We start from the raw sequence: 57097 nt of genomic DNA on the forward strand, positions 1-57097 counted from the left end.
GCCCCTTTGCCGAGAGCTCCGTCTGCGCCTCCTCGAGCGCCGCATGGCCCAGGTTCAGGCCGGACTGCAGCGCGGCCTCGATCTTGACGTCGAACCAGGAGTCGATCGAATGCGAGACGAACTGCACCGACACCATGAAGATGACCAGGCCCGGCAGGATGCCGATACCGGCAAACAGCAGGACCAGCCTCGCCATCAGGCGCGAGCCGAAGCGTCCGGCCTTGTAGCGCGAATACAGGCGCCCGAGGGCGACCACGACCAGGATCAGCAGCAGGAAGGCGACCGTCGCGTTCAGCCCCAGCAGCCAGACATAGTAGCGGTCGAAGAAGGCGGAATTGTCCGAGACCGAGGCAAGCAGGAACAGCAGGATCGAAACGACCGCCCCGCCGACTACCAGCGCATAGCGCATGGCCTGGTTCACGCCTTACTCCGCACGGTAATTGAAGGTCTTCCGGTTCGAGGCGAGGTGCCAGTCGGAGTTGCCGAACGCGTTGACCTGCAGCGGCTTTTGCAGCAGGTCGCGGTTCATGTACATGCGCAGGCTGACTTCATAGGTCTCGCCGGGTTTCAGCGCGTTTTTCGGGGCAATCAGCCAGCGCCCGGGACGGCGGATCTGGAACATCGCCTCGTCCAGGGTCTGGTAGGTTTGCTGGACGCTGCCGCCCATCGACACATAATACTGCCGCAGCAGCACGTCGTAGGAGATGCTGACCGTGCGTTTCGACGACACGGCGCGGTCGTCGCGCCACCACCAGCGCGGGCGCGTCAGCTCGATCTCGGTCGTGAAATACAGTTTGACGCCGTGCTGCAGGGCGTCTTCCAGATCGTGGTTCAGCTCGAATGAATAGTTGGCCCCCAGCCGGTAGCCTTCGTCGGTTGCCTCGATTTTCGCCAGCGTGATGTCGATCCCGTCGGCCGCCTGCGCCGTAGCGCACGCGAAAGCCAGCAGCAGCTGGCAGGCGAGGAGGCGGAAAAATCGTAAAGTCACAGAGGGCCGGAACCTAAATAAATTGAGCGTAGAGCGTGCGAAAAAATCGTCAGGGCAAGGCGCATCGCCGAAGACAGTACGCTAGTACGGCGAGGCGATGCAACGCCGCCATGGCGATTTTTTCACACGCTCGTGCGGGAAACTTACGCTGCTCTCTTTTGGAACAAGGCGTAGAACAATCCGTCATGATCGAGCCCGGCGCCGCTCGCGGGGAGCAGCTGCCCTGGCGCATCGAGGCGGACAGCATCCGTGTGGCGCGCCGCGAACGCGGCCGCCTGCGCCTCCGATTCCTGGGGCCAGAGCGAACATGTCACAAACAGCAATTTACCATCGGCCCGCAGCATCTGCCAAAGATTGTCGAGTATCTCCCCGGAAAGTGTTGTAAGTTGGCGCGTGTCGGTCTTGCGGCGCAGCCAGCGGATGTCCGGGTGGCGGCGCACGATGCCGGAGGCCGTGCACGGCACGTCGGCCAGGATGCGGTCGAACGCTTGCCCATCCCACCAGTCCTTGCTCTGCGCTTCGGCCGCCACCAGCGTGGCAGACAGGCCGAGCCGGCCCAGGTTGTCGCCCACGCGTGCCAGGCGCTGCGGGTCGGCATCGACCGCGGTCAGCTCGACGTTCGCCAACTCCAGGATGTGCCCGCTCTTGCCGCCCGGCGCCGCGCAGGCGTCGAGCACGCGCATGCCGTCCTCCAGCCCCAGCAGCGGCGCGGCCAGCTGGGCGCCGGCGTCCTGTACCGACACCAGGCCATCGTGGAAACCCGGGATCTGCGACACGTTGGTCGCCTGCTTCAGGCGCAGGGCGGCCGGGCCGACCTGGTCGGCTTCGAGCCCCGCCTGTTCCAGCTGGCGCAGGTAGTCCTCGAGCGAGATCTTGCGGGTATTGACGCGCAGGGTCAGCGGCGGATGACGGTTGCCGGCCGCAAGGATCGCTTCCCAGTCGCGCGGATAGGCCGCCTTCGTGGCGTCGATCCACCACTGCGGGTAGTTCCACTGCGCCAGCGCTTGTTTCAATGCGGTTGCAACCAGCTCCTCGCGCTCGCGCAGGAAACGGCGCAATACCGCGTTCACCATCGCCTTGGCGTGGGCCATATCGGGGTGGTTGCCCGCGGCCGTCACCGCCTGGTCCACGATCGTGAACGGCTCATAGGCGGGCGCTTCGCCCGCGGGCGGGTCGAGCAGGACCAGCGCGCACTGGATCAGGCCGACCAGCATCGGGACGTCCGGCGCCTTGGTCGTCATCAAGCCAAGCAGGGTTTCCGCCCGTCCCAGACCGCGCATCGTGCGGTAGGCCAGGTCCTGAATCGCGCCGCGGCCTTGCGGCGTGGCGCCGAAGGCGGCAAACACGTTCGACAAGGCCTGCGGCAGCGCGGTGCCGCCCCGCACCTGGGCCACGGCGCTCGCGGCACCCAGCAGCGCCAGGGCCAGCGAGTCGCCCGGCAGGTCCGGCCGGTACGCCTGCTGGAACTGGGGTTTTACCTCGTAGCTCGGGCGCGGGGCGGGCGTCGGGGCCGCTGCGGGCTTGTTCGGGGCCGCCGCCGGCTTGGCGTCAAGCTTGCGCTCAGGCTTGGCCGCAGGCTTCGGCCGGGCATACTGCGCGGCCGGATTGCCGGCCGGCTTGGTTGGCCTGGCGCTGGCGGCCTTGGGCTTGATGGTGAGCGTCGGGCGCTTGTCGGTCATGATGGCGGGGTCAATACGGGAAAGACCCGCATTGTACCGGCTCCGCCTTTGGCCGCGCTTAAACAGTGGACTGCGCGGTCGACTGCGCGGTGGACTGCGCAGTGGGCTGGGCAGCAAGCAGGGCGGCGGCGGCCGTATTCGGCGCTGCAGCAAACCAGTATAATGAATGAACCCTTGTTTGCCGTGGCCGCGCCACCGCATTATCGAACCAACACATACCATCCATGCTCGCCCAACAAAAACAACAGATCGTTGCCCTCTTCCAGGCCGCCCTTGCGCCGATCATCGAAGGCACCGACCTGACTCCCAACGTCGTCCTGGAACGCCCGCGCGATCCAAGCCATGGCGACGTCGCCTGCAATATCGCCATGCAGCTGGCCAAGCCCCTGAAGACCAATCCGCGCGAACTGGCCACGCGCCTGGTCGCCGCCCTGCTGGCCGATCCGGACGCCGCCGGCCTGGTCGAAGCAGCTGACGTCGCAGGACCGGGCTTCATCAACCTGCGCGTCGCCGCCGGCGCCAAGCAGTCGGTGGTGCGCACCATCCTCGAGCAGGGCGCAGCCTTCGGGCGCGGTACCTCCGGCGAGGGCCACCACGCGATCATCGAATTCGTCTCGGCCAACCCGACCGGCCCGCTGCACGTCGGCCACGGCCGCCAGGCGGCGCTGGGCGACGCCCTCTCTTCGCTGTTCGAAGCCCAGGGCCACCAGGTCACCCGCGAGTTCTACTACAACGACGCCGGCGTGCAGATCGCCACGCTGGCGAACTCGGTACAGGCGCGCGCACGCGGCTTCAAGCCGGGCGACGCCGAGTGGCCGGAGTCGGCCTACAACGGCGACTATATCCAGGACATCGCGAACGACTTCCTGGCGGGTAAAACCGTCTCCGCCAGCGATGGCGAACCGGCCACCGCCAGCGGCAACGCCGACGATATCGAATCGATCCGCCGCTTCGCGGTGGCCTACCTGCGCAACGAGCAGGACCAGGATCTGCAAGCTTTCGGTGTCAAGTTCGACAATTACTATCTCGAGTCCTCGCTGTACGCCGACGGCAAGGTGGAACAGGCCGTCCAAAGCCTGGTCGACGCCGGCGTCACCTACGAGCAGGACGGCGCCCTGTGGCTCAAGACCACGGAGTATGGCGACGACAAGGACCGCGTGATGCGCAAGTCCGACGGCACCTACACGTATTTCGTACCGGACGTGGCCTACCACATCCAGAAGTTCCGCCGCGGTTTCGACCAGGCGATCAACATCCAGGGCAGCGACCACCACGGCACCATCGCCCGCGTGCGCGCCGGCCTGCAGGCGGTGAACATCGGCATCCCGCAGGGCTATCCCGACTACGTGCTGCACAAGATGGTCACCGTCATGAAGGACGGCGAAGAGGTGAAAATCTCGAAGCGGGCCGGTTCGTATGTGACCGTGCGCGACCTGATCGAATGGTCGGGCAACGGCGACATCACGCGCGGCCGCGACGCGGTGCGCTTCTTCCTCATCTCGCGCAAGGCCGACACCGAATTCGTGTTCGACGTCGACGTCGCCCTGAAAACCTCGGACGAGAACCCGGTGTATTACGTGCAGTACGCCCACGCGCGCATCTGCTCGGCGCTGGCCAACTGGGGCGGCGACGAAGCGGCGCTGGCGCAGGCCGACCTGTCGCAGCTGACCACCCCGCACGAAGCCGGCCTGCTGTCGAAACTGGCGGCCTATCCGGAAGTGCTGCAGCGCGCCCAGGCCGAGCTCGGCCCGCACCAGGTCGCGTTCTACCTGCGCGAACTGGCCGGCGAACTGCACAGCTATTATTTTGCCCACAAATGGCTGCTCGACGACGACGAGACCCTGAAACTGGCACGCCTGGCGCTGGCGACGGCGACGCGCCAGGTGCTGCGCAACGGCCTGGCCCTGATCGGCGTCTCGGCGCCGAACAAGATGGAACGCGCTCCGGCCGAACCACAAGACGCATCACAAGCCGATCCACAAGCATAAGCAGGCAAACATGACCGCCACCCTTCGTTTCCCTTCCCGCCAGCGCGGCAGCACCCTGACCGGCATCATCATCGGCCTCATCATCGGGCTGGGTATCGCGGTGGCGGTCGCGCTGATGATCACCAAGGGCGCTTCGCCCTTCACCGACCGCTCGAACAAGATGGGCCGCCCGGCCGACCTCGAACCGAGCCAGGCGAACGACCCGAACAAGCCGCTCTACGGCAACCGCGACGCCGCGCGCGAAGCGGCGAAGCAGCTCGCCGAGCGTGAAGCGAAAAAGGCAGAAGCCGCAGCCGCCGCGCCGACACCGGCGCCGGCACCGGCGTCCAAGCCCGCGCATGCCGCCGCGACCGAGTCCGATCCGCTGGGCCAGGCGATCGCCGGCATGACCGCTGCCGCGGAATCGAAACCGGCGCCGCGCGCCGCTGCGCCCGCCCCTGCCGCGGCCCCTGCCGGCGCATCTGCCGCACCTTCTGCGGCACCCGCCGCGGCCGCCGGCGCCGACGACAAATACGTCTACTACCTGCAAGCCGGCGCCTTCCGCGAGATGTCGGACGCCGAGGCCACCCGCGCCAGGCTGGCCCTGCTCGGCTTCGAGGCCGCGATCAGCGACCGCGCCAGCGACAGCGGCACGCTGCACCGCGTCCGCCTGGGCCCGTTCAGCCAGGTCGAATCCGTGAACAAGGCACGTGCCAAGCTGCTCGACAGCGGCATCGATGTCGCGATCGTCCGTAATCAAAAGTAAAAGGAAAAACCCGATGCAAATGCTGCGCCGCCTGCTGTGTACCGCTGCCCTGTTGACCCTGAGCGGCGTCGTTGCCGCCGCCCCAGCTGCTCCGACTGCGCCGAAAGAAGGCGTCCAGTACCGGGTGCTGCCGCAGAAAATGGACACGCCGGCCGGCAAGCAGGTCGAGGTCATCGAGTTCTTCGCGTATTACTGCCCGCACTGCAACGTGTTCGAGCCGCTGCTCGCCGACTGGGTCAAAAAACAGGGCGACAACATCGTCTTCAAGCGCGTCCACGTGGCCGGCGGCGCGCGCGTGCTGCCGCAGCAGCGCCTGTTCTACGCGCTTGACGCGCTGGGCCTGGTCGGGCAGTACCACACCAAAGCCTTCGCCGCCATGCACCAGCAAGGCGCGCGCTTCGCGAACGACGAAGAGGTGATCGACTGGGCCGTGAAGTCCGGTATCGACCGCGCCCGCTTCGTGGACGCTTATAACGCCTTCGGCACCCAGGCCAAGGCACGCCGCGCCGCCGCCATGATGAACGAGTACCGGGTCGACCACTGGCCGATGGTCGCGATCGACGGCCGCTTCATCACCTCGCCGTCGATGGCGAATCCGGAAGGCTCTCCGGCGCAGACCGAAATCGAACAGCAGCAGGTGGCCCTGCAGGTGATGGACGCACTGGTGGAAAAAGCCAAAGCGGCCAAAGCGGACAAAAAATGACCGCGGCGGCTGGAGCCGACCGGGTCTTCATCACCGGCGCCTCGAGCGGCATCGGCGCGGCGCTGGCGCGCGACTATGCGGCCCGCGGCGCCACCCTCGGCCTGGTCGCACGGCGCGGCGACGCACTGGCCGCCCTGAGCGCTTCGCTCCCCCATCCCGAACGCCACCGCTGCTATGGGGTCGACGTGCTCGACCACGCCGCGCTGGCGGCAGCAGCCAGGGACTTCCTCGCGGCTGAGGGCGGCGCCGACATCGTCATCGCCTGTGCCGGCATTTCGCACGGCACCCTCACCGAACGGCCCGAGGACCTGCCGGTATTCGAGGCGGTGTTCGCCACCAACGTGACGGCGACGGTCGCCACCTTCTCCCCGTTTGTCGCAGCGATGAGGGCACAGGGCAGTCCCTGCCGCCTGGTCGCGATCGGCAGCGTGGCCGGCATACGCGGCATGCGCGGCGCCGGCGCCTACTGCGCCTCGAAAGCGGCGGTGCACACCTACTGCGAATCGCTGCGCCTCGAACTACACTCCTCGAACATCCGCGTGGTGACGATCGCGCCCGGCTATATCGATACTCCCATGACCCGCAACAACCGTTTTCCCATGCCCTTCCTGATGCCGGCCGAGCGCTTCGCCGCCGCTGCCGTCCGCGCGATCGCGCGCGGCGACAGCTACCGCGTGCTGCCCTGGCAGATGGGCGTGGCCGCCAAACTGCTGCGCGCGCTGCCGAACGGCGTCTTCGACCGTTTGTTTGCGCGCGCGCCCACCAAGCCGCGCAGGGAGGCCGCATGAACGCCGCCGCCATCATGGTCCTGTCGACAGCCGCGCAGTCGGATCCAGACCTGGCCGTGGAAGTGGTCGAAGAGACCGGCTCGACCAACGCCGACCTGCTGGCGCGCGCCGCGACCCTCGCCGCGCCCGTGCTGCTCGTCGCGCGCAACCAGACGGCCGGCCGCGGGCGTGCCGGCCGCAGCTGGCTGTCCTCGAGCGAAGGCTCGCTGACCTTCTCGCTGGCCTGGCGTTTCGAGGGCGGGCTGGCGCGCCTGACCGGTCTGCCGCTGGCGATCGGCGTGGCGCTGGCCGAGGCCCTGGAGCGCCTCGGCGTGCAGGTGGGCCTGAAATGGCCGAACGACGTGCTGCGCGACGGCGACAAGCTGGCCGGCATCCTGATCGAAACCCAGGCCGCACCCAGCGGCGGCGTCTGGGCCGTGATCGGCATCGGCCTGAACCTGGTCATGCCGGACGAACTCGAGGCCCAGATCGGACGCAGTGTCGCCTCCCTCCCCTGGCTGGCGCGGATGGACCGCGACGCGCTGCTGGCAGCCTTGCTCGACGGCCTGGCCGGCGCGCTGCGCGAATTCGAACGCGCGGGCTTCGGCGCGTTTGCCGCGCGCTGGAACCTGCGCCACGCCTGGCAGGGCGAGACCGTCACGGTGCTCGACCGCGGCACGGTACTGCATGAGGGCAGCGCCGCCGGTGTGGACGACGCCGGCCGCCTGCTGCTCGACACGCAGGAGGGCCGCATCGCGGTGCTGGCCGGCGACGTGTCGCTGCGCGTGAAAGGTGGTCAATAAATGCTGCTCCTGATCGATGCCGGGAATACCCGGGTGAAGTGGGCGCTGGCCGCGCCGGGTGCTGCGCCCGGCGAATGGATCGAGCTGGGCGCAGTGCTGCATGCCGACCTCGACGCCGCTGCCGCCGCCTGGCAAGGCCAGGGCGTGACGCGGGCGCTCGTATCGAACGTGGCCGGTGCCGCCTTGCGCGAGCGCCTCGCCGCCCTGCTGCTGCCGATCGAGACCGAATGGTTCGCCTCCAGCGCCGCACGCGCGGGCCTGGTCAACGGCTACCGCGAACCGGAACGCCTGGGCTGCGACCGCTTCGCCGCGGCGATAGGCGCACGGGCCCTGGCGCCGGACCAGCCGCTGGTGGTGGCCACCTGCGGTACGGCGACCACGGTCGACGCGGTGACGAGCGAGGGCCGTTTCGTCGGCGGCATGATCCTGCCCGGCCTGGCGTTGATGGCGGGCTCCCTGGCGAAAAACACGGCGCAGCTGCCGCAGGCTGCGCCGGGCGCCGCGCCGCCGCCGCAGTTTGCCGACAATACGAATGACGCCATCGTGTCCGGCTGCCTGTCGGCCCAGGCCGGCGCGATCGAACGCGCGGTTGCGGCGCATGCGAACGCGCTCTGCATCCTGTCGGGCGGCGCCGCACCCTATATCGCACCGGCACTCAAGTGCAGGTACCGGATGGCCGATAATATCGTGCTGGTCGGCCTGCACGCGGTGGCGCGGGCCGGGACATCCATGGAGGACGGGACTTGTTGAGATTCGTATTCTGGGCTTTGCTGTGCGCGAACGCGCTGCTGTTCGCCTGGGGCCACGGTTTCCTGGGCGGTGCCGAGCCTGAACAGCGCGAGCCGGCGCGCCTGCGCAACCAGCTCGCGGCCGACAAGCTGGTGCTGCTGACCAGCGCCCAGGCACAGGCGATCGCGCAGGCCGCCGCGCCCGCCGAGACGGCTGCTGAATCGAGTGCGGCGGCCGAGGTGCCGGCGAAGGCCGCGGCCCCTGCCGCCGCGCCGGCTGCGCCCGCCGTCGCCTGTGTCGAGACCGATGCCTTCCCGGCCTTCGAGGCGCGCCGCTTCGAGACGCGCCTGGCGCGGCTCGACCTGGGCGAGCGCCAGACGCGGCTGACGGTGCCGTTCCAGGAAGTGACGAGCCACCTGGTCTACCTGCCGCCGCAGGGCGGCAAGGAAGGCGCCGACCGCCGCACGACGGAGCTGCGCGAACGCGGCGTGACCAACTCCTTCGTGATGCAGGGCGACTCGCCTTTGAGGTGGGCGATCTCGCTCGGCGTCTTCAAGAGCGAGGCGGCGGCGCGCAGCGAAGCGGCGCGCCTGACGAAACTGGGGATTGCCAACGTGCGCATCCTGCCGCGCGGGCCGCAATCGCAGCGGTTTGCGTACCGGTTCCGGGATATCGATGCGGAGATCCGCAACCGGATCGTCGAGGCCGGGCGCGGATTGCCGACAGCGGTTTTACACGTTTGCCGGTAATCGACGCTGACGCAGGGTGGGCGGGTCCCCCGCCCACGCGTTCAAGCGGCTCTCGCAGACCCTACCGCTTCACCACGATCGGCTTCAAGCCCAGCTCCGGCGGCAGCGCCCTGGCTGCCTGCTGCGCCTCGTCGCGCGTGCCGAACGGCCCGCCATATAAGCGGTGCACGGAACCGGCGGGGGTGACTTCGAGGCTGCCGAGGCCCGTGTCCGCCAGGCGCCGGCTCATCTCCTGCGCCTTGTCCGCACGGCTGTAGGCGCCGAGCTGCAGCCAGAACCCCGCCGGCGCGACTTTTACTGCTGCGGCGCTGTCCGACGTCATGCGGTCTTCGAGCATCAGCGCCGCGACGTCCGGCGGCGCCGGCGTCACGTCGAGCGCTTGCGCCTGCGAGGTGGCCTCGCGGCGCACGGTCGCCACGCGCGCCGGGTCGTTCGGGAACAGGCGCTCGATCTCGACTTCGTGGCTGCCCTTGCCCAGCAAGCCGAGCTTCAGCGCCGCCGTGTAGGAGACGTCGATGATGCGGCTGGCGTGGAAGGGGCCGCGGTCGTTGATGCGCACCACGACCGACTTGCCGGTGGCGATGCTGGTGACGCGCGCATAGGACGGGATCGGCAGCGTCGGATGCGCGGCCGTCATCTTGTACATGTCGTAGGGCTCGCCCGAGGAGGTGCGCTGGCCGTGGAATTTCACCCCGTACCAGCTGGCCACGCCGCGCTGGGTGAACGGCTCTTCGTGCAGGATCGGATTATAGGTCTGGCCGAACACGGAATACGGACGGTTCGCCCACTTGGCGTAGGGCTCGGCGCGCACGATGGCGTCCGGGACCAGCTCCAGGCCGGGCGGGATGTCGCGTCCCGGGCCGTCGTCCTTGTAGTAGCCGCCGCGGCCGGAGCCGGCCGCGGGCAAGGCGACGTCGCCATGGTGGCTTGTCACTTTATGCTGCCAAGGCAGCGGAATCAGGCTTTTGTGTTCGCCGGTGGATCCGCATCCGGTCATCAAGGCCGCGAGGGCGATGACCGCTGGGAGTAATCTCGGAGCGGTCATGCGCGCCTCCTCCTTTATGTCTGCACCAGTTTCCGGTGCCTTTGTATGCTCATCAATATGCCGGCGCCGAGGCCCAGTGTGATGAACGCGGTGCCGCCATAGCTCATGAACGGCAAGGGCACGCCCACCACGGGCAGGATGCCGCTCACCATGCCCATGTTGACAAAGGCATACGTGAAGAAAATCATCGTGATCGCGCCGGCCAGCAGCCGCGAGAACAGATTCGGTGCGTTCGCCGCGATCATCATGCCGCGGCCGATCAGCAGCAGATAGATTACCAAAAGAAATAGGTTGCCGACCAGTCCAAATTCTTCCGAATACACCGAGAACAGGAAGTCGGTCGTCTGTTCGGGCACGAATTCGAGCTGGCCTTGCGTGCCTTTTCCATAACCTTTGCCCATCACGCCGCCCGAGCCGATCGCGATGGTCGACTGGATGATGTGGAAGCCCTTGCCGAGCGGGTCGGAGGTCGGATCGATCAGCGTCATGATGCGTTCGCGCTGGTAGTCGTGCATCATCGACCAGGCCACCGGCAGGCAGGCCGCGCCGCCCACGGCCAGCCCGATCAGCACCTTCCACGACAGGCCGGCCAGGAAAATGACGTAGAAGCCGGAGGCGCCGACCAGCAGTGCCGTGCCGAGGTCGGGCTGCTTGGCGATCAGCGCGAAAGGCACGACCAGCAGCACGGCCGCCACCGCGAACGACTTCCAGCTGCCGATCTTGGCGCGGTTCTGGAAATACCAGGCCAGCATCAGCGGCGTCGCGATCTTCATGATCTCGGAAGGCTGGATGTCGACGCCCACGTGTAGCCAGCGCCGCGCGCCCTTCTTGATGATGCCGAATGCCGCCACCGCAATGAGCAACGTGACGCCGAAGGTGTACACCGGCACCGCCAGGCGCATCAGCGTTTGCGGCGGCACCAGGGCCGCCAGCCACATGACGACGAAGGCGAGCAGGAAGTTGCGCATCTGCGCTTCGACGCGGCCCGGGAATTCGGCCCCGGCGGAGGACATCGTGATCACGCTCGTGGTCAGCAGCATGAACAGGACCATGGCGAGCGGCCAGTCGAAGACGGTGAAATACGGCTTCAGCCGGCGGCTGAGGGAACGCCGCTCCGGATAATAGGCCATCTGTTACTCCTTGGTGGTGGCGGGCGCGGTCAGCGCGGCCGAGCCTGCGGCCGGTGCAGCCGGCGCCGCGGCCCTGGGCGCCTGTTTGACGGCGGCCGCGGTGACGACCGGCTTGGCGCCGGGCGCGCCTTCGTCCGGCTTCGGCGGCGGCGGACGCTTGCCGAGCAGGTAATAGTCGAGCGCTTTGCGCGCGATCGGCGCCGCCGTCGCCGCGCCGAAGCCCGCGTTCTCGACCACCAGCGCGATCGCGATGCGCGGCTTGTCGGCCGGTGCGAATGCCGTGAACAGGGCGTTGTCGCGATGGCGCTCGTCGATTGCATGGGCGTTGTACTTGCCGCCCTTCAGGCCGATCACCTGGGCCGTACCCGTCTTGCCGGCCGCGACATAGCCGGCGTTGGCAAATGCCCGCGCGCCGGTGCCGCCCGCCTCGGTGGTCACGCCCACCATCGCCTGCTTGATGAAGTCGATGTTCTCCTGCTTGAGCGGGATGCGGCGGCTCTCCTTCGGCACGGTGAGCGTGCGCTGGCGCGTGGCGCCGTCCTCGATCAGTTTCACCAGGTGCGGCTTCATCACGATACCGTTGTTGGCGAGGTTGGCCACCGCGTGCGCCAGCTGGATGATGGTGTAGTTGTTAAAGCCCTGGCCGATGCTGATCGAGATCGTGTCGCCGCCGACCCACTTCTGCGCCGCGCGGTTCTTCTTGAAGCGCTCGGCCTTCCACTCCTTCGAGGGCAGGACACCGACCTTTTCGTGCTCGAGGTCGATGCCGGTCTGGGAGCCGAAGCCGAACGGCGCCATGAAGTCATGGATGGCGTCGATCCCGAGGTCGTTGCCGAGCTGGTAGTAATAGGTGTCGCACGAGACCACGACCGAACGATGCAGGTCGACATAGCCGTGCCCGCCCTTGACGTCGTCGTTGAAGCGGTGCCCGCCGAGCGTGAAGAAACCGGGATCCATGATGCCGTGGCTCTTGCTGCGTTTGCCCAGCTCGAGCGCAGCCAGCGCCATGAAGGGCTTGAAGGTCGAGCCGGGCGGATAGGTGCCCGACAGCGGACGGTTCATCAGCGGTTTGTCGAGCGAGGTATTCAGCTCGTTCCAGCTCTGGCTGTCGATGCCGTCGACGAACAGGTTCGGGTCGAAGCCCGGACGCGAGACATAGGCCAGCACGTCGCCGGTTTCGGGATCGATGGCGACAAAGGCGCCGCGCTGGTCGCCGAAGGCTTCCTCGACCACCTTCTGCAGTTCGATGTCGACCGACAGGATCAGGTTGCTGCCCGGGACCGGAGGCCGGCGCGACAGCGTGCGGATCGCGCGCCCGCCGGCCGAGCGCTCGACCTCTTCGTAGCCGGTGGTGCCGTGCAGGTAGCGCTCGTATTTCTTCTCGAGGCCTTCCTTGCCGATGTAGTCGGTGCCGTTGTAGTTGGCGGCGTCGTCGCCTTCCTCGATCGCCTCGGCTTCGCGCGTGTTGATGCGGCCGATGTAGCCGACCACGTGCGAGGCGATCTCGCCCAGCGGGTACTGGCGGAACAGGCGGGCCTGCACCTCGACGCCAGGGAAGCGGAAGCGCTGCGCGGTGAAGCGCGCCACCTCGTCGTCGGTGAGCCTCGTGCGCAGCGGCACGCTGGCGAAGCTGCGCGACTCTTCCAGCAGGCGCTTGAAGCGCTTGCGGTCCTTCGGCTCGATCGACACCAGCCTGGCCAGTTCGTCGATCACCGAGTCCATGCTGGCCTGCAGTTTCGAGGGCGTGATCTCGAGCGTATAGGCGGAGTAATTACGCGCCAGGACCACGCCGTTGCGGTCGACGATCAGGCCGCGGTTCGGCACGATCGGCACCAGCGCGATGCGGTTGTCTTCGGCCTGGGCATGGTATTTGTCGTGCTGGACGACCTGCAGCCAGACGAAGCGCGCCACCAGGGCGCCGAAGCAGAGGAAGACCATCACCACCAGCACCGTCAGGCGCAGGCGGAAGCGGTGGATCTCGCGGTCGCTGTCTTTAATTTCGGTCATTACTGCTCAGTCATTACTGCGCTCGGTCATCGTGCGGCTGGGCCATCAGATCGGGCGGGTGTGGTCGCGGTCCACGGCGCGGCGCTGCGGCGCCAGCAGCAGCCAGGTGATGACCGGCCACAGGGCGACCGCGACCGCGCTTTCGATGAAATGCAGCCAGCCGGGGAAGCGGCCGGTGGCGAAGAAGTGCACGAAGGACTGGATCGCCTGCGCCAGCAGCAGCAGCGGGAACACGTGCATGGCCTGGGTCAGCACCGGGAACCACAGCACGCGGCGGTGGATCATCGTGGCGACGTACGACAGCAGCGTATAGGCCAGCGCGTTCTCGCCCAGCAGCGTGGCGTCGTGCACGTCCATCAGCAGGCCCATGGCAAAGGCGACGCCGATGCCGACCTTTCGCGGCTGGTGGATGCCCCAGAAGACCAGCACCAGCGCCACGAAATCGGGGGCGCCGGTCCACTGGCCCCAGGGCAGCAGGTTGAGCATGAAGGCGCAGGTCAGGCTGAACGCGATGAACAGCGGGCTGACCGGCAGCAGGATGTAGTTGGGACGTGCTCCGGGCATTACGCGCCCTCCTTGCGTGGCGCAGGCACAGGCTGCGTGGCCGTTGTTTTTGCAGCCGGTGCGGCCGTGGTTGTTGGCGGCGCGGCCGGATGCGCAGCGCCGGTTGCGGCGGGCGGCGTGCCGGTCGCGGCGGGCGGCGTGGCCGCTGGCGCAGCGGCCGGCCTGACACCCGGATGCTGCGCGCCGGCGGGCGCGGGAACGGTGGCGGCGGGCGCAGGCGCGGCAGGTGCGGCCGCGCCGGTCCCGGCCGGGCTGTTGGCGCCGGGCTGGGTCGGCAGGCCCTGCGCCGGCAGCGGAGCAGCCGCCAGCGGCGGCACCGGCACCGGATCCATCTTCGGCAGGTTGCGGCGGCTGGCGCCGTGCACCGGCGGCGCCGGCGGTTCGGCCGGACGCGGCGCGCGCGCCGCGCCCGACATCACGATCAGCAGCTGGCGGTTGCGGTCGATGCCGCCGAGCGGCTGGCAGACCACGCGCCCGAAAGCGCCGGCGGCCACCTTCTCGACCTGCATGACTTTCGCCACGGCGAGGCCGGCCGGATACATGCCGTCCAGGCCCGAGGTGACGATCACGTCGCCGACCTGGATGTCGGCGTCGGGCGCGACGAAACGCAGGTCGAGCAGTCCGGAGCGCCCGCGGCCATAGGCGATGCTGCGCAGGCCCGAGCGCAGCACCTGCACCGGAATCGCCTGCTCCTTGTCGGTCAGCAGGGTCACTTCCGAGGTGAACGGGAAGACGCGGGTCACCTGGCCGATGACGCCGGCGTTGTCGATCACCGGCAGCCCGAGCTGCACGCCGTTGCGGGTACCGCGATCGAGCACGATGCGGCGGGTCGACGGGTCGCGCGCGTCGTACAGGATCTCGCCCATGATCGACGCCACCGGCAGGTACTCGCGCGCCTCCAGCAGGCGCCGCAGGTGAGCGTTCTCGGCCATCTGGAGCTGGGCCTGCTGCATGGCCTGGGCCTGGGCCACCTGCTGGTTCTTCAGGTCGCGCACTTCGTTCTGCAGGCTCGACAGCGAGGAAAAATAGCCGCCCATGCTGGAGACGGCGTCGCGCGGCATGAGCGCGGCCATCTGCAGCGGATAGAGTACGGTGGCGGCGACCTGGCGCACGGTGTTCAATACGTGCATGTGGGCGTCGACCACCAGCAGCGTCAGCGACAAGATCGCGAACACCGTCACCTTCACCCGCGCTGGGGCGCCCTGTTTGAAAAGCGGCGGAGGACTGTAATCCATGGATTTCAATAATGGCGGATAAGCCGCCCGGAATCAGCGCAGGCAGGCGGCCGGTATTGCACCGGCGGCCTGCCCAGGGTCTTGCACCATCGAGCCGGCGGCTGTTTACTCGTACGAGAAAATGGAGCCCAGCTTGTCATTGTGTTCCAGCGCCATGCCCGAGCCGCGCACCACGCAGGTGAGCGGGTCTTCGGCGACCAGTACCGGCAGGCCGGTCTCTTCCATCAGGAGGCGATCGAGGTCGCGCAGCAGTGCGCCGCCGCCGGTCAGCATCATGCCCTTCTCGGCGATGTCGGCGCCCAGTTCCGGCGGGGTCTGCTCGAGTGCGTTCTTCACCGCCGAGACGATGTTGTTCAGCGGGTCGGTCAGCGCTTCCAGGATCTCGTTCGACGAGATCGTGAACGCGCGCGGGATGCCTTCGGACAGGTTGCGGCCCTTGACTTCCATTTCCTTCACTTCCGAACCAGGGAAGGCCGAACCGATGGCCTTCTTGATCGCTTCGGCGGTCTGTTCGCCGATCAGCATGCCGTAGTTGCGGCGGATGTAGTTGACGATGGCTTCGTCGAACTTGTCGCCGCCGACGCGCACCGAACCTTTATACACCATGCCGCCCAGCGAGATGATACCCACTTCCGTGGTGCCGCCGCCGATGTCGACCACCATCGAGCCGGTCGCGTCCGACACCGGCAGGCCGGCGCCAAGCGCGGCAGCCATCGGCTCTTCGATCAGGAACACCTGCGAGGCGCCGGCGCCGAGCGCCGATTCGCGGATCGCGCGGCGCTCGACCTGGGTCGAACCGCAAGGCACGCAGATGATGATGCGCGGCGACGGGCGGAAGAACTTCGAGTCATGCACCATGCGGATGAACTGCTTGAGCATCTCTTCGGTGACGGTGAAGTCGGCGATGACGCCGTCCTTCATCGGGCGGATCGCCTCGATATTGCCCGGTACCTTGCCCAGCATCTGCTTGGCCTTCTTGCCGACCGCCTGGATCGTCTTCTTGCCGTTCGGGCCGCCCTGCTGGCGGATCGCAACGACCGATGGCTCGTCCAGCACGATGCCCTGGCCGCGCACATAGATCAGCGTGTTGGCGGTACCCAGGTCGATGGCCAGGTCGTTCGAGAAGTAACTGCGTAAAGAACCAAACATGTGTGTCCTGATGCGCGAAACCGCGCCTTAAAATTTGATCGGGAGTCCTCGCCGCCCCGGCCCTGACTGCGCCCTGCGGTCTTTTCATGCCGGGGCCGCGCTCATTCGGCGCCGACCACGCATTAGCCCGCCATTCTACCTTATAATTTACCGATTAAACGTTGAAAACAGGGGGTTTTACCCCCCAGTTCCCAGAGCGAGATCGACGGTATTAGCAAGGTTTTATCGACCGTAGCACGCTGTTCAACAGCCTGCAGCCTCACTCCGTTGTCCGCCCAACCACATTTTGAACGCGGCCCGCGCCGCGCTTTTTGCCATGTCCCTGACTCTTTCAGACGTAAAACGCATCGCCAACCTGGCGCAGCTCGAGATGGACGATGCCCACGCCGAGACCGCACTGGGCGAGTTGAACGGCATCTTCGCCCTGGCCGAACAGATGCAGGCGGTCGACACCAGCGGTGTTGCGCCGTTGTCGCATCCGATCGCCGCGATCATGGCGCTGCCGCTGCGCCTGCGCGACGACGTGGTCACCGAAGAAAACCGCCGCGACGACTACCAGGCGCCCGCGCCGAAAGCCCAGGACGGCCTGTACCTGGTGCCGAAGGTCATCGAGTAAACCGCTTCCACGAACACGTATTTACGGAACTTAGGCACCATGCATAACAAGACCATCAAAGAACTGTCCGCGCTGCTGCAGGCGAAGCAGGTGTCCTCCACCGAGCTCACCCGCCACTTCCTCGACCGCATCGCAGCGAGCGGCCACAACGCCTTCCTGCACGTGGACCCGGCCCTGTCGCTGGCCCAGGCCGCCGCCGCCGATGCCCGCATCGCCGAAGGCAGCGCCGGCCCCCTGACCGGCGTGCCGATCGCCCATAAGGATATCTTCGTCACGCGCGACTGGCGCACGACTGCCGGCTCGAAGATGCTGGCCAACTACGTCAGCCCCTTCGACGCCACCGTGGTCGACCGCTTCAATGCGGCCGGCATGGTCACGCTCGGCAAAGTGAACTGCGACGAATTCGCGATGGGCTCGGCGAACGAGAACTCCGCCTTCGGTCCGGTGAAGAACCCATGGGATGCGCTGGCCGTGCCGGGCGGCTCCTCGGGCGGCTCGGCCGCCGCGATCGCCGCGCGCCTGGCGCCGGCCGCGACCGCCACCGACACCGGCGGCTCGATCCGCCAGCCGGCCGCCTTCTGCGGCGTCACCGGCATCAAGCCGACCTATGGCCGCGTCTCGCGCTTCGGCATGATCGCCTTCGCTTCCTCGCTCGACCAGGGCGGCCCGATGGCGCAGACGGCGGAAGACTGCGCCCTGCTGCTGAACGAAATGGTCGGCCACGACGTGCGCGACTCGACCAGCCTGACGCCCGAACAAGGCAACCTGCACGAAGATTTTACGCGCGACCTGGACAAGCCATTGAACGGCCTGCGCATCGGCGTGCCTTCGGAATACTTCGGCGAAGGCCTGGCCGCCGACGTGGAAAGCGCCGTGCGCGCCGCGCTCGATCAATTCGTGGCACTGGGCGCCGTGCTGGTCGATATTTCGCTGCCGAAGACGGCGCTGTCGATCCCGACCTACTACATCATCGCCCCGGCCGAGGCCTCCTCGAACCTGTCGCGCTTCGACGGCGTGCGCTACGGCCACCGCGCCAGCGAGTACAAGGACCTGGCGGAGATGTACAAGAAAACCCGCGCCGAAGGTTTCGGCCGCGAAGTCCAGCGCCGCATCATGGTCGGCACCTATGTGCTCTGCCATGGCTACTACGACGCCTACTACGTGCAGGCGCAAAAGATCCGCCGCCTGATCGCCGACGACTTCCAGGCCGCGTTCGCCGACAAGTGCGACGTGATCATGGGCCCGGTGGCGCCGACCGTCGCCTGGGACGCGGGTTCGAAGACCAACGACCCGGTCGCCAACTACCTGGCCGACATTTTTACTTTGTCGACCAGCCTGGCCGGCCTGCCCGGCATGTCGATCCCCTGCGGTTTCGGCAGCGGCGAGAAGAATGAAAAACGTCCGGTCGGCCTGCAAATCATCGGCAACTACTTCAGCGAAGCGAAGCTGCTGAACGTCGCCCACCAGTACCAGCTGGCGACCGACTGGCACCAGCGCGCGCCTGAAGGCGTCTAACCGTCACGCCCGCACAGAATACAAAGAGAGAACACCATGCAATGGGAAGTCGTCATCGGTCTTGAGAACCACGTCCAGCTCACGACCAATTCGAAAATCTTCAGCGGCAGCTCGATCCAGTTCGGCGCCGAGCCGAACACGCAGGCGAGCCCCGTGGACCTGGCCCTGCCGGGCGTGCTGCCCGTGATGAACAAGGGCGCCGTCGAGCGCGCGATCCGCTTCGGCCTGGCGGTCGGCGCGAAAATCGCGCCGCAATCGGTCTTCGCCCGTAAAAACTATTTTTATCCGGACCTGCCGAAGGGCTACCAGATCAGCCAGTTCGAAGACCCCGTGGTCCAGGGCGGCACGATCACCTTCGGCTACGAGAAGGACGGCAAGCTGGAGACGAAGACCGTCAACCTGACCCGTGCCCACCTCGAGGAAGACGCCGGCAAATCGCTGCACGAGGACTACGCCGGCATGACCGGCATCGACCTGAACCGCGCCGGCACGCCGCTGCTCGAGATCGTCTCAGAACCGGAAATGCGCAGCGCGAACGAGGCCGTGGCCTATGCCAAGGCCCTGCACGGCCTGGTCATGTGGCTGGGCGTCTGCGACGGCAACATGCAGGAAGGTTCCTTCCGCTGCGACGTCAACGTCTCCGTGCGTCCGCTGGGCCAGCAGGAATTCGGCACCCGCTGCGAGATCAAGAACCTGAACTCCTTCCGCTTCATGGAAGAGGCGATCCACTACGAAGTGCGGCGCCAGATCGAGCTGATCGAAGACGGCGGCAAGGTCCAGCAGGCTACGCGCCTGTGGGACCCGGACCGCAAGGAAACCCGCGCCATGCGCTCGAAAGAGGACGCGCAGGACTACCGCTATTTCCCGGACCCGGACCTGCCGCCGCTGATGATCGACGAGGACTGGATCGAGCGCGTGCGCGCCGACATGCCGGAACTGCCGGAAGCCATGCGCAAGCGCTTCGCCGGCGACTACGGCCTGCCGGAATACGACGCCCTGATCCTCACCTCCTCGCAAGGCATGGCGGCCTATTACGAAGCCGTCGTCGCGAAAGCCGGCAAGGAAAACGCCAAGGCGATCGCCAACTGGATGATGGGTGATGTGTCCTCGACCCTGAACCGCGAAGGCGTCGACATCCTCGACTCGCCGGTCGAGGCGTCGCAGCTGGCGCTGCTGATCCGCCGCATCGCCGACGGCACGATCTCGAACAAGGCCGGCAAGGAAGTGTTCGCGGCGATGTGGGAAGCCAAATCCCTCGACGAGAACCTGGCCGACATCGTCATCGAACAAAAAGGGCTGAAGCAGATTTCGGACACGGGCGCGCTGGAAGCGATCGTGGACGAGGTGCTGGCGGCAAATGCGAAATCGGTCGAGCAGTACCGCGCCGGCAAGGAAGCGGCGATCAACGCGCTGATCGGCCAGACCATGAAGGCCTCGAAGGGCAAGGCGAATCCGGCGCAGGTGACGGAGCTGCTCAAGAAGAAACTGGCGGGCTGAGTCAGCTGGTATCGATAAAAAAACCGGAGCATGCTCCGGTTTTTTTTATTGCCGATCCAGACGATGCATCACAGATTGGCCGCGCCGATGCGCTCCAGGCCGATGCTGATGTTTTTCTTGATCGCGCCGGCGATCGACATCTTCGCGCGTTCGGCGCCGACGAAGGCTTCGCTGCCGCCGGTGGTGTGCTCCGTCTTGATCGCCTCCTGCCACACGACCGCGCCGGTGTCGGCACGCTTGAGCGTCCAGCCGGCTTCCACCTTGGACGTCATCGCGATGCCAAACGATGGGGTCTCGAGGTTAAAGACCTGCACACTGAGCTGGTAGTCCGCGCCCGCGTTCTTGACGTCCGCGAAGGCTTTCGAGGAGACGATGGCGTCGCTCAGCGCGGCGCGCAATTCGGCCTCGGTGATCAATGCCGCCAGCGGCGAGCTCGGCATCGGCATGGTCGTCACGGTCACCGATTGCGGATGCTGCCTGGCCAGTTTCACCGGCGCCGGGGTCAATTCCTGGTGCGTCATCTGCGAAGCGCAGCCGGTCAGGGTGGCCACTGCCAGGAGAGCCGGCAGCAGCAGGAAACGGCGCGCGATGGAAATCATATTCATGTTCATGTTCAGGCCTCGATATAAAAGTGGGATTTACTTCTTCGGTGCGGATTGAATATTGGCCAGGACTTCCTCGACCATTTCGTCCGGCGATTTGCGCGTCAGGGAGGTATGCAGCGAGTTACCGGTCGCGATCGGGAAATTCGATTTCGGATCGCGGAAGTTAATCGTCAGCTCGATCATGTACATCGTGATGTCCCACATCCATTTATCGATATAGGTCACCGAAATGTCGGTGGCATAGGGCGTCGGCATTTCCGGCCCGGTAGTCACGACATAACCCTTGCTTTCGAGCTTGGTCTTGATGAGCTGGTTGATGTTGTTTTTATCCTTGTCGTGCTTGACCACATAAGCGGTCTTGATTGCCGACAGGTCGGCGCCCGGCGACAAGGTGGCGCTGGCGCGGTTGACGGCGCAGCCGGTCATCAGGGACATGATCCCGACCACGGCCAGGACGGGAATGAGGCGTTTTACTGCTGAAAACATGTTGAATCCCTCTAAGAATTGCCCTGTAGCCGGGCGGATTATTTTAGTTCTCTGCCGACAACACATTCTGCAAAGAAATTCGATTATATTCTTTTAGCAATATTATTTGCGCACCCGGGATCATTATTTTTTTATAAGCGGCAGACGCTCGCCCAAATAAAAAAACCGGAGCGCCGCTCCGGTTTTTATCGATACCTCGTTGTTTCAGGCTTTAGCGCATCAGATCCCGTAACGCGTGCGATACGCCGCCACCGCATCCTTGTGCTGGCCCAGTTCGGCGCCGGCGCCCTCGCCCGACAAATAAGTAAACAGGTCGTCCAGGCTGGCGATCGAGATCACGGGAATGCCGAACTCGCGCGCCACTTCCTGCACGGCCGAGTTTTCCGACAATGCGCCATCCTTGCCCGAGCGCTCCATGCGGTCGAGCGCGATCAGGACGGCGGCCGGTTCCGCGCCGGCGGCGCGGATCATCGCGACCGATTCGCGCACCGAGGTGCCGGCCGAGATCACGTCGTCGACGATGACGACTTTGCCTTTCAGGCCGGCGCCGACGATGGTGCCGCCTTCGCCGTGGTCCTTGGCTTCCTTGCGGTTGTAGGCGTATTGGGTGTTGCGGCCCTTGTCGGCCAGGGCAACGGCGGTGGCGCTGGCCAGGGTGATGCCCTTGTAGGCGGGGCCGAACAGCATGTCGAATTCGACGCCGGAGTCGAGCAGGGTCTGGGCGTAGAAGCGGGCCAGCTGGCCGAGGGTGGCGCCGTCGTGGAACAGGCCGGCGTTGAAGAAGTACGGCGAGAGCCGTCCGGCCTTGGTCGTGAATTGACCGAATTTCAATACTCCGGTCTCGACCGAAAACGCAATAAACTCCTGGCGCAGATTGTTCACGCAGCTCTCCCTGTATTCGAAAGCCCGTATTTTAATCTGCGCCGGGCCTGACGACGACAAGCGGCGCCGTTTTCAGTCCTCGGCCAGGCGCGCTACCTGGTCGGGCGTGATCGGTTTCACCAGGTGGCGCTCGAAGCCGGCGGCCTCGCTACGCGCCTTATCGGCATCCTGGCCGTAGCCCGACAGCGCGATCAGGCGGCACGGGTGCTCGCCCAGCAGCGCGCGCAGGCGCGTGCCCAGTTCGTAGCCGTCGAGGACCGGCAGGCCGATGTCGAGCACCGCGATGTCCGGCCGCATGCGCGTGGCCGCACCCAGCGCGCTGGCGGGGTCGTGGAAGACCTCGACCGCATGACCGTAGGCGCCCAGCAGCATGCCGAGGGTCTCGGCCGCATCGACGTTGTCGTCGACGACCATGATGCGGCGTCCCGTCGCCGGCGCCGGCGGCGCGGCGGCCGGTTCGTCCGCGCTTGCCGGGGCCACCGCGTGCACCGGCAGGCGCACGACGAATTCGCTGCCGCAGCCCGGTCCCGCGCTGTGCGCCTCGACCGTGCCGCCGTGCAGTTCGACGATATTTTTCACCAGGGCCAGCCCGATCCCGAGGCCGCCTTCGACGCGGTCGACGCTGCGCTTACCCTGGAAGAACAGGCCGAAGACCTGGGACAACATCTCGGGCGCGAGGCCGATGCCGTTATCGCGCACGCCGATGCGCAGCCAGCCGGCGCCATCGCGGCGCGCCGACAGCGTGACCGCGCCACCGTTGTCGGTGTAGCGCGCGGCATTGGTGAGCAGGTTCGAGACCACCTGCGCCAGGCGCGTCGGGTCGCCCTCCCACTCCATGCCCTGCTCGACCTCGACGGACAAGTGGTGGCCGCGCTGCTCCAGCAGCGGGCCGGCCATCTCGACCGCCTTGGCCAGCGGAGCGGCGATGTCGCCGCGTTCCGATTTCAGTTCGATCTGGCCGCGCGTGGCGCGCGCCACGTCCATCAGGTCGTCCACCAGGCGCACCAGGTGCTCGACCTGGCGCTCGATGATCTCGCGTTCGCGCAGGGCGCTCGGCTCGGCGCGCATGCGCATCAGCTGCAAGGCGGTGACGATCGGCGACAGCGGATTGCGCAGCTCGTGCCCGAGCATGGCGAGGAATTCGTCTTTCGTGCGGTTGGCGCTGGTGAGTTCCTCGATCAGGCGCTCGCGCTCGGCGCTGGCACGCTCCAGGCGGGCCAGGGCTTCGTCGCGCTGGTGGCGTTCGGTGGCGTCGCGCGTGAAGCAGCGCGTGTAGCGCAGCTTGCCGTCCTCGAAGCAGCCGTTCGAATGGATCAGCACGTGCTTGACCGAGCCGTCCTTGCAGCGCAGGCGCGCCGGCTGGTCGATCAGGGTGCCGCCCGAGCACAGGGTCGCGAGGATGCCGTCGATGACGTCGGCATCGACGTGGAACTCGGCGATGTGGCGCCCGACGTATTCTTCCCAGCGGTAGCCGAGCATCTGCAATTCCGCCTTGTTGGCCCACAGGATGGTGCCGTCGGCGCCGACCCGGTGCAAGCCCTCGGCCGCGTTCTCGACGAAATCGGCGAGTTCCTGTTCGCGCCGCTGCAGGGCGCGCTCGGCTTCCTGGCGGCGCGCCACCTCGGCGTCCAGCGCCATCGCCTTGCGCTCCAGCCTGGCCAGGTGGAGGGGTTGACCCATCACGTCGTGCAGCGCGCCGGCCGGGTTGTGGCTGCAGGCATGCTGGTGCTCGGCACAGACCTGGTCGAACTGGGCGGCGAATTCGGCGTTCGGGAAAGCCTGCCACGGATAGGCGCAGAACAGGGAAAAGCGCACCTCTTCGGACAGCGCGTTCCACAGCTGCTCGAGGCGGATCGCGGCGCTGTAGTTCCCGTCGGCGCACAGCAGGGCGACCATTTCGCCGAAGGCGTGCAGGGTGCCTGCATGTTGCCCAAGCCGGGCCTGCGCCTCGCGAATGACCGCCTTGAAGCGCCCCTCGTCCGGCTGGCCGGCGACCATCAGGCGCTCGAGCGTCGCGCGGGCGTCCAGGAAGACCAGGCGCGCGGCGGCGTCGCCGTGTTTCAGGCCTGCGCGCAAGGCCTGCGCATGCTCGGGTGTCGCGATGACCAAACCGGCGCCGCCGATCGACAAGGCGGCGTCGATGAACCCGGCGACCTCCTCCATCAGGAGGGCGTCGTCGTCGTAGAAACGCACGATATGCGCGTTGTCTTCATGGTTCTCCTGCGGCGCTGCGTCATCGTGAATGAGCACTATCGTCCTTCCTTTGGTTGCCGGCGCAAACTGAATGTGTCCGGCCGTAAGGGTCAAGTTTAACAGAGTCATGCTGAGCAGGAATGCGCCGGGCGCTTTCCGCTGTGCACATCGAGCAACAGGCGATGGCATGCCGGCCATGCGGAAAAGCGCTACACTAGCGCCCTGCCGCATGCTCCCATGCAAGAACTCCACTTCTCTTCTCTGATCCATGCCACGAATTATTTCCGCGAACCTGAACGGCATCCGTTCGGCGCACAAGAAAGGCTTTTTCAACTGGCTGGCGTCGATCGACGCCGACTTCGTCTGCGTACAGGAACTCAAGGCCCAGGAAGCCGACATGACCGAGGAATTCCTCCGTCCGCACGGCTACCACGGCCATTTCCACTACGCCGAAAAGAAGGGTTATTCGGGTACCGGCGTGTATAGCCGCCTGGCCCCGGACAACAAGCGCATCGGCTTCGGCTGCCAGGAATTCGATGCCGAAGGGCGCTACACGCGCTGCGACTTCGGCAATCTCACCGTGATCTCGGTGTACTGCCCGTCGGGCTCGTCCTCGCCCGAGCGCCAGCTGGCCAAGTTCCGCTTCATGGAAGTGTTCCTCCCGCACCTGCAGGAGCTGAAGGCCGAAGGCCGCGAAGTCGTCATCTGCGGCGACTGGAACATCGCGCACAAGGAAATCGACCTGAAAAACTGGAAGAGCAACCAGAAGAACTCGGGCTTCCTGCCGGAAGAACGCGCCTGGATGACGCGCCTGTTCGACGAACTGGGCCTGGTCGACGTCCACCGCACCGTAGCGCCGGACGCCGCCGATTACACCTGGTGGAGCAACCGCGGCCAGTCATGGGCGAAGAACGTGGGATGGCGGATCGATTACCACGTCGCCACCCCGGGCATTGCGGCCAAGGCGCATACGGTGTCGGTGTACAAGGACGAGCGGTTCTCGGATCACGCCCCACTGATCATCGACTATCACCTGTAGGCCAATCCAGCGTGCGTTCGCTATGGAACGTACGCTTCTCCCCGCTCAAGGGATCGTCGAAACTGATCGAGCGCGCCAGCAGTTGCAGGGGCGCTGAAAAATCGTCACCCTTGCAGGGCAGCGCCACCGGATAAAAGGCGTCGTTCAGGATCGGCGCGCCCAGGGACGACAAGTGCAGCCGCAGCTGGTGCTTGCGGCCCGTGTGCGGGTGCAGGCGGTAGCGGACGATATCGCCGCGGCGCTCGATCACCTCGATCAGCGTCTCCGAATTCGGCTCGCCCGGCACCTCTTCGCTGACGAAAAACTGGGCCGCGTCCTGCATGCGGCTGCGGTAGGTGAAGGGGAACTCCCTGCCCTCGATCGGCCCGGCCAGCGCCTCGTACACTTTTTTCACCACCCGCTTCTGGAACATCGACTGGTAGCTGCCGCGCGTCTCCAGCTTGTGCGAGAAGATCACGACGCCCGCCGTTTCGCGGTCCAGGCGGTGGATCGGGGTGAGATGCGGCAGCTCCAGTTGCGCTTTCAGGCGCACCAGCAGGGTCTCGTGCAGGAAGCGCCCGGTCGGGATCATCGGCAAAAAATGCGGCTTGTCGACGACCAGCAGGTGCTCGTCCTGGAACAGGATCTTTTCCTTGAACGGGATCGGCGTTTCAAGCTCGTCGAGCTCGCGGTAGTACCAGATGCGCATGCCTTTACGGACGTGGCTGTCCGCTCCAAGTGGCGCCCCAAGGGCGTCGACCACCTCGCCACGCTGCAGCCGCGCGGCCCAGGAGTCGACCGTCACGTCTGGAAAGCGTGCGGCGAGAAAACGCAGCATGCCGCCGGCCAGCGTCTCGGTCAGCCACAGGTAGCTCGGCGCGACGCCGTTACGTACCGGCAGCGGGACATAGGAATTGGCTTCTGCCTGGCGCCCCATCGTACGAGGTCCCTTATTCCAGCGCGACGTTGGTGCGGTAAGGCGGCAGGCGGTTCACGCTGGTGCCCTTGCTGCGCGCGTAGAGCGGCAGCAGCACGTTCATGTGCTGTTCCATGTCCTTGATGCGGGTTGCGCCGCCCGGGTGGGTAGACAGGAATTCCGGCGGCGCGCCCTTGTTCAGCATCGCCATCTTGCGCCACAACGCCACGCCCGCGCGCGGGTCGTAGCCGGCGCGCGCCGCGATATCCAGGCCGACGAGGTCCGCCTCGCGTTCCTCGTCGCGCGAGAATTTCAGGACGACACCCTGGCCGATCATGCCGGTCACGGTATTCGTGATGCTCGGGTCGATGCCGAAGATGGCTGCGCCGAGCGCGCCGGCGCCGCGTGCCACCATCGAGGTGATGCCGGATTTCGCCGCACGTTCGCGGCCATGCTCGCGCAGCGCGTGGGCGACCTCGTGGCCGATGATGGCGGCCATTTCGTCGTCGGTCAGTTTCAGCTGGTTGATGATGCCGGTAAAGACGCCAATGCGCCCGCCCGGCATGCAGAAGGCGTTCACCTGGGGCACGTCGAACAGGTTGACTTCCCAGTCCCACTTCTTGGCCGATTCATTCCAGCGCGGCGCATAGGGAATGATGCGCTGGCTGACGGCGCGCACGCGCTTCGTCTGTGGGTCGGTGGCGGGGACCAGGGCGCCCTTCTGCTGTGCTTCCGCGAGCATCGCCTGGTACTGCTGGGCGGCCTGCTCGTCGAGCTGCTCTTCCGGAACAAGGACGCGCACGCGCGAGAGCGGCTTGACGGCGATGCCGTCCTGGACGACTTTTTCCTGGGCGGCCTGCGCGCCGCCGAAGCTGGCGAACAGGGCGAGGCAGAGTGTGAGGTGTTTGAGTTTGTTCATGGTGGTGGCCGGTGTGCTGTTTTTGTCAACAGTATCGTCGCAGAAAAGGGCGGATGGGACCGCACGATACCTTATCCCCGCTTCGCCTTCTTCTTCAACCGGAACACCGCCAGGCTCCCGCGCAGGTTCGGCAGGAAGGTCACGGGCTTGCCGTCGGCCAGCGCCACATACTCCAGCACCTCGAGCCCGCACTCTTCCGCCAGCTCCTTGAAATCGTAAATGGTGGCGCAGCGCACGTTCGGCGTGTCGTACCACTGGTAGGGCAGCGAGCGCGAGACCGGCATCCGGCCTTTTAACAATGCAAGCCGGTGCGGCCAGTAGGCGAAATTCGGGAAGGAGACGATCGCCTCGTTCCCCACGCGGACGATGTCGCGCAGCAGGGCTTCGACGTGCTGCATCATCTGCAGCGAGGACAGGCACAGCACCGTGTCGAAGGAGTTGTCGCCGAACAGGCCCAGCCCCGCTTCCATGTCGTGCTGGATCACGTTGATGCCGCGCCGCGTACTTTCCAGTACCTTGTCGTCGGCGATCTCGATGCCGTAGCCGGTGCAGCGCTTGCCCTTTTCCAGGTAGCGCAGCATGGCCCCGTCGCCGCAGCCGACATCGAGCACGTGGGCACTGTCGCCCACCCAGTGCGCAATAAACGCGAGGTCGGGCCGCAGCGTCGTCAGGTCTTCGAATTTCATACGGCCTCCCCTGCGGTTTGTTCCCAGATGCGGTCGTAATAGGCCCGCACCACACCCATGTAGCGCGCGTCTTCCAGCAGGAAGGCGTCGTGCCCGTGCGGCGCGTCGATCTCGGCATAGGTCACCTGGCGCCGGTTCGAAATCAGCGCTTGCACGATTTCGCGGCTGCGCTCGGGCGAGAAACGCCAGTCGGTGGAGAACGACGCGATCAGGAACTGGGCGCGCGTCGTCGCCAGGGCCTTGGTCAGATCGCCGCCGTGCTCGCGCGCCGGGTCGAAGTAGTCGAGCGCCTTGGTGATCAGCAGGTAGGTGTTGGCGTCAAAATATTCCGAGAATTTGTCGCCCTGGTAGCGCAGGTAGGATTCGATCTCGAAGTCGATGCCGAAGTCGAATTTGTAGTCATTCGTTTCGGCCGCGTTGCGCAGTTTCCGGCCGAATTTCTCGGCCATGTCGTCGTTCGACAAATACGTGATGTGGCCGACCATGCGCGCGACTTTCAGGCCGTTCCTCGGCACCACGCCGTGCTCATAAAAATCGCCGCCGTGGTAGTCCGGATCGGTGAGGATGGCCTGGCGCGCGACGTCGTTGAAGGCGATGTTCTGGGCCGAGAGTTTCGGCGTCGAGGCGATCACGATGCAGTGGCGCAGGCGCTCGGGGAATTTGATGGACCAGGACAGCGCCTGCATGCCGCCGAGCGAGCCGCCCATGACTGCCGCGAACTGGTCGATGCCGAGGCGGTCCGCCAGCCGTGCCTGGGCGCTGACCCAGTCTTCGACCGTCAGCAGCGGAAAGGCCGCGCCATAGGGTTTGTTCGTGGCCGGGTTCAAGTGCATCGGGCCGGTCGAGCCGAAGCAGGAACCGAGGTTGTTGACGCCGATGACAAAAAAGCGGTCGGTGTCGACCGGCTTGCCGGGGCCGACCATGTTGTCCCACCAGCCCAGGTTTTTCGGCGCGTCGGCATAGGTGCCGGCGACGTGGTGCGAGGCATTGAGCGCATGGCAGATCAGCACCGCGTTCGATTTGTCGGCGTTGAGCGTGCCGTAGGTTTCATACATCAGCGTGTAGTCGCCGATCTGCGCGCCGCTTTGCAACAGCAAGGGCTCGGCGAAATGCATTGCTGACGGTGAGACGATTCCAATGGATCCCATGAGACTTTCTTGTACTTGTGTTGTTGGCGGCCGCTTTGTACATCATGGCCGCCTTCGGTGCTCGGTGTTCTTCTAATTGAGCTGGAGCTGTTCGACCGCTTCGAGGATCTCGGCCGGCTCCATCGAGCGCATGATGCGCCGCATTCGCGGGGCGATCTGGGCGAGATCGGCGTTCAGGATTTCCTGTTTCACCGACAGCAGCTGCGCCGGATGCATCGAGAACTCGCGCAGTCCCATGCCGAGCAGGAGACGGGTGAGCTTGATGTCGCCCGCCATCTCGCCGCAGACGGCGACGTCGATGCCGGCCTTCTGCCCGGCTGCGATCGTCATGCCGATCAGCTGCAGCACCGCCGGATGCAGCGGGTCGTACAGGTGCGCGACTTCGTAGTCGACGCGGTCGATCGCCAGCGTGTACTGGATCAGGTCGTTGGTGCCGATCGAGAGGAAGTCCATGCGGCGCACGAACATCGGCAGCGCCAGCGCCGCGGCCGGGATCTCGATCATGGCGCCCACTTCGACCTGCTCGTCGAACTTGACGTTCTGCTCGCGCAGCTGGGCCTTGGCCTGCTCCAGGATGTTCAGGGTCTGGTCGATCTCGAAGGCGTGCGCCAGCATCGGGAACAGGATGCGCACCTTGCCGAAGGCGGAGGCGCGCAGGATAGCGCGCAGCTGGGTCAGGAACAGCTGGGGCTCGGCCAGGCAGTAGCGGATCGCGCGCAGGCCGAGCGCCGGGTTCAGGGCCGTGTGCTCGGTCGGGTCGAGCGGCTTGTCGGCGCCGACGTCGAGCGTGCGGATCGTCACCGGACGGCCCTTCATCGCCACCACGGCGCGCTTGTACTGCTCGAACTGTTCTTCCTCGTCGGGCACGCGCAAAGCATGCGCGCCGCGGCCCATGAACAGGAATTCGGAACGGAACAAGCCGATGCCGGTGGCCCCGGCGTCGAGCGCATGCGGGCAGTCGTCGGGCAGCTCGATATTCGCCATCAGCTTGATCGCGGTGCCGTCTTTCGTCACGGCCGGCGTCTTTTTCAGCTTCAGCAGGCGCTTGCGCGCTTTCACCAGGGCCAGCTGGCGCGCGCGGTACTGCTCCATCACCAGCGGGCTCGGATTGCAGATCACGACGCCGGCATCGCCGTCGACGATGACCCAGTCGTCCTGCTCGATCAGGCGCGAAGCCTGGCTCATGCCGACCGAGGCCGGGATGTCGAGCGAACGCGCGACGATCGCCGTATGCGAGTTCTGGCCGCCGACGTCGGTGACGAAGCCGATGAAGGAGCGGTCGCGGAAGGCAAGCATGTCGGCCGGCGAGATGTCGTGGGCGACGACCACCATCTGCGGCGCGTAACCCTCGTCGCCGGCCAGCACCGGGGGCACCGACAGGGCGGTGCCCATCAGGACTTTCAGGACGCGCTCGGCGACCTGCTGGATGTCGTGCTTGCGCTCGCGCAGGTAGGGATCTTCGATCTCGTCGAACTGGCTCGAGAGCTCGTCGATCTGGGTCACGAGCGCCCATTCGGCGTTGTAGTGGCGCGAGCGGATGATGTCGAGCGGCGCTTCGGAAATCATCGGGTCGGACAGGATCAGCGCGTGCACGTCGATGAAGGCGCCCAGTTCGGTCGGCGCGTCCTTCGGCAGGTCGGTCCACAGCTCCTGCAGGTTGCGGTGCACTTCGGCGATCGCGTCCTGCAGGCGCTTGACTTCGGCTTCGACCTGCTCTTCCGGAACGAGGTAGTGCTTGACGTCGAGCGCGGCCGGCGTGAGCAGGTGCGCGCGCCCGATCGCGATTCCGCGCGAGACGGGGATGCCATGGAGCGTGAACGACGCCATCGAGGGTCCTGAACGGTAGCGGCCCGATTCCGGCATTACTCGCCTTCGCCGAACTTGTCGTTGACGAGGGAGGACAGCGCGGTAATGGCGTCCTGTTCGTCGGCGCCGTCGGCCTCGAGGGTCACTTTGGCGCCCTTGCCGGCGGCCAGCATCATCACGCCCATGATCGACTTGGCGTTGATGCGGCGGCCGTTGCGGGTGAGCCAGACTTCGCTTTTGTATTTCGCGGCCAGCTGGGTGAATTTGGCGGATGCGCGGGCGTGAAGGCCCAGTTTATTGATAATTTCAAGTTCTTGTTGAATCATGTTTTCGTTTTCTTTTCAATCGTCAGAACTGCATCCTCGGTACTTCCGAAACCAGGTCAACCGACACGGATGCGGTTGTCGACCCGCACTGCGCCGTTTTGTGCCCCTGCCAGCGCCATCTCCACCACCACGTCGAGCGTATCTCTCCGATAGGTAATCGCGCGCAGCAGCATCGGCAGGCTGATGCCGGCGATGACTTCCACGTGGCCGTCGATCGCCAGCGAATTGCAGCAGTTGGCCGGCGTGCCGCCCTTGATGTCGGTGATCACGAGCACGCCATCGCCCTCGTCGAGGCGCGCGATTGCCTCGCGCGCACGGATGTTGACGGCCTGCGTGTCTTCGTCGGCGGCGACGTCGATCGCCTCGAAGCGTTCGGTCGGCCCGCGAAACACGTGGGCCACCGCCGTGATGAATGCCTGGCCCAGCGGTGCGTGGGTCAGGAGCAGAATGCCTACCATGTCATTTCCCTGTTGCCAGCTCGACGGCGTCGATGAACATCGCCGCCACGTCGAAACCGGTCTGGTCGGTGATCTCCTGGAAACAGGTCGGGCTGGTGACATTCACCTCGGTCAGGAAATCGCCGATCACGTCTAATCCTACCAGCAACAGCCCACGCTCGGCCAGCAGCGGCCCGAGCGCCTCGGCGATCTCGCGGTCGCGCTCGGTGATCGGCTGGGCCACGCCGATGCCGCCGGCCGCCAGGTTGCCGCGCACTTCGGACCCCTGCGGGATGCGCGCCAGCGCGAAGGGCACCGGCTTGCCGCCGATGACGAGGATGCGCTTGTCGCCTTTGACGATTTCCGGAATGTATTTTTGTACCATGATGGTACGTTTGCCATTGTCGCTCAGGGTCTCGATGATGGCGCCCAGGTTCATCGCATCGTGCTTGACGCGGAAAATGCCGGTGCCGCCCATGCCGTCGAGCGGCTTGAAGATCACGTCGCCATGCTGGGCGTGGAAAGCGCGCAGGCGCTTTTCCGAGGAGGTGACCAGGGTCGGCGAGGTAAACTGGCTGAACTGGCCGATGGCCAGCTTTTCGTTGTGGTCGCGGATCGCCGACGGACGGTTGAAGACGCGCGCGCCCTGCTTCTCCGCCAGTTCCAGCAGATAGGTGCCGTAGACATATTCCATGTCGAAGGGCGGGTCCTTGCGCTCGATGATGGCGTCGAAGCTCGACAGGCGCAGGTCGCGCGCCTCGTCGGCGCGGTACCAGGCGTCCTGCTCGCCCGTCAGGTGGATGCGCCGCACCTCGGCCGACACCACGCCCAGTTCGAGCGCCATGTCGCGCTGCTCGAAGGCGTAGATCTCGTGCCCGCGGCGCGCCGCCTCGCGCATCATCGCGAAGGTCGAGTCCTTGTAGATCTTGAAACCGGATAAGGGATCGGCGAGGAAGGCGATTTTCATGGAGGGTCCTGTCTGGGTAATGCCCTCGATTTTAGCCGGAATCCCGAAGTCGCGCGGCCGGCCCGCCCGGTCCAGATAATTCTACTGGGCACATAATGCTGATGGGCAAATTGCGCGGGATCGCGCAGGACCGACATCGCGCCTGAGCGTGCGCAAACCGGAGCGCGAAAGCCTGCGCGAGGATGGATGCATGAACGCCCAACTCGACCCGCAACCCGAGCAGGAGCGCATCGCGCGCGTCTACCGCGGCTGGCATGGCGGCGCCGCGCTCGCGCGCTATGCCTGGCACCGGCCCGACATCGTGTTCCAGCACGCCATGCGCACGCGGGTCTTGTCGCGCCTGCTGGCGAACACCGTCGGGACCGACCTCGGCAAGGTACGGGTGATCGATGTCGGCTGCGGCACCGGCAGTTTCCTGCGCCAGCTGATCGACTGGGGGGCGACGCCCGCCCATCTCACCGGCACCGAACTGCAGCAGGACCGGCTCGACCTTGCCCGGCCGCGCTCGGCGCCGGACGTGCACTGGCATTGCGGTCCCCTGAGCGCCCTGCCTGCGGCCAATGCCGACCTGGTCAGCGCCAACACCGTAATCTCCTCGGTGCTCGACCCCGCGCTGCGCGCGCGCCTGGCGGCCGACATGTGGCGCCTGTTGAAACCGGGCGGCTGGTGCCTCGTCTTCGACTTCCGCTACAACAACCCGCGCAATCCGCACGTGCGCAAGGTCACGTGCGCCGAGCTCGACGGCTATTGGCCCGGGCAGCGCCGGCATTACCAGACCCTGCTGCTGGCGCCCCCCGTCGGCCGCGCACTGGCCGCCATGCCGGCGCTGGTGACGGAAACGCTCGCGGCGCTGGCGCCGCCGTTGCGTTCGCATTTCATGTATATGGTGCAGAAGGAGCGGTGACGTACTGAAACCGTAGGGTGGGCTCTGCCCACGCGGTCATGCCCTCGCATACCGCACGGCTTGCGGATAAGGTGCAGCATGCATGTGGTTTACCCGCGTGGGCGGAGCCCGATGCATCCGTGGGCGAGGCCATTGGCCTCGCCCACCCCTACAAAATCAATACACTTCCGGATTCGGATCCGTGCGTTCCATCTCGAGCGAAGCGGCCAACAATCCCAGCCGCGCCACGACGCCGTACACATAAAACCGGTTCGGCGCCGCCGTCCCCGGCTTCGCCTTCAGGTCCGGCACCGCATGCTGCTGGGCAAACGCCAGCGGCACATATTGGGAGCCCGGCGCATTCAGGTTCTGGTCGATGCCGCGCTCGGCGTGCACGCGATAAAAACCGCCGACCACATAGCGGTCGATCATGTAGACCACCGGCTCGGCCACCGCGTCGTCGATCTTTTCGAAGGTCGGCACGCCTTCCTGCACGATCAGGTCGGTCACGGCGACGCCGTCCTTGATCACCGACATCTTGGCGCGTTGCTTCAGGGACAGGTCGCGCACTTCGCTCGCATCCTTGACGGTCATCACGCCCATGCCGTAGGTGCCGGCGTCGGGCTTCACGATCACGAAGGGTTTTTGCTCCTTCATGCCGTATTCCTTGTATTTCTTCTTGATCTTCGAAAGCAGCGAGGACACGGCGTCGGCCAGGGCTTCGGTCCCCTGGTCGTGCTCGAGGTCGATTTCGTTGACCTTGGCATGCAGCGGATTCACCAGCCACGGATCGATGTCGATCAGCTTGCCGAACTTCTTCGCCACCTCGTCGAACGCCTTCAGGTGGTTGCTCTTGCGGCGCAGCGCCCAGCCGGCGTGGACCGGCGGCAGCAGCGACTGTTCGTGGATGTTTTCCAGGATCGAGGGGATGCCGCTCGATAAGTCGTTGTTCAGCAGGATGGTGCACGGATCGAAGTCGGCCAGGCCCAGGCGGCGCCCGTTGCTTGAGCGTACCAGCGGTTCCACGACCAGCATGTTCCCGTCCGGCAGCGCCAGCGGGGTCGGCTGGGTGACGTCGGGAGAGAGCGAACCGAGGCGCACGTGCAGGCCGGTCTGGCGGAAGATCTGCATCAAGCGCGCCACGTTCTGCAGGTAATGCGGGTTGCGCGTGTGCGTTTCCGGGATCAGGAGCAGGTTGCGCGCGTCCGGACAGTATTTGTCGATCGCCGCCATCGCCGCCTGGACCGTCAGCGGCAGCATCTCGGTGGCGAGATTATTGAAACCGCCCGGGAACAGGTTGGTGTCGACCGGCGCCAGTTTGTAGCCGGCATTGCGCAGGTCGACCGAGCAATAGAAGGGCGGCGTGTGCTCCTGCCACTCGAGGCGGAACCAGCGCTCGATGGCCGGCGTGGCGTCGAGGATCTTTTTTTCTAAATCGAGCAGCGGGCCGGTCAGGGCGGTTGCGAGGTGCGGAACCATGAAAGTGGGCGTCCTTTATTAAGCTCTTGAAAACGGGCTTCTTGGCAATGAGTGCCCTTAATTTGGGGCAATATGCCCTATTTTAAAGGCTCATGTTGCGCCGCACCGAAAAAACAAAAAGGGCGCCCCGCGGGGCGCCCTTTTGTTCACTTCTATGCCGATCGGGTCGCGGTATTACGAATGGTACGCCGATTCGCCGTGGCTGGTAATATCCAGGCCCTCGCGTTCCTGCTCTTCCGGCACGCGCAGGCCGATCACGATGTCGACGATCTTGAAGGCGACGAAGGCAACGACCGCCGACCAGACGATGGTCACGCCGATCGCCTGGGCCTGCACCCAGACCTGGTGGCCGATCGAGTAGACGTCGGTCGATGCCTTGTTGGTGACGTAATCCCAGACGCCCTGCCCGCCCAGTTGCGGCGCGGCGAAGACGCCGGTCAGCAGTGCGCCGACGATACCGCCGACACCGTGCACGCCGAACACGTCGAGCGAATCGTCGACGCGCAGCAGGCGCTTCAGGCCGTTCACGCCCCACAGGCAGACGAAGCCGCCGACGATACCGATGACCAGTGCACCCATCGGGCCGACGAAACCGCAGGCCGGGGTGATCGCCACCAGGCCCGACACGGCGCCGGATGCCGCACCCAGCATCGACGGTTTGCCCTTGGTGAGCCATTCGCCCATGGTCCAGGCGACGGTGGACGCCGCGGTGGCCAGCAGGGTGTTGATGAAGGCCAGGGCCGCGATGTCGCCCGCTTCCAGTGCCGAGCCGGCGTTGAAGCCGAACCAGCCCACCCACAGCAGCGAAGCGCCGATCATGGTCATGGTCATCGAGTGCGGTGCCATCGATTCGCGGCCGTAGCCGACGCGTTTGCCGATCACGTAGGCGCCGACCAGACCCGCAACTGCCGCATTGATGTGGACCACGGTGCCGCCCGCGAAATCGAGCGCTCCCTTCTGCCACAGCCAGCCGGCATCGGCCGTGACGCTGGCCAGGGTGGCCGCGTCCTTGATCGCGTCAGGACCGGCCCAGAACCAGACCATGTGTGCGACCGGGATATAGCCGAAGGTGAACCACAGCACCACGAACAGCATCACGGCGGCGAAACGCGCGCGCTCGGCAAAGGCGCCGACGATCAGGCCGCAGGTAATCGCGGCAAAGGTGCCCTGGAAGGCGACGAAGATGAACTCGGGAATCATCGTCTCCTTGCTGAAGGTGGCAGCCATGCTGAAGACGCCGGCGGCCGGATCGTAGATGCCGTTCAGGAAGGCGCGGTCAAAACCGCCGATGAAGGGGCTGCCGCCGGTGAAGGCCAGCGAATAGCCGTACAGGCACCACAGGACGATGATCAGCGAGAAGATCATGAACACTTGCAGCAGCACCGACAGCATGTTTTTCGCGCGCACCAGGCCGCCGTAGAACAGGGCCAGGCCCGGGATCGACATCATGATCACGAGGATGGTGGCGATGAACATCCAGGCGGTATCGCCCTTGTTGATGCCTGGGGCGGCCCAGGCCGGCAGCGCAACACCCAGCGCCAGCACAGCGCCGAGGAGTTTGGAAGCGATTGATTTCATTAGGATCCCCTTACAGTGCTTCGTTGCCGGTCTCGCCGGTACGGATACGGATGACCTGGCTGAGGTCGGACACGAAAATCTTGCCGTCGCCGATCTTGCCGGTGCGCGCGGCGCCCTGGATGGCGTCGATGACCTGGTCGACGATGTCGTCATCCACGGCCGCTTCGATCTTGATCTTCGGCAGGAAGTCGACCACATACTCGGCGCCACGGTAGAGCTCGGTGTGGCCTTTCTGGCGGCCGAAGCCTTTGACTTCGGTGACCGTCATGCCCTGCACGTTAATTTCCGACAGCGCCTCACGCACTTCGTCGAGCTTGAAGGGCTTGATAATGGCGGTAATCAGTTTCATCGCATTGCCTCTTTCAGAAAGTTTTGGAGACGGACAGCACCGCCGCCGAGCGGCCGAGATTGCGTCCCCGTGGATCCACATAGGCTTCGGTATTGGCCTTGATCCAGGCCAGGGACACGCTGGCAAAGCCGAAGTCCTTCGTGACGCCGACCTTGTAGTCGGTATAGGACAGCGGGCTGTTGTTCTTCACGCGCTGGTGCCCGACGTGCAGGTTCAGCACCAGGCCTTCGACGGCGGTGACCGGTACGTTGGCGCCGAGGTCCAGGTAGCCGCTCTGCTTGCTGTCGGTGGTGCCGAACAGGTTCGTGGTCGAGTGCGAATACTTCAGGTAGCCCGGACCGAAACCGACCTGGCCGTACAGTTCGAAGGTGTTCGCGTTCGGGTGCAGGTCGTTCGACGGATACCAGTAATACAGGCCGCCGACGTCGTAGCTGATCGCTTCCGTGATCTGGCCGCGCTTGCCGCCGTACAGGTCGACCTCGACGTTGCCGTCGCCGCCCAGGTCCTTCGTCCACTTGATGGTCGAGAGCCAGGTACCGACATAGAAACCGGTCGGGCTGTGGGTGTAGTCGACGCCGCCCTGCAGCGCGGGATCGAAGCGGCTCTGCGACAGCCCGCGGTAGCGGTACTCGGTGGTCAGCGCCGCGTTGTAGCTGAGCTGGTGCTCGGCGACCGGCGCAGCCGCTGCTTCTTGCGCCTGCGCATTGCCCATCATTACCAGCGCCAGCAATGCTGCGTTCGCGACTGCACTACCTGCTAACTTGATCTTCATGACGATTTCCCTTGCTTGGATGGACGGATGTGGTGTTCTGGTGCCCTGGGTTGCAGCTTTACCCATCCTGTAGCAGAATGCGTGCCAGCCCCTATGGACGTGTATAAGGGCTCTCATGTGCTTGATTTTTCGCTCTCGCGCCCCACTTCTGGTGATACTCACCACAAATAAGTGCGCAGCCGGCGCAGGATGCGCCGTCATGCACTAAACGAGGTCGCCCCGCACCACCGCGGTGCGCCGCCTCAGACCCAGGACTTTTGGATATGAATAATTTCTTTAATGACTTGCAAGGCAAGATCAACCAGGCCATGGAAAGCTCGCCCGCCAAGGACATCGAGCGCAACGTCAAGGCGATGATGACCCAGGGCTTTTCCAAGCTCGACCTGGTGACGCGCGAGGAATTCGACATCCAGGCCCAGGTGCTGGCAAAGACGCGCGCAAAGCTCGAAGCGCTCGAGCTGCGCGTGGCCGAGCTGGAAGCGCGGCTGACGGAGACGGCTCCGAAGGTGTAATGGCGCTGCCGGCGTAACTTCCGAGTGACGCCATGAATGCAAACGAAAAATTGATCGGCACGGGCTTGCCTCCACAAGAGGTGTCGATCGACGTACTGCGCGAAAAATACGCGAAAGGCCACGAGACCTCGGTCGCCGAGGTGCGCCAGCGCGTGGCCCGCGCCCTTGCCGCGCGAGAAGCCCCTGAACGCCGCGCCGAACTCACCGAACGTTTTCTGTGGGCCATGGAAAACGGTTTCGTTCCGGGCGGACGCATCAACTCCGCCGCCGGCCTCGATCTCAAAGCTACCCTCATCAATTGTTTCGTCCAGCCGGTAGGCGATTCCGTCACCGGCTGCGAAGATGGCCTGCCCGGCATCTACACGGCGCTGGCCGAGGCAGCGGAAACGATGCGCCGCGGCGGCGGCGTCGGTTACGACTTCAGCGCCATCCGCCCCTTCGGCAGCCTCGTCCACGGCACCCGCTCGCGCGCCTCCGGACCGGTCTCGTACATGGAATTGTTCGACGCCTCCTGCCGCACGGTGGAATCGGCCGGCGCCCGGCGCGGCGCCCAGATGGGGGTGCTGCGCATCGACCATCCCGACATCGAACGGTTTATCGCGGCCAAGGACAGCGGCGCCCTCTCGAATTTCAATATCTCGGTCGGCGTCAGCGACGCCTTCATGCATGCGCTGGAAGCGGACGCCACCTTCCCGCTGGTGCACCGCGCCGAGCCGGGAGAAGAACTGCTTGCGGCAGGCGCGCATCAACGCGAGGACGGCCTCTGGGTCTACCGCGAAGTGCGCGCCAGGACGCTCTGGGACAGCATCATGGCCTCGACCTATGATCACGCGGAGCCGGGCGTGCTGTTCATCGACCGCATGAACGCCGAGAACAACCTCTGGTATTGCGAGCGGCTGCGCGCGACCAATCCCTGCGGCGAGCAGCCGCTGCCGGCCTACGGCTGCTGCGATCTCGGCTCGATCAACCTCACCTGCTTCGTCGACGGGCCCTTCAGCGAGGACGCCCGCTTCGACTTCGAGCGCATGCGCGAGGTCGCGGCGGTCGCGGTACGCATGCTCGACCTGGTGCTGGACGCCACCGAGTGGCCCTTGCCACAGCAGGCGCTCGAGGCGCGCGCCAAGCGCCGCATCGGCCTCGGCTTCCTCGGCCTGGGCAGCGCACTGGTCATGCTGGGCCTGCGCTACGACGCGCCCGAGGGCCGCGCACTGGCCGCACGGATCGCCGAAGCGCTGCGCGATGCGGCGTATGCGGCGTCAAATGAACTGGCGCGCGAAAAAGGCGCCTTTCCCCTGTTCGATGCGGCGCGCTACCTGGAAGGCGCCTTCGTGGCGCGCCTGCCGCACGACCTGCGTGAAGCGATCCGCGTGCATGGCATCCGCAACTCCCACCTGCTCTCGATCGCGCCGACCGGCACGATTGCGCTGGCCTTTGCCGACAATGCCTCGAACGGCATCGAGCCCGCCTACTCCTGGACCTATCAGCGCAAGAAGCGGATGCCGGACGATTCGATGCGCGCCTACGAGGTGCAGGACCACGCCTGGCGCCTTTATCTGCGCCTCGATCCCGATGCCACGCCGGACGGTCCGCTGCCGCCGCAGTTCGTCACCGCCCTGCAGATGAGCGCCGACGACCACCTGCGCATGCTAGAAGCGGTCCAGCCCTACATCGACACCTCGATCTCGAAGACGGTGAACGTGCCGGTCGATTATCCGTATGACGATTTCCGCGGCCTGTACCTGGAAGCCTGGCGCGCCGGCTTGAAGGGGCTGGCGACCTATCGGCCGAACACGGTGCTGGGCAGCGTGCTGGGAACGGTGGCCGACGCCGGCCCGGCCGCCCAGGACGAGGATCCGCTGCGCAAGCGCTTCGACGGCCGTCCGCTGGGCGAACTCGATTCGGTCACCTCGAAGATCGAGTATTCGACCCAGGAAGGCCGCAAGACCCTGTACCTGACGGTGAGCTTCATCCGGGCCGAGGGTGTGATCGACGGCTTGCCGGTGACGATCGAGCGCCCCTTCGAATTCTTCATGCCGGCCAACCAGCGCAGCGACGGCCAGCAATGGATCACCTCCTCGATGCGCCTGCTCTCGATGCTGGCGCGCGCCGGCGGGCCGATCGCCAAGGCGCTGGCCGACATGCGCGACGTGGTCTGGGAAAAGGGCCCGGTGCGCTGCGGTTTTCTCACGCGCGAGGACGGCACGCGGGTGCCGGTGTTTCACGACTCGGAGGCGGCCGCGGTCGGCTTCATGCTGCAGCGGATCCTGATTGGACGCGGCTTCCTCGACAGCCAGGGCAATCAGGTACCGGTGCCGCAACTGGCGCGCCAGCTCGCCGCGCGTGGCGGTTCAGTCGATATGGCGCCGCCCGAGCCCACGGCGGCAAGCGCGCCGCCGCCGGCCCTGGGTGCGAAATGCCCCGAATGCGGCGCCCGCGCGCTGCGCAAGATCGACGGCTGCACGCGCTGCGACAACTGCCAGTACGTGGGCGAATGCGGCTGATTACTTGGCGAAGACCTGGCTGATGTCGCCGAAGGCCTTGAATTCGAGCGCATTGCCCGACGGGTCGAGGAAGAACATGGTCGCCTGCTCGCCCACCTGCCCCTTGAAGCGCACGTGCGGCTCGATGACGAACCGGGTGCCGGCCGCGCGCAGCTTGTCGGCCAGGCTTTCCCACTGCTCCATCGGCAGGATCGCACCGAAGTGGCGTACCGGGACATTGTGGCCGTCGACCGCGTTGGTCGGCGCCGCGCTCACTTCGTCGGGCGCCAGGTGGGCCACCACCTGGTGGCCATAGAAATTGAAGTCGACCCACTCGTCGGAGCTGCGGCCTTCGGGGCAGCCGAGCAAATCGCCATAAAAACGGCGCGCCTCGGCCAGGTCGCGTACCGGGAAAGCCAGGTGAAACAGGGGCGTGGATTGCATGAGAATCTCCCAAAAAAGTGGCGGACAATGCCTGCCTATTCTAGAGAGGTTCGCGCTCACAAACACAGCGTTCTTGACAGGTCCGAGTCGGGAAAAGTCGATGTCCACGCATTCCCGGCGCTTTCGCTCGATTAACGATACGCCGCGGTGATAACATCGAGGTCATCCGCCAACCGACAACGATGTGCATGACCACCGAACAAATTTCCCGCGCCCCGGACGGCGGTATCAATGAAGACCTGATCGCGGTGTTCGAGTCCGGGGAGACGACCGACCTGGTGGTGCTCGATGGCGCCACCTCGGTCGCCGACGCCGACTACGTCGACCGCGAACAGGGCGATGTCGCCTGGTTCGTGCAGGCCTTTGCCGCCGAACTCGGAAAAGCGATCGCACCAGGCCTGGCCCAGGGCGCGGCCGTGCGGCGGGCGGTCGCTGCGGTGCGCGATGCCTGGGCGGCGCGGGCCGGTGCACAGGCGATTCCCTTGTACGCCCACCCGCTGGCCGCCCTCACCTGGATCCGCATCCGGCACGAGCAAGACCAGCTCGCGCTCGCGCTCTACTGCCTGGGCGACTGCAAGGCGTTCGCATTCGACGCCGCCGGCGCGGTGCTCGACCTCGACCCTTACCTCAATCCGCAGGAGGCCGTGCTGCAGGAAGCGATCGCCGCCCTCGCCCTCGAAGGCGTGAGCGATCCGGCAGCGAAGCGCGCGCGCCTGCTGCCGATGCTGCGTGCGCGCCGCGCATTCCAGCACGGGTCGCCGGCGCCGGATGTGCTGTGCCTGGCGCCGCAGGGCGAATTCAAGGCGCGCGAATACGCCTTGCGGCTGGCGCCGGGAACCGCCGTGCTGGGCATGACCGACGGTTATTATCGGCTGGTCGACTCCTATGGGCTGTATACGATCGAGGAACTGGCGCAGCGCTGCCGGACCGATGGACTGGCCGCTCTGCTCGATGAACTGCGCGCATTCGAAGCGGCGCGGGCGTCCGCCACCCTGGCGGTGAAAAGCGCCGACGATGCATCGGCGGTACTGTGGACCGGTCCCACCAGGAAGGAAAGCGAATGATTTCGTTTGATTGGCGCATTGGAGCGCCGCGCGACCGGCAAGGAAAACCATTGAACAAGCATCTGAAGTATGTGGCGGCGCTGTGCCTTGCTGCGCTCTTGTGCGGCCCGGCCGCCGCCCAGGACACCCTGCGCCCGGCCGAAGCGCGGATCGTCGTCGTCAACGTCGAGCGCCTGCTGGTCGACTCGAAACGCGCGCGCGCCGCGACCGCAAAAATCGAGGCCGAATTCACCCCGCGGCGCGAGCGGATCGCAGCCCAGCTGCGCCAGCTGCGCGCGCTGTCGGACAAGCTGGCGCAGGACGCCCCGCAGCTCGACGACCGCGAGAAGCTCGTGCGTTCGCGCGCCGTGGGCGAACTCGAACGGAACATCCGCCGCGCCCAGGCGCAAATCAGCGACGATTTCGCCGAACGCACGGCGTCCGAACGTGCCGCGATTGCCAAATGCATCGTCGAGATCGTCACCCGCCTGCCCGCCCAGCTTGGTGTGGACGTGGTCCTGACGCGCACCATCTGGCACCGGCCGCAGATCGACGTCACGGACAAGGTCGAGGCCATGCTGGACCGGTAAGCCGAGTCGCCGCAAGGCCGTCGCTTATTTTACCCGGATGTTATTGCGCCCTGCTTTTTATCCGGGTAATATCTCCGCATGCGCTCCTTGTCGGGAAGCGCCTCACGAAAGGAGAATCCCATGCTGCCCAACAACTGCATCGCTTTTGCCGGAACCGAACTCCTGGCCAGGGGTGAGCTCGTCGAGGTCGTGCGCGCCGTCAAGGCCGCGCTCGACAAAGGGTCCGACCGTTCGATCGCACTGCTCGACGCCGCCACGAGTCAACCGGTCGACATCAATTTCACCGGCACGGAAGAAGAGGTGCTGCAACGGATTCCGCGTGCGCCCGGGCGCGGCGCCGGCCGCCCCAAGCTGGGCGTCATTCCGCGCGAAGTGACGCTGCTGCCGCGCCATTGGGAATGGCTGGCAAAGCAGCCGGGCGGCGCCTCGGTGGCGCTGCGCAAGCTGGTCGAACACGCCTCGCGCGATGCGCGCGAGGCCGACATGATGCGCGAAGCGCGCGACGCGGCCTATCGCTTCATGCATGAGCTGATGGGCGATGCGGCCGGCTTCGAAGAGGCGTCGCGGGCGCTGTTCGCGAGCGATGGCGAACGCTTCCAGGGACTCGTTGCGGATTGGCCGGGGGACGTGCGTGCGCATCTGCTGGAGCTGGCCGGGCCTGCGTTCGGCAGCGGGCAGGCGCCCAGCAGCTAGTTCGCCAGGCTGCTGGTTACGTCCGGCGTTTCGAGCGCCAGCTTCCGGCCGGCGACCGGCTTGACGGCGCTCGGGATGCGCACATGTTTCTGCTGCGCGCAGCCTGTGCGCAGACCTGCGATAATCTCGTCCCCCATTCGCTTCACCCACACGACCATATACCTCACATGAATGATTTCGACAGCGTTCCGCTGGAATTTTTTCAGGATTACCCGGAACCGGGTGTCAATTTTATCGATGTCGGTTGCATTTTCGATAACCCTGACCATTGGCGCCTCGCCGTCGATACCTTGCACGCGGAGACCGAGGGCTTGCACTTCGACTTCATTCTTGCCATGGACGCGCGTGGATTCATGATCGCCGGTGCCCTCGCCTACGAGCGCAAGGTCGGCTTCGCCATGGCGCGCAAGGCGGGCAAATTGCCCGGCAAGGCGATCAGCATCGATTACCAGCGCGAATACGGAAGCGCGACCATCGAGATCCAGCCGGAGCGCATCAAGGGCCAGCGCGTGCTGATCGTCGATGACGTGCTGGCCACCGGCGGCACCATCGAAGCGGCAGCGGCCCTGCTGCGCCAGCTTGGAAAAGAGGTCGTCGGTGCAGCGGCCCTGTTCGATATCGCTTTCTTCAAGGAGAAGCGCGCGCTGACGATGCCAATCGTGACCTTGCGCGACGTCTGAAACTTCCTGCACGCACCTGAACCTGGAGACGATGCAGGCTTGGGTCCGCTCAACAGGTGGACTCCAAAGCGGTGCCACCATCCTGCGAGTCCTCACTTGCCAGGAACCCCATGAGCCTCGCCGTGTTACGCAGCCGCGCCCTGTCCGGCATGGAAGCGCCCGCCGTCAGCGTCGAAGTCCATCTCGCCAACGGGCTCCCCGGCCTGACCATCGTCGGCCTTCCCGACGCCGAGGTGCGCGAGGCGAAAGACCGGGTGCGCGCCGCCTTGCAGAACGTCGGCTTCGAGATGCCGGCGCGGCGCATTACCGTCAACCTGGCGCCGGCCGACCTGCCAAAGGAATCCGGCCGTTTCGATTTGCCGATCGCCCTCGGCATCCTGGCCGCCTCCGGCCAGATCCCCTCCACGGAACTCGACCGCTACGAATTCGCCGGCGAGTTGTCGCTCTCCGGACAATTGCGTCCGGTACGCGGTGCACTGGCAATGACCTTTGCCATCGGCCGTAGTGGGGGTGAAACGCGGCGCGCCTTCATCCTGCCGAAAGCAAATGCCGACGAGGCAGCACTGGTCATGGATGCCGCCATTTATCCGGCCGATACGCTCTTGCAGGTGTGCGCCCACTTCGCCGCAAGCGACGAGGGTGCGCGGCTTGACCGCTACCGCAACGAGCGGCCCGGGCAGCCCGTGTGCTATCCGGATTTCACCGACGTCAAGGGGCAGCAGCATGCGAAACGGGCGCTGGAAATCGCCGCAGCCGGCAACCATTCGCTCTTGTTGATGGGGCCGCCGGGCGCCGGCAAAAGCATGCTGGCCTCGCGCTTCCCGGGTTTGTTGCCGCCGATGACGGACGAGGAAGCGCTGGAAGCGGCGGCGGTGCAGTCACTGAACGGCAGTTTTTCGGCCGAACGCTGGCGCGTGCGCCCGTTTCGCAGTCCACACCATACGAGCTCGGGCGTCGCTTTGGTCGGCGGGGGCAATGCACCGCGTCCGGGAGAGGTGTCGCTGGCGCATTGCGGGGTCCTGTTTCTCGACGAGCTGCCGGAATTTGACCGCAAGGTGCTCGAGGTGCTGCGCCAGCCGCTCGAGTCGGGCCGGATTACCATCTCGCGCGCCGCGCACCAGGCCGAGTTTCCGGCGCGCTTCCAGCTGATCGCCGCGATGAATCCCTGTCCCTGCGGCTGGCAGGGTCACCCGTCGAGCAAGTGCCACTGCAGCAACGAGAGTGCGCTGCGCTACCGCGACCGGATTTCCGGCCCGCTGCTCGACCGCATCGACATGCAGATCGAGGTGAGCGCGATGTCGCCCGATGCGATGAGCGCCCGCGCCGATGGCGAGAGCACGGCCAGCATCGCCGAGCGGGTGGCGCGTGCCCATGCGCTGCAGCTGGAGCGCCAGGGCAAGCCGAACCAGCGTCTGAGCACGCGCGAGATCGAACGCCACTGCGCCCTCGATCCGCTGAGTGAGCGCACGCTACGCTCGGCCATGTCGCTGATGCACTGGTCGGCGCGGGCGTATCACCGCGTGCTGAAGGTGGCGCGCACCATCGCCGACCTGGCGGGGACTTCGGCCATCGAGGCGCCGCACATGGCGGAAGCGGTGCAGTACCGGCGCGGGCTGCAGGAGCGGCCGAGCTAGCGCGGGGGCAGGTGCCCTGCTACCATCGACGCATGCAAAAACGATCATTCCTTGTTGTCGTCCTTTCCGGTGCCCTGCTCCTGCTCGGCTGCAATCCCACCTATAACTGGCGCGACTACAGCAGTCCTGAGGCGCCCTACCGGATCATGTTCCCGGCCAAGCCGGCGACGCACACGCGCAATGTCGACCTCGACGGCATGCAGGTGGAGATGACGATGACGGCCGCCGAGGTCGAAGGCGTGATGTTTGCCGTCGGCACTGGTACGGCGCCCGACCCGGCGCAGGCCCAGGCGGCGGTCGCGGCCATGAAAACTGCCCTGGTGCGCAACATCGGCGCCAAGGTCGAGCGCGAAAGCACGGCGACGGCGGGCAACGAGGCCGCCGTCGACATCGACGCCATCGGCAGCGCGAACGGCCAGCCGATGAAGCTGCGCGGCCATTTCGAAGCGCACGGCAAGCGCTTCTACCAGGTGATCGTGCTGGGTAAGGCAAGCGCCGTGGCGTCCGAGCACAGCGACCAGTTCATTTCTTCTTTTAAACTGCTGTGATGCCGCACTCGCCTTCGCCTGCGCTGGCGCTCAGCGGCCTGAGCAAAAGTTTCGGCCGCCCGGCGGTCGATGGCCTGGACCTGGCTGTCGCGCGCGGGGAATTCTATGCGCTGCTGGGACCGAACGGCGCGGGCAAGACGACGACCTTGCGCATGGTCGCGGGCCTGCTGGCGCCGGATGCGGGACGGATCGAGGTGCTCGGCATCGACCTTGCCGCCGACCCGGCAGCGGCCAAGCGCAAGCTCGCCTATCTGCCGGACGATCCCATGCTCTACGGGAAGCTGAAACCGGTCGAGTATCTTGAATTCGTGGCCGGCTTGTGGGGCGTCGACGGCAAGGCGGCCGAGCTGCGCGCGCGCGAACTGCTCGAATGGCTCGACCTGGACCGGCATGCACACGAATTGACTGAGGGATTCTCGCGCGGCATGAAGCAGAAGCTGGCCCTGGCTGGTGCCCTGATCCATGAACCCGAGCTCCTCATCCTGGACGAGCCGCTGACCGGCCTCGACGCGGGCGCCGCGCGCCAGGTCAAGGATCTGCTGTTGTCCCACGTGGCCAAGGGCGGTACGGTGATCCTGACCACCCATATCCTGGAAGTAGCGGAGCGGCTCGCGCAACGCATCGGCATCATCCAGCATGGCCGGCTGATCGCCGAGGGAACGCTCGATCAATTGCGCGAGGCGACACCCGGCGCGACGCTGGAGGAAATGTTCCTGCGCCTGACGGGTCCGGCATGACGCTGCGGCCCGGCACTGCCCGGTGGTTGCTGCGCCATGAATTGCGGCTGTTCTGGTATAGCCTGGCAAGCGGCAAGGAAGGTGCGCCGCGCCGGCCGACGTGGCGGGTGATCGGCGGCGGGCTGCTGGTCTGGCTCGGCTTGCACGCCGCCGTGTTCGCCCTGCTTGATGCGATCGGGCCGGCCGGCGGCATGCCGCCGCGTCAGTTCGCGGTCGCCGTCACCGCGCTCCTGCTGGCGACCTTTCTGTTCATGCTCTCGAGCGCGCTGAAAAGCAGCGTCGAGACGCTGTTCGACCGCGGCGACCTCGACTTGCTGCTGTCGTCGCCGCTGCCCTCGCGCAGTATTTTTATCGTGAAACTGACGGGCATGGCCGTCGGTGTCGCCGGCTTGTACCTGTTTTTCCTGGCGCCGTTTGCCCACGTCGGGCTGGTGCTGGGGCAGGTCCGCTGGATGGCGATTTATCCGGTCCTGTTCGCGATGGCGGTGCTGGCCGCATCGGCGGCGATGCTGCTCACGCTCGCGCTGGTGCGCGTACTGGGCGCCCGCCGTACCCGTGTCGTCGCGCAAGTCGTCGGCGCGCTGGCCGGCGCCCTCCTGTTCCTGCTGTCGCAGGCAGGCAGCCTGGTGTCGCAGCGCGACGGTCCGGCACCGACGGCGATCGCCCGCGTCATGGCGAAGGTAGAGACACTCGATCCGGGCAGCCTGCTGTTCCTGCCGGCACGCGCCGCCCTCGGCGATGCGCGTGCAGTCGCCGTCGTCGCCGCGCTGGGCTTGTTTGCCGCACTGCTGACCGTGCGCTCGACGCACCGCTTCTTCGTCCAGGGTCTGCAGCAAGCGGCGGGCAGCGAGCGCGTAGCACGCCCTTCTGGTCCGGTGCGCTATCGTTTTGATCGCAGCCTGGCGCAGCTTGTGCTCGTCAAGGAATGGCGCCTGGTCGGGCGCGATCCGCACCTGATCTCGCAAGTGCTGCTGCAGCTGCTGTATTTGCTGCCGCTGTGCTTTATCGTGTTTCGAAAAAGCGAGCTGCAAGTGCCGGCGATTGCCGGCGGCCTGACGATGCTGTGCGGTTCACTGAGCGCCTCGCTGTCCTGGATCATCCTGCTGGCCGAAGATGCGCCGGACCTGCTGCAGACCTCGCCGGCCAGGATGGCTACCGTGCGCATGGCAAAACTGGCGGCGGCGGTCCTCCCCGTATTTGTCCTGGTCGGCCTTCCGCTCGTGTGGCTGATCCTGCGCACGCCCGTGGCCGGGTTGCTGACGGCAGGCACGGTCTGCGGCGCAATCCTGAGCGCGGCCTTGATCAATTTGTGGACGGGCCGGCCGACGGCCCGGGGCGAATTCAAGAACCGGGGGCAGCGCAGCGTGACGACCCGCCTGCTCGAGCTGTGCGGCCTGCTGGCATGGGCGGCACTGGCCTGGCTGCTGCCGCGTGTGGCCGCGGCCGATGCCGTACCGGTCGGCCTCGGTGTCGCAGCGGGCACGGGCGCCGCTGCGGCGCTCGCATTCGGCGTCGTGCCGCTCGCCTGGTTGCTGCGCCATCGTGTCCGCTAGGGACGTGCGCGAGGTGACCGCACCCTGCACTCGTGTTATCGTTTAGTTACGACGAAAAAACACGAGAACGCACTATGTTAATTACCTTCAAAAGCAAAGCCTATCCCGACGTGATGATGTACCAGGACCACGCCAAGCGCATCCTGGACCTGCTCCACAAGGAACCGGAGATCGGCGTCATCACCTCGGCTGAAGCGGGGCGTGCCGTCGAACTGCTCGAGCACGAAATCGAAGAAAGCCGCAAGCACCCGCCGTCCGACGAGGTCGCGCAGGACATCAAGGCCCATCGCGGCGAAGACGACGACGATCCGGATCATGAGCAGGCCCAGTTGGTCAGCTTCTCGACCCGGGCCTATCCGATGCTCGAGATGCTGCGCGCGGCCCGTGACAATCGCTGCGACATCCTCTGGGGTGTCTGAGCCGGGATGTAGTCAAGTGAAATAAGGCGGTCTAGTTGCCGCCTGGCTACCGCCACGGCTGCGGAAAGCCGACAACGAAAGCCCGTCAGCACTGCTGGCGGGCTTTTTAATGAGCTGGAGAACGAACCGACAGACAAAAAAAAACCCGCTCAGATCAATGAGCGGGTTTTTTCTTTATAACTAGCCTGACGATAACCTACTTTCACACTGGTTGCAGCACTATCATCGGCGCAAAGTCGTTTCACGGTCCTGTTCGGGATGGGAAGGGGTGGGACCGACTTGCTATGGTCATCAGGCATGACTTGTACGAGACGCAGTTCTCATGAACTGCGACTCAGAATCTGGAGGAAGTAAAGTTGGGTAGTGTGTATCAACAAACAGCACACTGTATTCGATTGAACTATACCTGCTAAGGTTATAGGGACAAGCCGTACGGGCAATTAGTACTGGTTAGCTTAATGCATTACTGCACTTCCACACCCAGCCTATCAACGTCCTGGTCTCGAACGACCCTTCAAGGAGCTCAAGGCTCCGGGAAATCTCATCTCAAGGCAAGTTTCCCGCTTAGATGCTTTCAGCGGTTATCTCTTCCGAACTTAGCTACCCGGCAATGCCACTGGCGTGACAACCGGTACACCAGAGGTTCGTCCACTCCGGTCCTCTCGTACTAGGAGCAGCCCCCTTCAAATTTCCAACGCCCACGGCAGATAGGGACCAAACTGTCTCACGACGTTTTAAACCCAGCTCACGTACCACTTTAAATGGCGAACAGCCATACCCTTGGGACCGGCTACAGCCCCAGGATGTGATGAGCCGACATCGAGGTGCCAAACTCCCCCGTCGATATGAACTCTTGGGAGGAATCAGCCTGTTATCCCCAGAGTACCTTTTATCCGTTGAGCGATGGCCCTTCCATACAGAACCACCGGATCACTATGTCCTACTTTCGTACCTGCTCGACTTGTCGGTCTCGCAGTTAAGCACGCTTATGCCATTGCACTATTAGCACGATGTCCGACCGTACCTAGCGTACCTTCGAACTCCTCCGTTACACTTTAGGAGGAGACCGCCCCAGTCAAACTGCCTACCATGCACTGTCCCCGATCCGGATAACGGACCAAGGTTAGAACCTCAAACAAACCAGGGTGGTATTTCAAGGATGGCTCCACGAGAACTGGCGTCCCCGCTTCAAAGCCTCCCACCTATCCTACACAGATTGGTTCAAAGTCCAATGCAAAGCTACAGTAAAGGTTCATGGGGTCTTTCCGTCTAGCCGCGGGTAGATTGCATCATCACAAACATTTCAACTTCGCTGAGTCTCGGGAGGAGACAGTGTGGCCATCGTTACGCCATTCGTGCAGGTCGGAACTTACCCGACAAGGAATTTCGCTACCTTAGGACCGTTATAGTTACGGCCGCCGTTTACTGGGACTTCAATCAAGAGCTTGCACCCCATCATTTAATCTTCCAGCACCGGGCAGGCGTCACACCCTATACGTCCACTTTCGTGTTTGCAGAGTGCTGTGTTTTTATTAAACAGTCGCAGCCACCAGTTTATTGCAACCCTTTCGCCCTTCCACAGTAAAGTGGTCAAGCTACCGGGGCGTACCTTTTCCCGAAGTTACGGTACCAATTTGCCGAGTTCCTTCTCCCGAGTTCTCTCAAGCGCCTTAGAATACTCATCTCGCCCACCTGTGTCGGTTTGCGGTACGGTCTCGTATGACTGAAGCTTAGAGGCTTTTCTTGGAACCACTTCCGATTGCTTCGCAGCATAAAGCCGCTCGTCCCACCCCCTTGAATTCCGCGCCCGGATTTGCCTAAGCGCCTTCTATGAGGCAGAAACTGACTATTCCAACAGTCAGACAACCTTCCGCGATCCGTCCCCCCATCGCATCATACGACGGTGCAGGAATATTAACCTGCTTCCCATCAGCTACGCATCTCTGCCTCGCCTTAGGGGCCGACTCACCCTGCTCCGATGAACGTTGAACAGGAAACCTTGGGCTTACGGCGTGGAGGCTTTTCACCCCCATTATCGCTACTCATGTCAGCATTCGCACTTCTGATACCTCCAGCATCCTTCACAAGACACCTTCGCAGGCTTACAGAACGCTCTCCTACCATATGCTTACGCATATCCGCAGCTTCGGTGACTGGCTTAGCCCCGTTACATCTTCCGCGCAGGACGACTCGATCAGTGAGCTATTACGCTTTCTTTAAATGGTGGCTGCTTCTAAGCCAACATCCTGACTGTTTTAGCCTTCCCACTTCGTTTTCCACTTAGCCAATCTTTGGGACCTTAGCTGGCGGTCTGGGTTGTTTCCCTCTTGACGCCGGACGTTAGCACCCGACGTCTGTCTCCCAAGCTCGCACTCATCGGTATTCGGAGTTTGCAATGGTTTGGTAAGTCGCAATGACCCCCTAGCCATAACAGTGCTCTACCCCCGATGGTGATACTTGAGGCACTACCTAAATAGTTTTCGGAGAGAACCAGCTATTTCCAAGTTTGTTTAGCCTTTCACCCCTACCCACAGCTCATCCCCTAATTTTTCAACATTAGTGGGTTCGGACCTCCAGGGCGTGTTACCGCACCTTCATCCTGGCCATGGGTAGATCACTTGGTTTCGGGTCTACACCCAGCGACTGTCGCCCTGTTCGGACTCGATTTCTCTACGGCTCCCCTATTCGGTTAACCTCGCCACTGAATGTAAGTCGCTGACCCATTATACAAAAGGTACGCCGTCACGGAACAAGTCCGCTCCGACTGTTTGTATGCACACGGTTTCAGGATCTATTTCACTCCCCTCCCGGGGTTCTTTTCGCCTTTCCCTCACGGTACTGGTTCACTATCGGTCGATTACGAGTATTTAGCCTTGGAGGATGGTCCCCCCATGTTCAGACAGGATTTCTCGTGTCCCGCCCTACTTGTCGTACGCTTAGTACCACCGGTCTGATTTCGTGTACGGGGCTATCACCCGCTATGGCGCCTATTTCCAGAAGCTTCCACTATCAGTCCGACTATCACGTACAGGCTCTTCCCATTTCGCTCGCCACTACTTTGGGAATCTCGGTTGATTTCTTTTCCTGCAGCTACTTAGATGTTTCAGTTCGCCGCGTTCGCTTTGCATACCTATGTATTCAGCATGCAATGACCTAAAAGGCCGGGTTTCCCCATTCGGAAATCTGCGGATCAAAGTGTGTTTGCTCACTCCCCGCAGCTTATCGCAAGCTACTACGTCCTTCATCGCCTGTAATCGCCAAGGCATCCACCATGTGCACTTATTCGCTTGTCCCTATAACGTTAGCCCCTGGTTACTCACCAGGGAGCGCTATAGTTCAAGGAGTACAGCTTGTTGCATGTTTGTTGATTCTTACTACTACCCTAAGTGTGCACTTTTACATGCACGCTTAAAAAAACTTTACTTCTTCCAGATTGTTAAAGAACAGAACAACAGTGATCTCGAAAAGATCAAACCTAAATCGCACCAGGAACTGGATGACTTACGTTTGAACTTTGGTGGAGGATGACGGGATCGAACCGACGACCCCCTGCTTGCAAAGCAGGTGCTCTCCCAGCTGAGCTAATCCCCCTTATTGGGTTTGCCAATAACTTGGTAGGGCTGGTTGGACTCGAACCAACGACCCCCGCGTTATCAACACGGTGCTCTAACCAGCTGAGCTACAGCCCCGAAACTGTGTTCTTTGTTCAACAGTCGATAAGTGTGAGCGTTTGGTGACTGGGTTCAAGACCCGGCGCTACTCTAGAAAGGAGGTGATCCAGCCGCACCTTCCGATACGGCTACCTTGTTACGACTTCACCCCAGTCACGAATCCTACCGTGGTAAGCGCCCTCCTTGCGGTTAAGCTACCTACTTCTGGTAAAACCCGCTCCCATGGTGTGACGGGCGGTGTGTACAAGACCCGGGAACGTATTCACCGCGACATGCTGATCCGCGATTACTAGCGATTCCAACTTCACGCAGTCGAGTTGCAGACTGCGATCCGGACTACGATACACTTTCTGGGATTAGCTCCCCCTCGCGGGTTGGCGGCCCTCTGTATGTACCATTGTATGACGTGTGAAGCCCTACCCATAAGGGCCATGAGGACTTGACGTCATCCCCACCTTCCTCCGGTTTGTCACCGGCAGTCTCATTAGAGTGCTCAACTAAATGTAGCAACTAATGACAAGGGTTGCGCTCGTTGCGGGACTTAACCCAACATCTCACGACACGAGCTGACGACAGCCATGCAGCACCTGTGTTCAGGTTCCCTTTCGGGCACACTCAGATCTCTCCAAGCTTCCTGACATGTCAAGGGTAGGTAAGGTTTTTCGCGTTGCATCGAATTAATCCACATCATCCACCGCTTGTGCGGGTCCCCGTCAATTCCTTTGAGTTTTAATCTTGCGACCGTACTCCCCAGGCGGTCTACTTCACGCGTTAGCTGCGTTACCAAGTTAATTAAAACCCGACAACTAGTAGACATCGTTTAGGGCGTGGACTACCAGGGTATCTAATCCTGTTTGCTCCCCACGCTTTCGTGCATGAGCGTCAATCTTGACCCAGGGGGCTGCCTTCGCCATCGGTGTTCCTCCACATCTCTACGCATTTCACTGCTACACGTGGAATTCTACCCCCCTCTGCCAGATTCAAGCCTTGCAGTCTCCATCGCAATTCCCAGGTTGAGCCCGGGGCTTTCACGACAGACTTACAAAACCGCCTGCGCACGCTTTACGCCCAGTAATTCCGATTAACGCTTGCACCCTACGTATTACCGCGGCTGCTGGCACGTAGTTAGCCGGTGCTTATTCTTCAGGTACCGTCATTAGCAGAGGATATTAGCCTCTACCGTTTCTTCCCTGACAAAAGAGCTTTACAACCCGAAGGCCTTCTTCACTCACGCGGCATTGCTGGATCAGGCTTGCGCCCATTGTCCAAAATTCCCCACTGCTGCCTCCCGTAGGAGTCTGGACCGTGTCTCAGTTCCAGTGTGGCTGGTCGTCCTCTCAGACCAGCTACTGATCGTGGCCTTGGTGAGCCTTTACCTCACCAACTAGCTAATCAGATATCGGCCGCTCCAGGAGCATGAGGTCTTGCGATCCCCCACTTTCATCCTTGGATCGTATGCGGTATTAGCGTAACTTTCGCTACGTTATCCCCCACTCTTGGGTACGTTCCGATATATTACTCACCCGTTCGCCACTCGCCACCAGGGTTGCCCCCGTGCTGCCGTTCGACTTGCATGTGTAAAGCATGCCGCCAGCGTTCAATCTGAGCCAGGATCAAACTCTTCAGTTCAATCTCTGTTTGTTGGCATTTCTGCCACCGCTATTGCTAGCGGGTCGCTCACTCAAAATACTGACCGTTATCTCATTGCTGAGACAACGTATTTCTTTTTTGTGAACATTTGATAATTTAAGTAATCAGCTGAACTAGTCAGCCGGCACCTTCATCAAACGCCCACACTTATCGACTGTTAATTGTTAAAGAACTTATTCGGTACTGCTTGCTACTTGTCGACAAATCGTTTTGTTTGTCAGCAGCAGAGAAGCGAGAGTATGCAGTGTTTCGTTTGCGTCGTCAACTTCTTTTTTTCCACCTCGTTGCCGCTTGCAAAGAAATTACGCATCTAACACCTTGATTACGTTAACGTTTTGCAGACAGCGCCGAAGCGGACGCGAATTATAGCTGAGCGCTGTGCGCTGCGCAAGGCCATCGAAAAAACCAGTTCCTTTCCTCACTCGGGAGCAACAATGCAAGTCTGGGAAGAGCAACGGGATGGCTCCGGACTCTCCTCGGATGGTCCCGAAAAGCTAGGCCCGCCCAGGTGGGAAATATAAAGGCGCCGCTGGCTCATCGATATCAGCACGCGGTGGTTACGCAGGAAATCGGAACCGAGACTCATCATTTCCCCGGACAGGGTCAGGTCCATGAGGTGTATCGTTGCATTCTGTACCCGATAATCGCCGATCGCCATGTCGGCGACGGGAACCTGCCAGACCCGCTGCTGTTTGCCGCGCCAGCTCGGTAATTGGCCCTCTTCGACGGCGCCGGGCGACTTAGGCGTGATGCCGTACCTGGCCGCAGTATGCAAATCCATGACAGAGATCGTGTCGGTGGTCGCGATGACGGTGTCGACTTCCCGTCCGTTGATCTTTACCTTGAACCAGGCTCGCATGTCCCGGCGCGACTGGTCCGTTTGGAAGGGAACGCTATGCGCGTTTGGTCCCCATGCGGGAAGATAAGCATTACGGCATCCCTTGGGACTGGTGAGCCTCACTTCCTGGCCGGCCCACCAGATTTCAACGTCATTGCGCGCAAAAAAGTTCGCACCGAGCCTGGCGGCAAACGACTCTGTCGACTTCTCAACATTAAAATAGCCTTTGGTACTGATCGGCCCCACTGTAAAGCTCGGGACATTCGCAACCAGGATGTCGGCCGCTACATAATTGGTCTCGCTTTCGCGCACTGCGATTTCCGCTATATCAAGGGCGGGCTTGTAGAACGTCGAGTCAAACGCGCCCGTGTCGATCATAGCCGCGGCCGGCTGCCCGGCGAGCGTCGCAGGAATGGTCGGCGTTTCGTCTCCGTGTGCGAAGGTGATCGGCAGGACTGTAGTCTCCCCAATGTTGCAGCCTCCCCCGATGCCCTGGGCGAGTACGCAGGTCGGAGCGATTGCCAACGCAGCCATGAGCAGGGTTCGGCGGCGCGCAGTACGTGGCAAGGGTCTGTTCATATTCGTCAGCATCATGTGCGTTAGCGTGGACAAGGAAAGATCAGTGTGAGGTAGCGGAAGGCGCCGCGGCCGGGGTCTGGAGCGGCTGCGGCGGAATGTGCTTGCCGAGGAATTCGAGCATGGCTTCGTAATACTGGATCCGGTTCTTTACGTACAACAGGCCGTGCCCTTCCTCGTCGAAGGCAAGCCAGGTGACCGGCTTGCCGTTGGCCGCGAGCGCATCCCGCATCTTCTTGCCGTGCGAGACGGGGACCCGCTCATCGTCCTTGCCGTGCATGAGCAACACCGGCGCCTGAATGCGCGCCGCATGCTTTAGCGGCGAGACCGGATCGAACAGCTGGACACTCATTTTCTTGTCCCCGATGCGTCGGGTCATCGTTTCGCGGCTTACCTTGTCGCCCACGCGATCGGATGCGTCCGAGAACATGTATTCGATATCCGTAACGCCGGCGAAGCTGATTGCGCAGCGGTAGAGGTCGGGCGTTTTCACGAGTCCCCACAAGGCGGCGTAGCCGCCATAGCTCGCGCCGACGATGCAAATGCGCCGCGGATCGGCAATGCTCTGACTGACCAGGTGACGGACGCCGTCGGTGATGTCATCCTGCATCGCCTTCCCCCACTGACCGAATCCCGCCTGCTCGAACCTGCGCCCGAATCCGCTCGATCCCCTGAACTGCGGTTGGAATACCAAATAGCCCCGGTTCGCCAGCAATTGAACGTCGGCGTCCCATTCCCAGCGGTCGCGTGCGACGGGGCCGCCATGGATCAGCACGACCATGGGCGCGGGGCCGGTCGATTGTGCAGGGCGCGTCAGGTAGGCGGGAATGCTCAAGCCGTCGGCTGCTTTATATGAGATCACCTCCATCGGCCGCATCCTGGCGGGATCGATTTCCGGCATCACCTTGCCGACGGTAACGAGCGACTTTTTTGCGATATCGAAGAAGTACCAGGTGCCGGGATCGACGTCCCCGTGCGAGTGCACGAGCACGGCGCGAGCCGGATCGCCGGAGATGACGTTGATTCGGCCGGGCAGCAGTGCGTCGATCTGCTTTTGCATAAGGGCCCAGGCCGGATCGAACCAGACCTGTTGGGGCAGCATGCCGCTGGTCTCGACATAATCGAAAGCAGCCTTGTCGATGCCTCCCCAGGACACGATGTCCTGGGTCGGATGACCGGCAAGCAGTTCGGTCTGGCGTCGCTGCTGAATGTCGTAGTTGAACAGTGCATGGGTATCGCGACCGATACGCGAATTGATCACCAATGTGTCCGGCTCGTCCGGCACATGGACAGGTATCCAGTATTCGTCGGTCACGCTGAATTCGGCGAGCTTGGTCCAGGTTTCCTTGTCGGCTGGCTTATACCAGTTGGAGATCGTCGACACATCCTTGAAGAAGGCCGAGTTGACGAGCGTGACGGCGCGCAGGTTGCCCTGGCGGTCGAACGCCCGCTGGATGACGCGGCCCGGTGGCCGTGAAAATCGTGTGCACTCGCCGGTCCGCGCGTGACAGCGGGCGACCAGGTCGTTCTTCTCGTCCCGCATGACGATCAGTTGCCCGGCATTCGGACCCGAGTCGACGCGGCCGAGAACCGCGTCGCCGAGCATGCGTACCCTTTTACCTTGCAAGTCAATTGACTCCGCGTCGTAACCGTAGTCGATGGCGATCAGA

General features: G+C 64.2%; 51 protein-coding genes, 2 tRNA genes and 3 rRNA genes (2 of these 56 cut by a window edge). 23 read left to right on the forward strand and 33 right to left on the reverse strand.

Translation table 11 applies throughout. From position 1 onward, the window contains the following. The 3 genes from LPB04_RS02230 to rsmB all read right to left on the reverse strand — a co-directional run. Nucleotides 1-421, reverse strand: partial view of a sensor histidine kinase gene (locus LPB04_RS02230; protein ID WP_193687184.1) — the 5' end (the start) only. The gene continues 1889 nt to the left of window position 1, outside the view; the window shows 421 of its 2310 coding nt (coding positions 1-421); its start codon is at nt 419-421; its stop codon lies beyond the left edge, outside the window. A 3-nt stretch (nt 422-424) separates the two neighbouring features. Further along, the gene (locus LPB04_RS02235; protein ID WP_193687185.1) at nt 425-988 is read right to left on the reverse strand and encodes a DUF4390 domain-containing protein; all 564 of its coding nucleotides are present in this window, start codon (nt 986-988) and stop codon (nt 425-427) included. Between the two features lie 143 nt (nt 989-1131). Then, on the reverse strand, nt 1132-2667 hold the full coding sequence (gene rsmB, locus LPB04_RS02240; protein WP_193687186.1) for a 16S rRNA (cytosine(967)-C(5))-methyltransferase RsmB: 1536 nt from the start codon (nt 2665-2667) through the stop codon (nt 1132-1134). Between the two features lie 224 nt (nt 2668-2891). Here rsmB and argS point away from each other — a divergent pair, with 224 nt between their 5' ends. The 7 genes from argS to LPB04_RS02275 are packed head-to-tail and all read left to right on the forward strand — an operon-like array spanning nt 2892 to nt 9151. Then, complete coding sequence (argS, locus tag LPB04_RS02245; protein ID WP_193687187.1) at nt 2892-4655, forward strand: arginine--tRNA ligase; 1764 nt, start codon at nt 2892-2894, stop codon at nt 4653-4655. 10 nt (nt 4656-4665) lie between these two features. Next, the gene (locus LPB04_RS02250; protein WP_193687188.1) at nt 4666-5400 is read left to right on the forward strand and encodes an SPOR domain-containing protein; all 735 of its coding nucleotides are present in this window, start codon (nt 4666-4668) and stop codon (nt 5398-5400) included. Between the two features lie 13 nt (nt 5401-5413). Next, on the forward strand, nt 5414-6103 hold the full coding sequence (locus LPB04_RS02255) for a thiol:disulfide interchange protein DsbA/DsbL (protein ID WP_193687189.1): 690 nt from the start codon (nt 5414-5416) through the stop codon (nt 6101-6103). Beyond that, nucleotides 6100-6891: an SDR family oxidoreductase gene (locus tag LPB04_RS02260; RefSeq protein ID WP_193687190.1), complete on the forward strand. Its 792-nt coding sequence runs from the start codon at nt 6100-6102 to the stop codon at nt 6889-6891. The genes LPB04_RS02255 and LPB04_RS02260 overlap by 4 nt, the downstream gene beginning before the upstream one ends. Continuing rightward, a complete protein-coding gene (locus tag LPB04_RS02265; protein ID WP_193687191.1) occupies nt 6888-7673 on the forward strand; it encodes a biotin--[acetyl-CoA-carboxylase] ligase in 786 nt (261 codons plus the stop codon). Before LPB04_RS02260 ends, LPB04_RS02265 begins: the two co-directional genes overlap by 4 nt. Further along, nucleotides 7674-8423 (forward strand): type III pantothenate kinase, encoded by a 750-nt coding sequence (locus LPB04_RS02270; RefSeq protein WP_193687192.1) that lies wholly within the window; start codon nt 7674-7676, stop codon nt 8421-8423. After that, entirely contained in the window at nt 8417-9151 is a 735-nt protein-coding gene (locus LPB04_RS02275; protein ID WP_193687193.1) for an SPOR domain-containing protein, read from the forward strand. Before LPB04_RS02270 ends, LPB04_RS02275 begins: the two co-directional genes overlap by 7 nt. Nucleotides 9152-9212: 61 nt before the next feature. On the opposite strand, the gene LPB04_RS02280 is transcribed toward LPB04_RS02275, so the two are convergent. From LPB04_RS02280 to LPB04_RS02305, 6 genes are all read right to left on the reverse strand, one after another. Continuing rightward, on the reverse strand, nt 9213-10196 hold the full coding sequence (locus LPB04_RS02280) for a septal ring lytic transglycosylase RlpA family protein (protein WP_193687194.1): 984 nt from the start codon (nt 10194-10196) through the stop codon (nt 9213-9215). A gap of 14 nt (nt 10197-10210) precedes the next feature. Beyond that, nucleotides 10211-11326, reverse strand: coding sequence for a rod shape-determining protein RodA (gene rodA, locus LPB04_RS02285; RefSeq protein WP_193687195.1), 1116 nt, complete (start codon nt 11324-11326; stop codon nt 10211-10213). Between the two features lie 3 nt (nt 11327-11329). Beyond that, the gene (mrdA, locus tag LPB04_RS02290) at nt 11330-13333 is read right to left on the reverse strand and encodes a penicillin-binding protein 2 (protein ID WP_193687196.1); all 2004 of its coding nucleotides are present in this window, start codon (nt 13331-13333) and stop codon (nt 11330-11332) included. 45 nt (nt 13334-13378) lie between these two features. Next, nucleotides 13379-13897 carry a rod shape-determining protein MreD gene (gene mreD / locus LPB04_RS02295; protein ID WP_193687197.1) on the reverse strand — a complete coding sequence of 173 codons (519 nt, stop codon included), beginning with the start codon at nt 13895-13897 and terminating at the stop codon, nt 13379-13381. Continuing rightward, a complete protein-coding gene (gene mreC, locus LPB04_RS02300; protein ID WP_193687198.1) occupies nt 13897-15132 on the reverse strand; it encodes a rod shape-determining protein MreC in 1236 nt (411 codons plus the stop codon). The genes mreD and mreC overlap by 1 nt, the downstream gene beginning before the upstream one ends. Nucleotides 15133-15237: 105 nt before the next feature. Further along, entirely contained in the window at nt 15238-16281 is a 1044-nt protein-coding gene (locus tag LPB04_RS02305; RefSeq protein ID WP_193687199.1) for a rod shape-determining protein, read from the reverse strand. A gap of 316 nt (nt 16282-16597) precedes the next feature. On the opposite strand from LPB04_RS02305, the gene gatC reads away from it, so the two are divergent. Genes gatC through gatB form a run of 3 tightly spaced genes read left to right on the forward strand, consistent with a single transcriptional unit; the run spans nt 16598 to nt 19909 of the window. Beyond that, nucleotides 16598-16897 (forward strand): Asp-tRNA(Asn)/Glu-tRNA(Gln) amidotransferase subunit GatC, encoded by a 300-nt coding sequence (gene gatC, locus LPB04_RS02310; protein WP_193687200.1) that lies wholly within the window; start codon nt 16598-16600, stop codon nt 16895-16897. A gap of 39 nt (nt 16898-16936) precedes the next feature. Then, nucleotides 16937-18412: an Asp-tRNA(Asn)/Glu-tRNA(Gln) amidotransferase subunit GatA gene (gene gatA / locus LPB04_RS02315; RefSeq protein ID WP_193687201.1), complete on the forward strand. Its 1476-nt coding sequence runs from the start codon at nt 16937-16939 to the stop codon at nt 18410-18412. Between the two features lie 18 nt (nt 18413-18430). After that, complete coding sequence (gatB, locus tag LPB04_RS02320) at nt 18431-19909, forward strand: Asp-tRNA(Asn)/Glu-tRNA(Gln) amidotransferase subunit GatB (protein ID WP_227496725.1); 1479 nt, start codon at nt 18431-18433, stop codon at nt 19907-19909. Nucleotides 19910-19977: 68 nt separating this feature from the next. Here gatB and LPB04_RS02325 read toward each other — a convergent pair whose 3' ends face one another. The 4 genes from LPB04_RS02325 to LPB04_RS02340 form a co-directional block, all read right to left on the reverse strand. Continuing rightward, nucleotides 19978-20514, reverse strand: coding sequence for an ABC-type transport auxiliary lipoprotein family protein (locus tag LPB04_RS02325; RefSeq protein ID WP_193687203.1), 537 nt, complete (start codon nt 20512-20514; stop codon nt 19978-19980). Between the two features lie 33 nt (nt 20515-20547). Then, nucleotides 20548-21000 carry a hypothetical protein gene (locus LPB04_RS02330; protein WP_193687204.1) on the reverse strand — a complete coding sequence of 151 codons (453 nt, stop codon included), beginning with the start codon at nt 20998-21000 and terminating at the stop codon, nt 20548-20550. Nucleotides 21001-21219: 219 nt separating this feature from the next. After that, nucleotides 21220-21882 carry an orotate phosphoribosyltransferase gene (pyrE, locus tag LPB04_RS02335; protein ID WP_193687205.1) on the reverse strand — a complete coding sequence of 221 codons (663 nt, stop codon included), beginning with the start codon at nt 21880-21882 and terminating at the stop codon, nt 21220-21222. 72 nt (nt 21883-21954) lie between these two features. Continuing rightward, the gene (locus tag LPB04_RS02340; protein ID WP_227496593.1) at nt 21955-24132 is read right to left on the reverse strand and encodes a hybrid sensor histidine kinase/response regulator; all 2178 of its coding nucleotides are present in this window, start codon (nt 24130-24132) and stop codon (nt 21955-21957) included. 211 nt (nt 24133-24343) lie between these two features. On the opposite strand from LPB04_RS02340, the gene LPB04_RS02345 reads away from it, so the two are divergent. Beyond that, nucleotides 24344-25114 (forward strand): exodeoxyribonuclease III, encoded by a 771-nt coding sequence (locus LPB04_RS02345; RefSeq protein WP_193687207.1) that lies wholly within the window; start codon nt 24344-24346, stop codon nt 25112-25114. Here the strand turns inward: LPB04_RS02345 and LPB04_RS02350 are convergent. The 8 genes from LPB04_RS02350 to gshB form a co-directional block, all read right to left on the reverse strand. Further along, nucleotides 25095-26030 (reverse strand): pseudouridine synthase, encoded by a 936-nt coding sequence (locus LPB04_RS02350; protein WP_193687208.1) that lies wholly within the window; start codon nt 26028-26030, stop codon nt 25095-25097. The genes LPB04_RS02345 and LPB04_RS02350 overlap by 20 nt on opposite strands. Before the next feature lie 13 nt (nt 26031-26043). Beyond that, the gene (locus tag LPB04_RS02355; RefSeq protein WP_193687209.1) at nt 26044-26928 is read right to left on the reverse strand and encodes a M48 family metallopeptidase; all 885 of its coding nucleotides are present in this window, start codon (nt 26926-26928) and stop codon (nt 26044-26046) included. Between the two features lie 71 nt (nt 26929-26999). Then, nucleotides 27000-27614 carry a methionine biosynthesis protein MetW gene (gene metW, locus LPB04_RS02360; RefSeq protein ID WP_193687210.1) on the reverse strand — a complete coding sequence of 205 codons (615 nt, stop codon included), beginning with the start codon at nt 27612-27614 and terminating at the stop codon, nt 27000-27002. After that, on the reverse strand, nt 27611-28762 hold the full coding sequence (gene metX, locus LPB04_RS02365) for a homoserine O-succinyltransferase MetX (RefSeq protein ID WP_193687211.1): 1152 nt from the start codon (nt 28760-28762) through the stop codon (nt 27611-27613). The genes metW and metX overlap by 4 nt, the downstream gene beginning before the upstream one ends. A gap of 72 nt (nt 28763-28834) precedes the next feature. Then, nucleotides 28835-30589 carry a phosphoenolpyruvate--protein phosphotransferase gene (ptsP, locus tag LPB04_RS02370; protein WP_193688833.1) on the reverse strand — a complete coding sequence of 585 codons (1755 nt, stop codon included), beginning with the start codon at nt 30587-30589 and terminating at the stop codon, nt 28835-28837. A gap of 35 nt (nt 30590-30624) precedes the next feature. Continuing rightward, nucleotides 30625-30894 carry an HPr family phosphocarrier protein gene (locus LPB04_RS02375; RefSeq protein WP_193687212.1) on the reverse strand — a complete coding sequence of 90 codons (270 nt, stop codon included), beginning with the start codon at nt 30892-30894 and terminating at the stop codon, nt 30625-30627. A gap of 56 nt (nt 30895-30950) precedes the next feature. Beyond that, nucleotides 30951-31352 carry a PTS sugar transporter subunit IIA gene (locus tag LPB04_RS02380; RefSeq protein ID WP_193687213.1) on the reverse strand — a complete coding sequence of 134 codons (402 nt, stop codon included), beginning with the start codon at nt 31350-31352 and terminating at the stop codon, nt 30951-30953. A 1-nt stretch (nt 31353) separates the two neighbouring features. After that, on the reverse strand, nt 31354-32298 hold the full coding sequence (gshB, locus tag LPB04_RS02385) for a glutathione synthase (RefSeq protein ID WP_193687214.1): 945 nt from the start codon (nt 32296-32298) through the stop codon (nt 31354-31356). Between the two features lie 190 nt (nt 32299-32488). Here gshB and LPB04_RS02390 point away from each other — a divergent pair, with 190 nt between their 5' ends. Then, entirely contained in the window at nt 32489-33202 is a 714-nt protein-coding gene (locus LPB04_RS02390; protein WP_193687215.1) for a class I SAM-dependent methyltransferase, read from the forward strand. A 156-nt stretch (nt 33203-33358) separates the two neighbouring features. Here the strand turns inward: LPB04_RS02390 and gshA are convergent, their stop codons facing one another. From gshA to LPB04_RS02410, 4 genes are all read right to left on the reverse strand, one after another. After that, nucleotides 33359-34660 carry a glutamate--cysteine ligase gene (gene gshA, locus LPB04_RS02395; protein ID WP_193687216.1) on the reverse strand — a complete coding sequence of 434 codons (1302 nt, stop codon included), beginning with the start codon at nt 34658-34660 and terminating at the stop codon, nt 33359-33361. A 174-nt stretch (nt 34661-34834) separates the two neighbouring features. Further along, nucleotides 34835-36238, reverse strand: coding sequence for an ammonium transporter (amt, locus tag LPB04_RS02400; protein WP_193687217.1), 1404 nt, complete (start codon nt 36236-36238; stop codon nt 34835-34837). Nucleotides 36239-36248: 10 nt separating this feature from the next. Continuing rightward, nucleotides 36249-36587, reverse strand: coding sequence for a P-II family nitrogen regulator (gene glnK, locus LPB04_RS02405; RefSeq protein WP_193687218.1), 339 nt, complete (start codon nt 36585-36587; stop codon nt 36249-36251). Nucleotides 36588-36600: 13 nt separating this feature from the next. Next, nucleotides 36601-37359 (reverse strand): TorF family putative porin, encoded by a 759-nt coding sequence (locus tag LPB04_RS02410; protein ID WP_193687219.1) that lies wholly within the window; start codon nt 37357-37359, stop codon nt 36601-36603. Nucleotides 37360-37616: 257 nt separating this feature from the next. On the opposite strand from LPB04_RS02410, the gene LPB04_RS02415 reads away from it, so the two are divergent. Continuing rightward, nucleotides 37617-37871, forward strand: coding sequence for an accessory factor UbiK family protein (locus tag LPB04_RS02415; RefSeq protein ID WP_136222310.1), 255 nt, complete (start codon nt 37617-37619; stop codon nt 37869-37871). A 32-nt stretch (nt 37872-37903) separates the two neighbouring features. After that, entirely contained in the window at nt 37904-40372 is a 2469-nt protein-coding gene (locus LPB04_RS02420; protein WP_193687220.1) for an adenosylcobalamin-dependent ribonucleoside-diphosphate reductase, read from the forward strand. Here the strand turns inward: LPB04_RS02420 and LPB04_RS02425 are convergent, their stop codons facing one another. Continuing rightward, nucleotides 40373-40795, reverse strand: a complete 423-nt coding sequence (locus tag LPB04_RS02425; protein ID WP_193687221.1) for a VOC family protein — start codon at nt 40793-40795, stop codon at nt 40373-40375. It abuts the gene before it with no gap. Between the two features lie 188 nt (nt 40796-40983). Here LPB04_RS02425 and LPB04_RS02430 point away from each other — a divergent pair, with 188 nt between their 5' ends. From LPB04_RS02430 to LPB04_RS02470, 9 genes are all read left to right on the forward strand, one after another. Further along, complete coding sequence (locus LPB04_RS02430; RefSeq protein WP_193687222.1) at nt 40984-41859, forward strand: protein phosphatase 2C domain-containing protein; 876 nt, start codon at nt 40984-40986, stop codon at nt 41857-41859. Nucleotides 41860-41909: 50 nt separating this feature from the next. Continuing rightward, nucleotides 41910-42428, forward strand: a complete 519-nt coding sequence (locus tag LPB04_RS02435) for an OmpH family outer membrane protein (protein ID WP_193687223.1) — start codon at nt 41910-41912, stop codon at nt 42426-42428. 120 nt (nt 42429-42548) lie between these two features. Then, entirely contained in the window at nt 42549-43121 is a 573-nt protein-coding gene (locus LPB04_RS02440; protein WP_193687224.1) for a DUF2239 family protein, read from the forward strand. A 167-nt stretch (nt 43122-43288) separates the two neighbouring features. Continuing rightward, complete coding sequence (locus tag LPB04_RS02445; RefSeq protein WP_227496726.1) at nt 43289-43801, forward strand: adenine phosphoribosyltransferase; 513 nt, start codon at nt 43289-43291, stop codon at nt 43799-43801. Nucleotides 43802-43911: 110 nt separating this feature from the next. Beyond that, complete coding sequence (locus LPB04_RS02450) at nt 43912-45435, forward strand: YifB family Mg chelatase-like AAA ATPase (RefSeq protein ID WP_193687226.1); 1524 nt, start codon at nt 43912-43914, stop codon at nt 45433-45435. Between the two features lie 32 nt (nt 45436-45467). Continuing rightward, on the forward strand, nt 45468-45983 hold the full coding sequence (locus LPB04_RS02455; RefSeq protein WP_193687227.1) for a hypothetical protein: 516 nt from the start codon (nt 45468-45470) through the stop codon (nt 45981-45983). Beyond that, nucleotides 45983-46720, forward strand: coding sequence for an ABC transporter ATP-binding protein (locus LPB04_RS02460; protein ID WP_193687228.1), 738 nt, complete (start codon nt 45983-45985; stop codon nt 46718-46720). The genes LPB04_RS02455 and LPB04_RS02460 overlap by 1 nt, the downstream gene beginning before the upstream one ends. Beyond that, nucleotides 46717-48273 (forward strand): hypothetical protein, encoded by a 1557-nt coding sequence (locus tag LPB04_RS02465; RefSeq protein WP_193687229.1) that lies wholly within the window; start codon nt 46717-46719, stop codon nt 48271-48273. Before LPB04_RS02460 ends, LPB04_RS02465 begins: the two co-directional genes overlap by 4 nt. Nucleotides 48274-48347: 74 nt before the next feature. After that, nucleotides 48348-48692, forward strand: a complete 345-nt coding sequence (locus tag LPB04_RS02470) for a DUF1840 domain-containing protein (protein ID WP_193687230.1) — start codon at nt 48348-48350, stop codon at nt 48690-48692. A 183-nt stretch (nt 48693-48875) separates the two neighbouring features. Here the strand turns inward: LPB04_RS02470 and rrf are convergent. The 7 genes from rrf to LPB04_RS02505 form a co-directional block, all read right to left on the reverse strand. Beyond that, a 5S ribosomal RNA gene (rrf, locus tag LPB04_RS02475) occupies nt 48876-48988 on the reverse strand. Between the two features lie 123 nt (nt 48989-49111). After that, a 23S ribosomal RNA gene (locus LPB04_RS02480) occupies nt 49112-51985 on the reverse strand. 222 nt (nt 51986-52207) lie between these two features. Continuing rightward, a tRNA-Ala gene (locus tag LPB04_RS02485) sits at nt 52208-52283 on the reverse strand. Nucleotides 52284-52304: 21 nt separating this feature from the next. Continuing rightward, a tRNA-Ile gene (locus LPB04_RS02490) sits at nt 52305-52381 on the reverse strand. 76 nt (nt 52382-52457) lie between these two features. Continuing rightward, nucleotides 52458-53992: ribosomal RNA gene (locus tag LPB04_RS02495) — 16S ribosomal RNA — on the reverse strand. Together the 16S, 23S and 5S rRNA genes with 2 tRNA genes alongside form the textbook arrangement of a ribosomal RNA operon. A 439-nt stretch (nt 53993-54431) precedes the next feature. After that, a complete protein-coding gene (locus LPB04_RS02500) occupies nt 54432-55445 on the reverse strand; it encodes a retropepsin-like aspartic protease (protein ID WP_193687231.1) in 1014 nt (337 codons plus the stop codon). Between the two features lie 25 nt (nt 55446-55470). Next, nucleotides 55471-57097 carry the 3' portion of an alpha/beta hydrolase family protein gene (locus LPB04_RS02505; RefSeq protein WP_193687232.1) on the reverse strand. Its footprint extends 293 nt past the window's final position, so only the last 1627 of its 1920 coding nucleotides appear in the window; its start codon lies beyond the right edge, outside the window; it ends in the stop codon at nt 55471-55473.

The organism is Massilia litorea (assembly GCF_015101885.1).
Taxonomy (GTDB): domain Bacteria; phylum Pseudomonadota; class Gammaproteobacteria; order Burkholderiales; family Burkholderiaceae_D; genus Telluria; species Telluria litorea.

Excerpts from the sequence above, each read along its gene's own strand:
- ptsP (WP_193688833.1), bottom strand. The coding sequence starts at position 30,589 with ATGGCGTCGTTCACGCTCCATGGCATCCCCGTCTCGCGCGGAATCGCG.
- LPB04_RS02420 (WP_193687220.1), top strand. The coding sequence starts at position 37,904 with ATGAATGCAAACGAAAAATTGATCGGCACGGGCTTGCCTCCACAAGAG.
- LPB04_RS02455 (WP_193687227.1), top strand. The coding sequence starts at position 45,468 with ATGCAAAAACGATCATTCCTTGTTGTCGTCCTTTCCGGTGCCCTGCTC.
- argS (WP_193687187.1), top strand. The coding sequence starts at position 2,892 with ATGCTCGCCCAACAAAAACAACAGATCGTTGCCCTCTTCCAGGCCGCC.
- LPB04_RS02250 (WP_193687188.1), top strand. The coding sequence starts at position 4,666 with ATGACCGCCACCCTTCGTTTCCCTTCCCGCCAGCGCGGCAGCACCCTG.
- LPB04_RS02425 (WP_193687221.1), bottom strand. The coding sequence starts at position 40,795 with ATGCAATCCACGCCCCTGTTTCACCTGGCTTTCCCGGTACGCGACCTG.
- metX (WP_193687211.1), bottom strand. The coding sequence starts at position 28,762 with ATGGGATCCATTGGAATCGTCTCACCGTCAGCAATGCATTTCGCCGAG.
- LPB04_RS02460 (WP_193687228.1), top strand. The coding sequence starts at position 45,983 with ATGCCGCACTCGCCTTCGCCTGCGCTGGCGCTCAGCGGCCTGAGCAAA.
- rsmB (WP_193687186.1), bottom strand. The coding sequence starts at position 2,667 with ATGACCGACAAGCGCCCGACGCTCACCATCAAGCCCAAGGCCGCCAGC.
- LPB04_RS02305 (WP_193687199.1), bottom strand. The coding sequence starts at position 16,281 with ATGTTTGGTTCTTTACGCAGTTACTTCTCGAACGACCTGGCCATCGAC.
- LPB04_RS02465 (WP_193687229.1), top strand. The coding sequence starts at position 46,717 with ATGACGCTGCGGCCCGGCACTGCCCGGTGGTTGCTGCGCCATGAATTG.
- mrdA (WP_193687196.1), bottom strand. The coding sequence starts at position 13,333 with ATGACCGAAATTAAAGACAGCGACCGCGAGATCCACCGCTTCCGCCTG.
- amt (WP_193687217.1), bottom strand. The coding sequence starts at position 36,238 with ATGAAATCAATCGCTTCCAAACTCCTCGGCGCTGTGCTGGCGCTGGGT.
- LPB04_RS02450 (WP_193687226.1), top strand. The coding sequence starts at position 43,912 with ATGAGCCTCGCCGTGTTACGCAGCCGCGCCCTGTCCGGCATGGAAGCG.
- LPB04_RS02470 (WP_193687230.1), top strand. The coding sequence starts at position 48,348 with ATGTTAATTACCTTCAAAAGCAAAGCCTATCCCGACGTGATGATGTAC.
- LPB04_RS02375 (WP_193687212.1), bottom strand. The coding sequence starts at position 30,894 with ATGATTCAACAAGAACTTGAAATTATCAATAAACTGGGCCTTCACGCC.
- LPB04_RS02500 (WP_193687231.1), bottom strand. The coding sequence starts at position 55,445 with ATGATGCTGACGAATATGAACAGACCCTTGCCACGTACTGCGCGCCGC.
- metW (WP_193687210.1), bottom strand. The coding sequence starts at position 27,614 with ATGAAATTCGAAGACCTGACGACGCTGCGGCCCGACCTCGCGTTTATT.
- LPB04_RS02410 (WP_193687219.1), bottom strand. The coding sequence starts at position 37,359 with ATGAAGATCAAGTTAGCAGGTAGTGCAGTCGCGAACGCAGCATTGCTG.
- LPB04_RS02445 (WP_227496726.1), top strand. The coding sequence starts at position 43,289 with ATGAATGATTTCGACAGCGTTCCGCTGGAATTTTTTCAGGATTACCCG.
- gshB (WP_193687214.1), bottom strand. The coding sequence starts at position 32,298 with ATGAAAATCGCCTTCCTCGCCGATCCCTTATCCGGTTTCAAGATCTAC.
- LPB04_RS02270 (WP_193687192.1), top strand. The coding sequence starts at position 7,674 with ATGCTGCTCCTGATCGATGCCGGGAATACCCGGGTGAAGTGGGCGCTG.
- mreC (WP_193687198.1), bottom strand. The coding sequence starts at position 15,132 with ATGGATTACAGTCCTCCGCCGCTTTTCAAACAGGGCGCCCCAGCGCGG.
- LPB04_RS02440 (WP_193687224.1), top strand. The coding sequence starts at position 42,549 with ATGCTGCCCAACAACTGCATCGCTTTTGCCGGAACCGAACTCCTGGCC.
- rodA (WP_193687195.1), bottom strand. The coding sequence starts at position 11,326 with ATGGCCTATTATCCGGAGCGGCGTTCCCTCAGCCGCCGGCTGAAGCCG.
- LPB04_RS02330 (WP_193687204.1), bottom strand. The coding sequence starts at position 21,000 with ATGTTTTCAGCAGTAAAACGCCTCATTCCCGTCCTGGCCGTGGTCGGG.
- LPB04_RS02345 (WP_193687207.1), top strand. The coding sequence starts at position 24,344 with ATGCCACGAATTATTTCCGCGAACCTGAACGGCATCCGTTCGGCGCAC.
- LPB04_RS02350 (WP_193687208.1), bottom strand. The coding sequence starts at position 26,030 with ATGGGGCGCCAGGCAGAAGCCAATTCCTATGTCCCGCTGCCGGTACGT.
- LPB04_RS02280 (WP_193687194.1), bottom strand. The coding sequence starts at position 10,196 with ATGACCGCTCCGAGATTACTCCCAGCGGTCATCGCCCTCGCGGCCTTG.
- LPB04_RS02390 (WP_193687215.1), top strand. The coding sequence starts at position 32,489 with ATGAACGCCCAACTCGACCCGCAACCCGAGCAGGAGCGCATCGCGCGC.
- mreD (WP_193687197.1), bottom strand. The coding sequence starts at position 13,897 with ATGCCCGGAGCACGTCCCAACTACATCCTGCTGCCGGTCAGCCCGCTG.
- gatC (WP_193687200.1), top strand. The coding sequence starts at position 16,598 with ATGTCCCTGACTCTTTCAGACGTAAAACGCATCGCCAACCTGGCGCAG.
- gatA (WP_193687201.1), top strand. The coding sequence starts at position 16,937 with ATGCATAACAAGACCATCAAAGAACTGTCCGCGCTGCTGCAGGCGAAG.
- LPB04_RS02255 (WP_193687189.1), top strand. The coding sequence starts at position 5,414 with ATGCAAATGCTGCGCCGCCTGCTGTGTACCGCTGCCCTGTTGACCCTG.
- LPB04_RS02260 (WP_193687190.1), top strand. The coding sequence starts at position 6,100 with ATGACCGCGGCGGCTGGAGCCGACCGGGTCTTCATCACCGGCGCCTCG.
- LPB04_RS02265 (WP_193687191.1), top strand. The coding sequence starts at position 6,888 with ATGAACGCCGCCGCCATCATGGTCCTGTCGACAGCCGCGCAGTCGGAT.
- LPB04_RS02430 (WP_193687222.1), top strand. The coding sequence starts at position 40,984 with ATGACCACCGAACAAATTTCCCGCGCCCCGGACGGCGGTATCAATGAA.
- LPB04_RS02325 (WP_193687203.1), bottom strand. The coding sequence starts at position 20,514 with ATGAATATGATTTCCATCGCGCGCCGTTTCCTGCTGCTGCCGGCTCTC.
- LPB04_RS02380 (WP_193687213.1), bottom strand. The coding sequence starts at position 31,352 with ATGGTAGGCATTCTGCTCCTGACCCACGCACCGCTGGGCCAGGCATTC.
- glnK (WP_193687218.1), bottom strand. The coding sequence starts at position 36,587 with ATGAAACTGATTACCGCCATTATCAAGCCCTTCAAGCTCGACGAAGTG.
- gshA (WP_193687216.1), bottom strand. The coding sequence starts at position 34,660 with ATGGTTCCGCACCTCGCAACCGCCCTGACCGGCCCGCTGCTCGATTTA.
- LPB04_RS02355 (WP_193687209.1), bottom strand. The coding sequence starts at position 26,928 with ATGAACAAACTCAAACACCTCACACTCTGCCTCGCCCTGTTCGCCAGC.